The organism is Paenarthrobacter sp. MSM-2-10-13, assembly GCF_011605365.1.
GTDB lineage: Bacteria > Actinomycetota > Actinomycetes > Actinomycetales > Micrococcaceae > Arthrobacter.
Genome location: NZ_JAAOXO010000003.1, coordinates 1 through 57671 on the forward strand (window position 1 = coordinate 1; position 57671 = coordinate 57671).

The 57671-nt window shown below is 63.5% G+C and carries 46 protein-coding genes (1 of these 46 running past the window's edge); 29 read left to right on the plus strand and 17 right to left on the minus strand.

Annotated elements, in window-relative coordinates:
* Window positions 1-222: 222 nt before the first annotated feature.
* The 4 genes from HAV21_RS08405 to HAV21_RS08420 all read right to left on the minus strand — a co-directional run bounded on the left by HAV21_RS08405 (window position 223) and on the right by HAV21_RS08420 (window position 3913).
* A complete protein-coding gene (locus HAV21_RS08405) occupies window positions 223-1401 on the minus strand; it encodes an adenylate/guanylate cyclase domain-containing protein (protein ID WP_142939782.1) in 1179 nt (392 codons plus the stop codon).
* Window positions 1391-1984: a PH domain-containing protein gene (locus tag HAV21_RS08410; protein WP_166841385.1), complete on the minus strand. Its 594-nt coding sequence runs from the start codon at window positions 1982-1984 to the stop codon at window positions 1391-1393. The genes HAV21_RS08405 and HAV21_RS08410 overlap by 11 nt, the downstream gene beginning before the upstream one ends.
* A complete protein-coding gene (locus HAV21_RS08415) occupies window positions 1977-2942 on the minus strand; it encodes a biotin--[acetyl-CoA-carboxylase] ligase (RefSeq protein ID WP_166841386.1) in 966 nt (321 codons plus the stop codon). Before HAV21_RS08415 ends, HAV21_RS08410 begins: the two co-directional genes overlap by 8 nt.
* Before the next feature lie 80 nt (window positions 2943-3022).
* The gene (locus tag HAV21_RS08420; protein WP_166841387.1) at window positions 3023-3913 is read right to left on the minus strand and encodes an NAD(P)-dependent oxidoreductase; all 891 of its coding nucleotides are present in this window, start codon (window positions 3911-3913) and stop codon (window positions 3023-3025) included.
* 216 nt (window positions 3914-4129) lie between these two features.
* On the opposite strand from HAV21_RS08420, the gene HAV21_RS08425 reads away from it, so the two are divergent.
* The 9 genes from HAV21_RS08425 to HAV21_RS08465 all read left to right on the plus strand — a co-directional run bounded on the left by HAV21_RS08425 (window position 4130) and on the right by HAV21_RS08465 (window position 16135).
* Window positions 4130-5713: an acyl-CoA carboxylase subunit beta gene (locus HAV21_RS08425; RefSeq protein WP_166841388.1), complete on the plus strand. Its 1584-nt coding sequence runs from the start codon at window positions 4130-4132 to the stop codon at window positions 5711-5713.
* Window positions 5710-5955, plus strand: coding sequence for an acyl-CoA carboxylase epsilon subunit (locus HAV21_RS08430; RefSeq protein ID WP_166841389.1), 246 nt, complete (start codon window positions 5710-5712; stop codon window positions 5953-5955). Before HAV21_RS08425 ends, HAV21_RS08430 begins: the two co-directional genes overlap by 4 nt.
* 66 nt (window positions 5956-6021) lie before the next feature.
* The gene (locus HAV21_RS08435) at window positions 6022-7704 is read left to right on the plus strand and encodes a DUF885 domain-containing protein (protein WP_166841390.1); all 1683 of its coding nucleotides are present in this window, start codon (window positions 6022-6024) and stop codon (window positions 7702-7704) included.
* 305 nt (window positions 7705-8009) lie between these two features.
* Window positions 8010-9443 carry a dicarboxylate/amino acid:cation symporter gene (locus HAV21_RS08440; protein ID WP_166841391.1) on the plus strand — a complete coding sequence of 478 codons (1434 nt, stop codon included), beginning with the start codon at window positions 8010-8012 and terminating at the stop codon, window positions 9441-9443.
* A 92-nt stretch (window positions 9444-9535) separates the two neighbouring features.
* The gene (locus HAV21_RS08445) at window positions 9536-10012 is read left to right on the plus strand and encodes a YbjQ family protein (protein ID WP_166841392.1); all 477 of its coding nucleotides are present in this window, start codon (window positions 9536-9538) and stop codon (window positions 10010-10012) included.
* 135 nt (window positions 10013-10147) lie between these two features.
* Window positions 10148-10873, plus strand: a complete 726-nt coding sequence (locus HAV21_RS08450) for a TetR family transcriptional regulator (RefSeq protein ID WP_347877625.1) — start codon at window positions 10148-10150, stop codon at window positions 10871-10873.
* A gap of 1 nt (window position 10874) precedes the next feature.
* Window positions 10875-13400, plus strand: coding sequence for an MMPL family transporter (locus HAV21_RS08455; RefSeq protein ID WP_166841393.1), 2526 nt, complete (start codon window positions 10875-10877; stop codon window positions 13398-13400).
* 119 nt (window positions 13401-13519) lie between these two features.
* A complete protein-coding gene (locus tag HAV21_RS08460) occupies window positions 13520-14203 on the plus strand; it encodes a Maf family nucleotide pyrophosphatase (RefSeq protein WP_166841394.1) in 684 nt (227 codons plus the stop codon).
* A gap of 60 nt (window positions 14204-14263) precedes the next feature.
* Window positions 14264-16135 carry a biotin carboxylase N-terminal domain-containing protein gene (locus HAV21_RS08465; protein ID WP_166841395.1) on the plus strand — a complete coding sequence of 624 codons (1872 nt, stop codon included), beginning with the start codon at window positions 14264-14266 and terminating at the stop codon, window positions 16133-16135.
* A gap of 68 nt (window positions 16136-16203) precedes the next feature.
* Here HAV21_RS08465 and HAV21_RS08470 read toward each other — a convergent pair whose 3' ends face one another.
* On the minus strand, window positions 16204-17613 hold the full coding sequence (locus HAV21_RS08470) for an MFS transporter (RefSeq protein WP_142939794.1): 1410 nt from the start codon (window positions 17611-17613) through the stop codon (window positions 16204-16206).
* 293 nt (window positions 17614-17906) lie between these two features.
* Here HAV21_RS08470 and HAV21_RS08475 point away from each other — a divergent pair, with 293 nt between their 5' ends.
* Genes HAV21_RS08475 through HAV21_RS08485 form a run of 3 tightly spaced genes read left to right on the plus strand, consistent with a single transcriptional unit; the run spans window position 17907 to window position 23077 of the window.
* Window positions 17907-19319 carry an MFS transporter gene (locus HAV21_RS08475; protein ID WP_166841396.1) on the plus strand — a complete coding sequence of 471 codons (1413 nt, stop codon included), beginning with the start codon at window positions 17907-17909 and terminating at the stop codon, window positions 19317-19319.
* The gene (locus HAV21_RS08480; protein WP_166841397.1) at window positions 19320-21518 is read left to right on the plus strand and encodes a molybdopterin oxidoreductase family protein; all 2199 of its coding nucleotides are present in this window, start codon (window positions 19320-19322) and stop codon (window positions 21516-21518) included.
* The gene (locus HAV21_RS08485) at window positions 21515-23077 is read left to right on the plus strand and encodes an FAD-dependent oxidoreductase (RefSeq protein ID WP_166841398.1); all 1563 of its coding nucleotides are present in this window, start codon (window positions 21515-21517) and stop codon (window positions 23075-23077) included. The genes HAV21_RS08480 and HAV21_RS08485 overlap by 4 nt, the downstream gene beginning before the upstream one ends.
* Window positions 23078-23211: 134 nt before the next feature.
* Here the strand turns inward: HAV21_RS08485 and HAV21_RS08490 are convergent, their stop codons facing one another.
* Window positions 23212-24621: an NAD(P)H-quinone dehydrogenase gene (locus HAV21_RS08490; protein ID WP_142939798.1), complete on the minus strand. Its 1410-nt coding sequence runs from the start codon at window positions 24619-24621 to the stop codon at window positions 23212-23214.
* A 122-nt stretch (window positions 24622-24743) separates the two neighbouring features.
* On the opposite strand from HAV21_RS08490, the gene HAV21_RS08495 reads away from it, so the two are divergent.
* From HAV21_RS08495 to HAV21_RS08510, 5 genes are all read left to right on the plus strand, one after another.
* Window positions 24744-25544: a purine-nucleoside phosphorylase gene (locus HAV21_RS08495; RefSeq protein ID WP_187697247.1), complete on the plus strand. Its 801-nt coding sequence runs from the start codon at window positions 24744-24746 to the stop codon at window positions 25542-25544.
* Between the two features lie 253 nt (window positions 25545-25797).
* Entirely contained in the window at window positions 25798-25929 is a 132-nt protein-coding gene (locus HAV21_RS22450) for a hypothetical protein (RefSeq protein WP_274595841.1), read from the plus strand.
* A 77-nt stretch (window positions 25930-26006) separates the two neighbouring features.
* Window positions 26007-27605: a glycoside hydrolase family 68 protein gene (locus HAV21_RS08500; protein WP_142939800.1), complete on the plus strand. Its 1599-nt coding sequence runs from the start codon at window positions 26007-26009 to the stop codon at window positions 27603-27605.
* 93 nt (window positions 27606-27698) lie between these two features.
* The gene (locus HAV21_RS08505) at window positions 27699-29318 is read left to right on the plus strand and encodes a glycoside hydrolase family 32 protein (RefSeq protein WP_166841399.1); all 1620 of its coding nucleotides are present in this window, start codon (window positions 27699-27701) and stop codon (window positions 29316-29318) included.
* 102 nt (window positions 29319-29420) lie between these two features.
* Entirely contained in the window at window positions 29421-31166 is a 1746-nt protein-coding gene (locus tag HAV21_RS08510; RefSeq protein WP_142939803.1) for a phospho-sugar mutase, read from the plus strand.
* Between the two features lie 5 nt (window positions 31167-31171).
* Here HAV21_RS08510 and nirD read toward each other — a convergent pair whose 3' ends face one another.
* Entirely contained in the window at window positions 31172-31534 is a 363-nt protein-coding gene (gene nirD, locus HAV21_RS08515) for a nitrite reductase small subunit NirD (protein ID WP_166841400.1), read from the minus strand.
* Between the two features lie 282 nt (window positions 31535-31816).
* Between nirD and nirB the strand changes: the two genes are divergently transcribed.
* Genes nirB through HAV21_RS08530 form a run of 3 tightly spaced genes read left to right on the plus strand, consistent with a single transcriptional unit; the run spans window position 31817 to window position 36661 of the window.
* Window positions 31817-34447 carry a nitrite reductase large subunit NirB gene (gene nirB / locus HAV21_RS08520; protein WP_166841401.1) on the plus strand — a complete coding sequence of 877 codons (2631 nt, stop codon included), beginning with the start codon at window positions 31817-31819 and terminating at the stop codon, window positions 34445-34447.
* 9 nt (window positions 34448-34456) lie between these two features.
* Entirely contained in the window at window positions 34457-35491 is a 1035-nt protein-coding gene (gene cobA / locus HAV21_RS08525; protein WP_166841402.1) for a uroporphyrinogen-III C-methyltransferase, read from the plus strand.
* 12 nt (window positions 35492-35503) lie between these two features.
* Window positions 35504-36661, plus strand: a complete 1158-nt coding sequence (locus tag HAV21_RS08530) for a uroporphyrinogen-III synthase (RefSeq protein WP_166841403.1) — start codon at window positions 35504-35506, stop codon at window positions 36659-36661.
* Window positions 36662-36689: 28 nt separating this feature from the next.
* Here HAV21_RS08530 and HAV21_RS08535 read toward each other — a convergent pair whose 3' ends face one another.
* Together HAV21_RS08535 and umuD are read right to left on the minus strand one after the other, a co-directional pair.
* Complete coding sequence (locus HAV21_RS08535; RefSeq protein ID WP_208096494.1) at window positions 36690-37988, minus strand: Y-family DNA polymerase; 1299 nt, start codon at window positions 37986-37988, stop codon at window positions 36690-36692.
* Window positions 37989-38278: 290 nt separating this feature from the next.
* Window positions 38279-38710 carry a translesion error-prone DNA polymerase V autoproteolytic subunit gene (umuD, locus tag HAV21_RS08540; protein ID WP_166841404.1) on the minus strand — a complete coding sequence of 144 codons (432 nt, stop codon included), beginning with the start codon at window positions 38708-38710 and terminating at the stop codon, window positions 38279-38281.
* 177 nt (window positions 38711-38887) lie between these two features.
* Here umuD and HAV21_RS08545 point away from each other — a divergent pair, with 177 nt between their 5' ends.
* Entirely contained in the window at window positions 38888-39319 is a 432-nt protein-coding gene (locus HAV21_RS08545; RefSeq protein WP_166841405.1) for a hypothetical protein, read from the plus strand.
* Between the two features lie 102 nt (window positions 39320-39421).
* On the opposite strand, the gene HAV21_RS08550 is transcribed toward HAV21_RS08545, so the two are convergent.
* Together HAV21_RS08550 and HAV21_RS08555 are read right to left on the minus strand one after the other, a co-directional pair.
* Window positions 39422-40018, minus strand: a complete 597-nt coding sequence (locus tag HAV21_RS08550) for a hypothetical protein (RefSeq protein ID WP_166841406.1) — start codon at window positions 40016-40018, stop codon at window positions 39422-39424.
* On the minus strand, window positions 40015-40620 hold the full coding sequence (locus HAV21_RS08555) for a dihydrofolate reductase family protein (protein WP_166841407.1): 606 nt from the start codon (window positions 40618-40620) through the stop codon (window positions 40015-40017). The genes HAV21_RS08550 and HAV21_RS08555 overlap by 4 nt, the downstream gene beginning before the upstream one ends.
* Window positions 40621-40827: 207 nt before the next feature.
* Here HAV21_RS08555 and HAV21_RS08560 point away from each other — a divergent pair, with 207 nt between their 5' ends.
* From HAV21_RS08560 to HAV21_RS08575, 4 genes are all read left to right on the plus strand, one after another.
* A complete protein-coding gene (locus HAV21_RS08560; protein WP_166841408.1) occupies window positions 40828-41733 on the plus strand; it encodes an FAD-dependent oxidoreductase in 906 nt (301 codons plus the stop codon).
* 115 nt (window positions 41734-41848) lie between these two features.
* A complete protein-coding gene (gene deoC, locus HAV21_RS08565; protein WP_166841409.1) occupies window positions 41849-42541 on the plus strand; it encodes a deoxyribose-phosphate aldolase in 693 nt (230 codons plus the stop codon).
* 52 nt (window positions 42542-42593) lie between these two features.
* Window positions 42594-42821 (plus strand): hypothetical protein, encoded by a 228-nt coding sequence (locus HAV21_RS08570; protein ID WP_142939818.1) that lies wholly within the window; start codon window positions 42594-42596, stop codon window positions 42819-42821.
* 198 nt (window positions 42822-43019) lie between these two features.
* Window positions 43020-43967, plus strand: coding sequence for a glycosyl hydrolase family 28-related protein (locus HAV21_RS08575; RefSeq protein ID WP_166841410.1), 948 nt, complete (start codon window positions 43020-43022; stop codon window positions 43965-43967).
* Between the two features lie 12 nt (window positions 43968-43979).
* On the opposite strand, the gene HAV21_RS08580 is transcribed toward HAV21_RS08575, so the two are convergent.
* The gene (locus tag HAV21_RS08580; protein ID WP_208096498.1) at window positions 43980-44789 is read right to left on the minus strand and encodes a metal-dependent hydrolase; all 810 of its coding nucleotides are present in this window, start codon (window positions 44787-44789) and stop codon (window positions 43980-43982) included.
* A 4-nt stretch (window positions 44790-44793) separates the two neighbouring features.
* The gene (gene mfd, locus HAV21_RS08585; RefSeq protein WP_166841411.1) at window positions 44794-48426 is read right to left on the minus strand and encodes a transcription-repair coupling factor; all 3633 of its coding nucleotides are present in this window, start codon (window positions 48424-48426) and stop codon (window positions 44794-44796) included.
* A gap of 109 nt (window positions 48427-48535) precedes the next feature.
* Between mfd and HAV21_RS08590 the strand changes: the two genes are divergently transcribed.
* From HAV21_RS08590 to nhaA, 4 genes are all read left to right on the plus strand, one after another.
* A complete protein-coding gene (locus tag HAV21_RS08590; RefSeq protein ID WP_166841412.1) occupies window positions 48536-50062 on the plus strand; it encodes an SDR family oxidoreductase in 1527 nt (508 codons plus the stop codon).
* Window positions 50063-50109: 47 nt separating this feature from the next.
* Complete coding sequence (locus HAV21_RS08595; protein WP_142939823.1) at window positions 50110-50607, plus strand: DUF2505 domain-containing protein; 498 nt, start codon at window positions 50110-50112, stop codon at window positions 50605-50607.
* A 1-nt stretch (window position 50608) separates the two neighbouring features.
* A complete protein-coding gene (locus HAV21_RS08600; RefSeq protein ID WP_142939824.1) occupies window positions 50609-50830 on the plus strand; it encodes a hypothetical protein in 222 nt (73 codons plus the stop codon).
* A gap of 157 nt (window positions 50831-50987) precedes the next feature.
* Window positions 50988-52319: a Na+/H+ antiporter NhaA gene (nhaA, locus tag HAV21_RS08605; RefSeq protein WP_166841413.1), complete on the plus strand. Its 1332-nt coding sequence runs from the start codon at window positions 50988-50990 to the stop codon at window positions 52317-52319.
* A gap of 22 nt (window positions 52320-52341) precedes the next feature.
* Here nhaA and sufU read toward each other — a convergent pair whose 3' ends face one another.
* The 4 genes from sufU to HAV21_RS08625 form a co-directional block, all read right to left on the minus strand.
* Window positions 52342-52794 carry a Fe-S cluster assembly sulfur transfer protein SufU gene (gene sufU, locus HAV21_RS08610; RefSeq protein ID WP_142939826.1) on the minus strand — a complete coding sequence of 151 codons (453 nt, stop codon included), beginning with the start codon at window positions 52792-52794 and terminating at the stop codon, window positions 52342-52344.
* A gap of 69 nt (window positions 52795-52863) precedes the next feature.
* Window positions 52864-54189 (minus strand): cysteine desulfurase, encoded by a 1326-nt coding sequence (locus tag HAV21_RS08615; RefSeq protein WP_142939827.1) that lies wholly within the window; start codon window positions 54187-54189, stop codon window positions 52864-52866.
* An 89-nt stretch (window positions 54190-54278) separates the two neighbouring features.
* The gene (locus HAV21_RS08620) at window positions 54279-56825 is read right to left on the minus strand and encodes an ATP-binding protein (RefSeq protein WP_166841414.1); all 2547 of its coding nucleotides are present in this window, start codon (window positions 56823-56825) and stop codon (window positions 54279-54281) included.
* A gap of 471 nt (window positions 56826-57296) precedes the next feature.
* Window positions 57297-57671, minus strand: partial view of a LuxR family transcriptional regulator gene (locus HAV21_RS08625; protein WP_166841415.1) — the 3' end only. The gene runs 2286 nt beyond the window's last position; the window shows 375 of its 2661 coding nt (coding positions 2287-2661); its start codon lies beyond the right edge, outside the window; it ends in the stop codon at window positions 57297-57299.

Below are 57671 nucleotides of genomic sequence, written 5' to 3' on the forward strand. Positions count from 1 at the left end.
AACGATCCGAGGACAACACCAGCTGCACAGCTTCCTCACGGAAAGCCGCATCATATTTTCTTCTAGGACCAGTCATTCTGAAGTCGATCTCCCATCAACCTGTCTCAGAAAACCATACGGCCGCACACTTTCTTGAAGAAAGTGAGAGAGCGATCGGCTGGAACCCGCGGGACGTGAGAGAGCGTGCGGCTCGGACGGGCCGTGGGCGAGTCGGCAGGGTGCCTAGTCCAGCACCAGTCCCTTGCCCCGGCCGCGGGCCAGCATCACAGGATGGATCTCGCCGAAGCCACGGACGTTCTCCGACTTCTGGGGAACCAGGACGAAGCGGTCATCCTGGCCCAAGGCGGCGGCCGTCATGGCGTCCACAAGGACCGTCCCGGGCTGCGCCAGCGTGGTGAGCCGTGCAGCAAGGTTGACTGTGGGTCCATAGATATCGCCAAGTCTGGAGAGAATCCGGCCCCAGACCATAGAGACGCGGCACTGTGGAAGGATCTCGTCCTCCGTGAACGCCTGGGCAAGGGCCAGGGAAATTTCGGCTCCGGCTGCGGGAGTCTCCGCGATGTACAGGACTTCGTCACCCACTGTTTTGACCAGTCGCCCGCCACCCACGGAGATAATTTCAGCGCATTTGTTTTCAAAACGCTGCACCAATTGAGCGAGCGTTTTCTCGTTCATACGCCGGGACAGGCTGGTGTAAGAGACAAGGTCAGCGAATCCTACGGCCCGGGCCAAAGGCAGCGGCGAATCGTCTTCGTCGCCCTCCCGGCCTTCCTCGCTGGCCTGGAGTCCGGCTTCGGCCCGAACGGCAAGGCGCTGGACGCCGGCGTTGAGTTGGCGGCGGTAGGAGTACACCAGGATCTCTTCGAGGGAGTCCACCAGCGCAGGCAGCTGCGCCACCAGTTGTTTGCGCGCCACGGCATCAGGGATTCCCTGCTCGGACACCATGTCCTCAACCAGCGCTTCGATCTGCCACACCACCATGCGGTCCGTCATTTGACCGATGGAACGGGTCACGGAGATAGCGGCTTCTTCCGTCAGGAGGCCGGCCCGGACCAGATCCAGGATGCTGGACAAGGCAGCTTGGTCGCGTTCCGTGAACGCAACATCCTCGTCACCAAAGTTGGGGAACCCCAGCGCGCGCCAGATCTTCCGTGCGGACAGGATGGACACACCCGCACCGGCAGCAACTTCACGACGCCGGAGCTTGCGTTCTCCGCCAAGGAGCTTCGCCTCGAGCGCCTTAATAGCCAGGCGCTCCGCGGACATCACACCAGTGGGTGGGCCGGTTGGTACCGACGCCGGAGCAGGCCCGGCCTCAGTGTCCTCGTCCACGGAAGGCTCCGGAACGGCGTCGAACTCCTGGTCCAGGTCCTCGCCGGACTGCTGATCCTCAACGCTCATCTCTTCCACCATCTCTGAACTCCCACGGCAATTCTTCAAAATCTCTCAGTACTTCACCCTCAAAAACCTCACCTTGCGGGAGTTCATCCATCGCGTCAAGAATGAAACCCCGGAACTTTCCCACTTCAGGAACGTCGTTCATCACGGCTATTCCGGAGTGCCCGGTATCCAAGGATATATTCCCCGAGTGCAATGTCCGCTGGAGCATGCTCTGGTGGACACCTACATTGCGGATGGCCATCAGCGATACCTGCCAGTCATTTCGCCTAAACATTCCATTCCGGGCAAGTACGCGCCTGCTCGTCAGGATGTATTTGACCGAACGCCACCGCAACACCCGCCTGAGGCTGTATGCGGCAAGGAACCACCCGGCGAGTACCACCACGGTACCCATAAGCCACGGTGTCCATTCCGCCGTGATGAAAGGCGCAAGGCGCTGCGGGTTTTCCCTGACGATCCAAGCACAAGCAAAACCTGCAGCTGCTGGAACCGCAATGAAGGCCAGCACCGGAAAGAAGAGTGAGCGGGCCTGTTGGCGTGTGATGGTAATGACCTGCTCCCCCGGGAGTAACTCTTTACGCATAACCGCTTTCTGTGGCGCGCAAGTGCACCACATCACCGGCTGTCACAACGTGTTCCCTGCCACCATGGTCCACCACCAGCAACGAGCCGTGCTCGTCCAGGCGCGAGGCATGCCCCACGAGCTCGTGATCCCCAGGCAAATGCGCGCGCACTTCGCGGCCCAACGTCACCATGGCCGACTCAACACGCTTGTGCAGGGATGGGCCACCCACCAAACCGGCGGCGGGGTCCCCTTCGGAATTGCAGAAGCTGCGGTAGAGCCGCGCGAACCGTGACAGGTAGCTTTTCAGCAGCGCGGTGCGGTCCGTCGTCGTGGCCCCCTCCAAAGCAAGCGAGGTTGCCGTGGGTACCGGAAGTTCTTCCTCGGCCAAGGACACATTGAGTCCCACGCCCAGAATCACAGCCGGAACGGAGCCATCACCCAGCGGAGTCATCTGCGCCAGAATGCCGGCCACTTTGCGCCCGTTGACCAGGACGTCGTTGGGCCACTTGATCTCAGCGGTGATGCCGGCTGTTTCCTGCAGGGCCTCACGCAGCGCAACAGCAGCAAGCAGCGAAAGCCAGGAATAGCTCTGCGTCGGGACCGGCATGCCCTCAGCCGTGACAGGCCGCAGCACCACGGAGACCGAAACCGCCGATCGCTCGGGTGATTCCCAGTGGCGGTCGAGCCGTCCACGCGCCGCTGTCTGGTGTTCGGCGGTCAAGACGGAAAGGTCAGCCCACTTTTTGGGCTCCACCGTCACAGCACGCACGAGGTCCTGGTTGGTGGAGCCCGTGGACTGGACAATGTCCAGACGCGAGATGCCCGTGGCCGACAGGAAGTCCGGCTGCAGCAGCGACTCACGGTTCAGAGCCTCACGATCCAACGGGGCACGCGACTGCCCGGACGGAACCTCTCCGGACGGAACCTCTCCGGTCAAGGCCTGGGGTTCGCTGCTCTCTGGCTGTTCGGCATCCATAGCTGAATCCTATCCAGTTGCGAGGTCCCCGGAGGGTGGCTGCCCCGAAATGCGCCTGGGAATCCGCCCATGGAATCTACTCAGAGGAAGATGTCCGGCACCAAGCGGTCTTCAGGCGCGCCGAGACTATAAGGACTGAAGTCCGACACTCCGGCTGCGCGCAGCACCTGCTCGTCGGTGTAGAAGTTCCCGCTAGATGCCGAACCCGTCAACACAGCATGGGCGGCATCAGCCATGATTTCCGGTCCGCGTGCGGCCTGCACGATCTGCTGGCCACCGGGCATATTCCGGATCGCGGCCGTGTCGATCAAGGTGCACGGCCAGAGCGAGTTGACCGAGACGCCGTCGTGCTTGAGCTCTTCGGCGAGACCCAGGGTGGTGAGGCTCATCCCGTACTTGGCCATGGTGTAGGCCAAATGCATCCCGGCCCATTTGGGATCCAGGTTCAAGGGTGGGGACAGGGTGAGGATGTGGCCGTGGCTTGATTCCCGCAGGGCGGGCAGCGCCAGTTTTGAGAGCAGGAACGTGCCGCGGACGTTGATGTCCTGCATGAGGTCGTAACGCTTCATGTCCACGGCGTCGGTGCGGGACAGGTCGATTGCGGAGGCGTTGTTCACCACTACGTCGATGCCCCCGAAACGCTCGACGGCGGCGGCGACTGCTGCGGCGACGTCGTCATCATTGCGGACGTCCCCCACAAGCGGCAGCGCCTGTCCGCCTGCTTCGGTCAGCTGTTGCGCGGCGGTAAAGACAGTGCCCTCAAGTTTGGGGTGGGGGTCGCCTGTTTTGGCCATGAGCACAATGTTGGCGCCGTCGCGGGCTGCACGGGTGGCGATGGCCAGGCCTATGCCGCGGCTGCCGCCGGACATGAGGATGGTCTTGCCCTTGAGCGAAGCAGTGGCCACGTAAGGGGTGGTGCGTTGCGTTTGACCCTCTGTGGAGGCGGAGGAAGCGCCGTTGCTTGAAGTCATGCAGACACTCTAGCCCAACTATGTTACTGACGGGTAACATAGTGATGGCTTTGGCGTGGACGCGGAAAATTGTAGGGTTTCTACAGCGGTTCGCGGCAAAGGCGTCACTAGACTGGCCTGCGGGGCCTGTTCTTTGTACGGAAGCTACTTAAGTTAGCTACTTACCGAACCCGGGATTGCGCCAGCGAATATCAGCTACAGAGCCGGAGACACTTGATGAGCCACGATCTGACAACGACAGCGGGAAAGATTGCAGACTTCCGCGACCGCCAGGCCCGTGCAGAACAGCCTTCCGGCCCGGAAGCGATCGAAAAGCAGCACGCCCGCGGCAAGAACACCGCCCGTGAACGCATCGACCTCCTGGTTGACCCGGGATCCTTCGTCGAGTTCGACGCCCTCGCAGTGCACCGCTCCACTGCTTTCGGCATGGAAAAGAAGAAGCCGCTTGGTGACGGCGTTGTTTCCGGCTACGGAACATTGGACGGCCGCCTGATCGCCATCTACAGCCAGGACTTCAGTGTCTACGGCGGCTCGCTGAGCCAGGTCAACGGCGAAAAGATCGTCAAGGTCCAGGAATTCGCCCTCCGGAACGGTTGCCCGGTTGTGGGTATTAACGACGGCGGCGGCGCGCGTATTCAGGAAGGCGTGGCCTCGTTGGCCATGTTCGCGGACATTTTCCGCAACAACGTCCATGCTTCCGGCGTGGTCCCCCAGATCTCCCTCATCATGGGCCCGTGCGCCGGCGGTGCCGCCTACTCCCCCGCCCTGACCGACTATGTGGTCATGGTGGACAAGACGTCCCACATGTTCATCACCGGACCGGACGTCATCAAGACCGTCACGGGCGAAGACGTGGACATGGAAACCCTCGGTGGCGCCCGGCAGCACAATGCCACCACCGGCACCTCCACCTACCTCGCGTCCGATGAAGCTGACGCCATTGAGTTCGTCCGCGAGCTCCTGGACTTCCTCCCCTCCAACAACCTGTCTGAGGCCCCCGTGGTGGAACACGACCAGGAACTGGAACTCAACGACGACGACCTCTCGCTTGACGGCCTGATTCCCGATTCCGCCAACCAGCCGTACGACATGCGCAAGGTCATCGAGCAGATCGTGGACGACGCTCACTTCCTCGAAATGCAGTCCCTGTACGCCCCCAACGTGATGATCGGCTATGGCCGCGTTGAGGGACATACCGTGGGTATCGTGGCCAACCAGCCCATGCAATTCGCGGGAACGCTGGACATCTCCGCCTCCGAGAAAGCCGCCCGCTTCGTTCGCCACTGCGACGCCTTCAACGTTCCGATCATCACGCTGGTTGACGTTCCCGGCTTCCTGCCCGGCAAGGACCAGGAATTCCAGGGCATCATTCGCCGCGGCGCCAAGCTCCTCTACGCCTACGCCGAAGCGACGGTCCCCAAGCTCACGGTCATCACCCGCAAGGCCTACGGTGGCGCGTACATCGTGATGGGCTCCAAGAAGCTCGGAGCCGACCTCAACCTGGCATGGCCCACCGCCCAGATTGGCGTCATGGGCGCCCAGGGTGCAGTGAATATCCTTTACCGTCGCGATCTCGCAGCGGTGGCCGAAGCCGGCGGTGACGTCGAAGCCAAGCGCGCGGAGATCATCCAGGGGTACGAGGAAGAACTCCTCAACCCGTACCAGGCAGCCGAGCTGGGTTATGTTGACGCTGTCATTGCTCCGTCGGATACGCGCCTGCAGATCATCCGCGGGCTCCGCGCCCTCCGCGACAAGCGCGCGAGCCTGCCCACCAAGAAGCATGGGAACATCCCGCTGTGAGCGCGCCTAAGCACCGCGCCGATCCTGCGCCTGACCAGGAACCGGCCACTCCCCTGTTCTCGGTGGTCAAGGGCGAACCGACAGCCGAAGAGCTCGCGGCGCTTGCCGCCGTCGTGGTTTCCCTCGGCGGCCAGCAGGAAGCGGCGCCGTCCAAGCCGAACGTCCGGCACTGGGTGCGCCGCCAGCAACTGCGCCTTGACCCCACGCCGGGTCCTGGTGCTTGGAAGCGCAGCCGGGGCTAGTTCTCCGCGCTGTAGAAAAGTTCAACAACCCTTTCACGTAAGCGGTCTCACGGCTAGGCTCTGTGGGTGACTACTGCAAACACCCCCGTACGCCCCAAGTCCGCCATCGATGCCGTCGCTGACGCGTACACAGAAAAGCTGATCGAACTCAATCCCAGCTTCGCCACCACTCTGGGCTTGCCGGGACACGAAACCGAGTATCAGGACTACTCCCCTGCCGGTCTTGCGTCCCACGCACAGGCAACCAGATTGGCCTTGGACGCCCTGGCGGGCCTCGAGCCTTCCGATGACGTGGACGCCGTCACCTTGGACGCCATGCGCGAGCGCCTCGGCTTGGAACTGGAGATCCACGAGTCCGGCTGGGATGCGGCCGACCTGAACAACATCGCCTCCCCGGCGCAGGACATCCGCGCCATCTTCGACCTCATGCCCACGGACACGGTTGAACACTGGGAGCACATTGCAGGCCGTGCTGCCAACGTTCCGGGCGCGATTGAGGGCTACATGGTGTCACTTCGATCGGCTGCTGAGGCCGGCAAAGTAGCCGCCGCGCGCCAGGTGCAGATCGTCATCGAGCAGACCAGCCGGTACGCCGCTGAGGATGGCTTCTTCGCCAAAATGGCTGCCACCGCTGCCGCAGGGGGCACGCCGCTGCCCGCGGACGTTCAATCAAAGCTCGACGCCGGGACTGCGGCTGCGCGTTCTGCGTACAGCGCCTTGGGCGACTTCCTTAGGGACGAACTCCTCCCCGCGGCCCCGGAAAAGGATGCGGTGGGCCGCGAGCGGTACGCCTTGGCCTCCCGCTCCTTTGTTGGCACGGAAGTCGATTTGGAAGAGACGTACGCTTGGGGCGTCCGGGAGCTCGAGAGGCTTATTGGCGAGCAGGAAAAGGTCGCGGCGCAGATCAAGCCCGGCGCATCCATCGAAGAAGCCAAGGCCATCCTGAACAGCGACCCTGCCCGCCAGATCAAGGGCACCGACGCCTTGAAAGCCTGGATGCAGGAACTCTCCGATCGAGCGGTGTCCGAGCTGGCCGACGTCCACTTCGACATCCCGGACGTCATGCGGACCCTCGAATGCATGATTGCCCCTACCGACGAAGGCGGCATCTACTACACCGGCCCTTCCGACGATTTCTCCAGGCCCGGACGCATGTGGTGGTCCGTGCCCGCCGGCGAAGACACCTTCACCACATGGTCCGAAACCACCACCGTGTTCCATGAAGGAGTCCCCGGGCACCACCTCCAGGTAGCCACAGCCACTTACCGCCGCGAACTCCTGAACAACTGGAGGCGCAACGTCTGCTGGGTTTCCGGCCACGGCGAAGGCTGGGCACTTTACGCCGAGCAACTCATGCTGGAACTCGGATACCTGAAAGATCCGGGCGATCACATGGGCATGCTCGATGGTCAGCGGATGCGGGCAGCACGCGTGGTTTTCGACATCGGTGTGCACCTGGAACTCCCCGTTCCCGAGCGCTGGGGCAGCGGAACCTGGACCCCTGAAAAGGGCTTCGACTTCCTCAAAGCCAACCTCGACATCAGCGAAGGGCAGCTCCAGTTCGAGTTCACCCGATACCTCGGCTGGCCCGGACAAGCGCCGTCCTACAAGGTGGGGCAGCGTTTGTGGGAACAGATCCGCGCTGAGCTTGAATCCCGGGAAGGCTTTGACCTGAAGTCGTTCCACAGCAAGGCGCTGAACATAGGTTCGGTTGGGTTGGACGTGCTTCGCCGGGCGCTGCTGGGCTGAGTTGCCAGGTCCGCCCTGAGGCCGGACATCCTCGGTGTGCTGCTCCTTCGGCGCCAGGAGCGCACCCTTTCCCCCGTTGCGCACAAGAGGTTACGGGTGCGATCGGCGGAAAGTGGTGCGCTAGCGGGTGAAAGGATCGCAGCGCACTCGGAGATCATCGCCACACTGTTTCCGGGAATAACTTCACAAAAGCCCGCGCCGGGCCCGCGAATTAGCGGTTCACGATGGAGGGCAGCAGAGGGGTGGACGTAACATTTCTCAACGTTCGTTCGCTATGTTATTTGCGATGCACCTAACGTGTTCCGGTGAGCACCTCAACCAACACTTCACCAGCAGCTGGCAAGTCCGGCTTCCGGCTCCCCAAATGGGCCGGATCCTTCGGCGTCCAGATCATCGCAGCCCTCATCGTCGGCCTGGTCCTCGGCCTCATCGCCAAGTACACGGGCAGCACCAAGACTGCGCCCAACGGCCTCGGCGCGACGCTGCAGACGATCGGCTCCAGCTACGTCTCGTTGCTGCAAACCGCCGTCGTTCCTTTGATTTTTACCGCCGTGGTCAGCTCCATCGCCAACCTGCGTCAGGTGTCCAACGCAGCGCGCCTGGCATGGAACACTCTGCTCTGGTTCGCTATCACGTCGCTGGTCTCGGTGCTGATCGGCATCGGCTTGGGTGTACTCCTGCAGCCGGGCGCGGCCACCGGCATCACCGAAGAAGCTAAGTACGCTGGCAAGACCGGCGACTGGTGGGCGTTCCTGATTGGCTTGTTCCCCAAGAACTTCCTGGGTCTCGGAGCCAGCTCCACCGTCACCGAAAGTGCCAACGCCGCAACCACAGTCAGCACTGCCGTCAACTTCAACGTGTTGCAGATTTTGGTTATCGCGATCGCGGTCGGCGTTGCCGCACTCAAGGTTGGCAAGCAGGCCGAAGCTTTCCTGACATTCAACGCTTCCGCACTGGCAGTCATTCAAAAGGTCCTCTGGTGGATCATCCGCCTGGCCCCGCTGGGCACCATAGGCCTGATCGGTAACGCTGTAGCCATCTACGGCTGGGACACCATCGGATCCCTGGGCAAGTTCACGGCCGCCATCTACATCGGCCTGGCGTTGGTGCTCTTCGTGCTCTACCCCATCTTGGTACGCATTCACGGGCTGTCCATCAAGCAGTACTTCTCCGGTGTTTGGCCGGCCGTGCAGCTGGCGTTTGTGTCCCGTTCCTCTATCGGCACGCTGCCGCTGACGCAGCGCGTCACTGAGCGGAACCTGGGCGTCCCCTCCGGCTACGCTTCCTTCGCAGTGCCGCTGGGCGCCACCACCAAGATGGACGGCTGCGCAGCAATTTATCCGGCCATCGCGGCGATCTTCGTGGCACAGTTCTTCGGCATCAACCTGGACTTCAGCCAGTACCTGCTGATCGTGCTGGTCTCGGTCCTCGGTTCCGCTGCCACTGCAGGCACCACCGGCGCCGTCGTGATGCTCACACTGACCCTGTCCACGCTGGGACTGCCGCTCGCCGGCGTCGGCCTGCTGTTGGCGATCGACCCCATCCTGGACATGGGCCGCACTGCAGTCAACGTGGCGGGCCAAGCGCTCGTCCCGGCCATCGTGGCCAAGCGTCAGGGAATCCTGGACGAGACCCTCTACAACGCACCCCGCAACGGTGCCGCGTTCGCTGATGAGTTTGCAGCCGACAAGGCAGCAGCAGAAAGCAACGAGCGCGAACTGGCTGATTCAAAAGCCTGAGGCGCGCCCTTGTGAACCGACGCGAATCCCCCGGGGAGTTCTCCCCGGGGGATTTCCCTGATTAAGGGGCCAAGTCTGGATAGGCTCTGACCATGTTGATCGTCACCTCCAACGAAATCCCGGGTCACCGGATCGACGCCGTCTTCGGCGAAGTCATGGGCCTCACTGTCCGTTCGCGCGATATCGGCTCACAGATGCTGGCCGGCTTTCGCTCCCTGGGCGGCGGAGAGCTGCCCGAAATGACCAAGGCACTGTACGAAAGCCGTCAGGAAGTCATGGCACGCATGGTCAATGAAGCGCAGCAGCGTGGAGCGAACGCCATTGTGGCCATGCGGTTCGACACCTCGGAAATGGGCACCAACTGGACCGAAGTGTGCGCCTACGGCACTGCCGTCTATGTCCTGCCGCTGGGTGAGGGCGAGCCTGGAGCGACGGGACAGTCGGTCTACCTAACCAAGACGGCCGCTCAGCAGCCGGCCCAGCCGCAGCGGCCGGCCCAACCGCAGCGCCCCGAACAGCCGCAGCAGTTCACCCCACCCACTCCCCCGGCCCAGCCTCACCAGTTCTAATCTGAGGTTCCACGTCCCGCTCTGGTTCGCCACCCCGCCCTCCGCAGGCGAGGGCGACGAACCGGGGCGGGACTTTTCTTTGCCCATTTCCGGCTCAAATTGCGCAGAGTGCAAACTTGCACTTAGTGTAAGTATGTGACCCAAACCAATAGCCAGGAAGCGATTGCGGAGTCGCCCAACACTGCTGAGCAATCGACGCCCTCACGGCGCGAACTCAACAAGGCGGCCACCCGCAGCTCCATTGCGTCCGCAGCCCTGGACCTTTTGCGCAGCCACGGGCCAGGCAACTTCACAGTGGAGGACATCGCCGCCAGCGCAGGTGTCTCGCGGCGAACTTTCTTCAACTACTTCCCCAGCCTCGAAGCAGCACTGGCCTCCGTAGCCGATGGCTTCATGGACCACGCACTGGAGCAGTTCCGGCTGCGCCCTGCAGAGGAGTCGATCCTCGAATCCGCCCAGGCAGCCCTCATGGCGCTGGCCGATCCAATGTCCGTGGCGCCCATGGCTGAACTGTTCAGTCTGACCCAGGACAACCGACAGCTTGCACGCTCCGAGCTTGAAGCCTGGGAGCACTGCACAGCGCAGATCATTGACGCCGCCCGCGGCAGGCTCGGCGCCGGGATCAGTGAACTCTACCTTCACGCCCTGGCGGGATCCGTCATCTCCTGCGGCAAAGCAGCCATGACCGTCTGGTTCATCGAACGCGGACCCGACCTCTCACAGGAATCCCTGGCGGTCCTTCGCCAGCACCTCATCGATGCGATGGGTCTTCTCGGTGCCGGCTTCGCGCCGCCGTCGAACGCTTTCTCCACCGTCACTACGGCTCCCCCTTCCGTTCCAACCACCAAAGATCGGTTCTGACATGGCCTCGTTCCTCTACCGCCTCGGCAAGTTTTCGTATCGCCGCCGCTGGCTCGTCATCTCCATTTGGCTGGCCGTCATGGTAGCTGTAGGCGGCTCGGCCGCAGCATTCCACGGCACCATGTCCAACAACTTCACCATCCCGGGCACCGAAACCCAGCAGATGGCGGACAAGCTCAAGGAAGCCCTGCCTGAATCATCGGGCGGCTCGGCCAGCGTGGTGTTCGACGCCGGAGATGCCGGTTTCGACCAAGCCAAGAAGGACGCGGTTGCAGCCGCGCTCACCAAACTGGAAGCCATGCCTGACGTGCAGGGGACGGTCAACCCGTTCACCACCCAGGAGCAACTGGACAAGTCCGCAGGCGAGATCGCCGCCGGCGAGGCCAAAGCCGCAGAAGGCAAGGCCCAGCTGGACGCCGCCCGTGCGCAGTTGGAAGCGGGCGAGGCGCAACTCACCGGGGTTGAACAGCAGCTCGCTGCATCAGGCCTCACCCCTGCCCAGATTGACGCCCAACTGGCGCCGCAGCGCGCTGAACTTGCTGCCACCAAGGAAAGGCTCGACGCCGGAGCGAAGGAGGCTGCCGACGGCGCCGCCACGCTGGCGCTCGGCAAGCGACAGCTCGAAGCATCCCAGGGGCTCCGCTTTGTTTCCAGCGACAACAAAGCCGCAGTAGCGCAAGTCCAGTTCAAGACCTCCATCAATGCCGTTGACCCGGCTGTCCGCGAGGAAGTCCAGGAGATCGTCCACGGAGTCTCCTCGGCCGGCGTCACTGCCTACGCCAGTAAGGAAATCACCGAGGACGTCTCGGAGATCTTCGGCATCGCTGAAATTGTGGGCGTCGCAGTCGCAGCTCTAGTCCTGATACTCATGCTCGGCACCTTGATCGCTGCCGGACTGCCGCTGGTCATGGCCCTCATCGGTGTTGCTGTGGGTGTTGGCGGTACGTTCGCCCTGACCAGCGTGATCGACATGAGCTCCATCTCGCCCATGCTGGCCCTGATGCTCGGACTTGCGGTGGGTATTGATTACTCCCTGTTCATCGTCAACCGCCACCGGACACAGCTTCTGGCCGGCATGGACGCCGAAGAATCCGCAGCACTGGCCACCGGCACCTCGGGCAACGCCGTGCTGTTTGCCGGTCTGACAGTCATCATCGCCCTGGCTGCCCTCGTAGTTCCGGGTCTGCCGTTCCTAGCCGTCATGGGTGTTGCAGCCGCAGCGACAGTGGGTGTCGCCGTCGTCGTCGCCTTGACCCTGACGCCCGCGGTCCTGGCGCTGATCGGCCCAAGGCTCATCTCCAAGCGCGCTTGGGCCAAGGCCGCCAAGCACAACGCCGAACCCGGACACGAAGCTGCCGATCGCGAACGTGAGGAGAAGCGCAGCAGTGGCGGCTGGGGCGGTATGGTCACCCGTCATCCGTGGGTTGCACTGGTGGCAAGCATCGCCCTGCTGGGCGCCTTGGCTCTCCCGGCTTCACAGTTGCGGCTAGCACTTCCCGACGGCGGCTCGGAGCCAGTGGATTCGCAGGCCTTCAAGGCCTACGACCTCACGCGCAGCAGCTTCGGCGAAGGTGTGACGGGACCGATCATCGTGGTAGGCGAATTCCCTGAGGGCCTCAGCGAGAATGACGCCAAGAACAAGCAGTTCGACGTAGCGGACCAGCTTCGCAGTGTTGAGAATGTGGTGGCAGCCGTGCCGGTGGCGCTGAGCGAGGACCGCCGCACCACCGTCTTCCAGGTCATTCCCAAAGAAGGCCCGGCCAGCGCCGGCACCGTGCAGGTGGTGTCCGATCTCCGCGCCAAGGGAACCGCGATCAGCGAAGACCTTGATGTGCAGATCGGCCTGACCGGTCAGACGGCAGGCAACATCGATGTTTCCAACAAGCTGGGCGCCGCTTTGCCGCCCTACTTGGCGATTGTGGTGGGACTCTCCCTGCTGCTGTTGCTGTTGGTCTTCCGCTCGATCGTGGTGCCGTTGCTGGCTACCGGTGGATTCCTGCTCTCGCTTGCCGCAGCGTTCGGTGCCGTGGTTGCCGTATACCAGTGGGGCTGGCTGGGAGGCATCTTTGACGTCGCCAATCCCGGCGCTGTCTTGAGCTTCCTGCCCATTATCCTGATCGGCGTGCTGTTCGGACTCGCCATGGACTACCAGGTGTTCATCACCTCCGGCATGCGGGAATCGTTCATGCACGGCGAATCTGCCAAGCATGCCGTCCGCTCCGGGTTCAGTCACGCCGCAGCTGTGGTCACCGCGGCCGCGATCATCATGGTGAGCGTATTCTCCGGCTTCATCTTCAGCCACCTCACCATGGTCCGGCCGCTTGGCTTCGCCATGGCATTCGGTGTGCTGATCGACGCCTTCGTAGTGCGCATGACCATCGTCCCCGCCGTCATGTACCTCCTGGGCGAGAAGGCCTGGTGGCTGCCCAAGTGGTTGGAGCGCATCCTCCCGGACGTGGATGTTGAAGGCGCCAAGCTGGAGCGGAGCGACCGTTCAAAGGCCGGCTCCGAGGAACTGGTCCACTAACGCTCACTCACATAACAACCAACAATCACGTTCGCTCTCTCACTTGCTTGAGGCAAGTGAGAGAGCGATCGGCTTAAGGGCGCGGGATGTGAGAGACGGTTGGTATTAGGCTGGGGACCGTGACCCGATTGATTCTCGCCTCCCAGTCCCCTGCCCGCACCAAGCTGCTCACCGAGGCCGGGATCCGGCACGACGTCCTGGTCTCGGACGTGGACGAGGACGCGGTCCAGGCGAAATACGGCGTGACCGATGCCCACGACACCGCCCTGCTCCTGGCCCGCGCCAAGGCAGAGGCTGTTGCTTCCCTGCCCGAAGCTGAGGGCGCGCTGGTGATCGGTTGCGACTCCGTCTTCGAGTTCGACGGCGAGTCCCATGGCAAGCCCTACACGGCGGAGGTGGCGCGGGAGCGAATGCTTCGTATGAGCGGCTCGCAGGGGGTGCTTCACACGGGACACTGGTTGGTTGACTGCCGGGACACCGCCGCTGATGCGGACGACGACGAGGTAGCGGACGGTTCAGACGCCGGAACTCCGGAAGGCACCGGAGCCACTGTTGGTGCTGTATCCAGCGCCGAGGTCCACTTCGCCCAAATGAGCACCAGCGACATCGACGCCTACATCGCCACCGGCGAACCCCTTCACTGCGCCGGCTCCTTCACCATCGACGGCTTGGGCGGGGCCTTCATCCGTAAGGTGGACGGCGACCCGCACGCCGTCGTCGGGCTTTCCATCTCTACTCTCAGGGACCTGCTGGTCCACGCAAACGTGGGCATCACGGAGCTGTGGGACACGAACCAGCAATAGAAGCGATTTGTAGCAACCCTACAAAGGAACATCGCCTCACACACGGAATCCCCCATCAATATGGGCGGAACCCTCACAATCGCGCTAGGCTCCTCAAGGACAGAAGGAGTCAACAACTTGTCAGCTAACCCGGCGCAGCCCATTTCCAGCCCTCTTACCAAGGTCTTGATTGCCAACCGCGGCGAAATCGCGGTCCGCATCATCCGAGCCGCCCGGGACGAAGGTATTGCCTCCGTAGCCGTTTACGCAGACCCTGACCGTGATGCCCTCCACGTCCGCCTTGCCGACGAAGCCTATGCGCTGGGCGGCAACACGGCGGCCGAGTCGTACTTGGTGATGGACAAGATCATCGACGTCGCCAAGCAGTCAGGCGCCGACGGCATCCACCCCGGCTACGGGTTCCTTGCCGAGAACGCCGAGTTCGCGGCCAAGGTCATTGACGCCGGCATCACCTGGATCGGCCCCTCTCCGGAAGCCATCTCCGCTTTGGGTGACAAGGTGCAGGCCCGTCACATCGCCGAGAAAGTGGGCGCTCCCCTGGTCCCCGGCACGGCTGACCCTGTGGAGTCTGCTGACGAAATCCTGAAGTTTGCTGAAGAATTCGGCCTTCCAATCGCCATTAAAGCCGCTTTCGGCGGCGGAGGCCGCGGCATCAAAGTCGCCCGCACTATGGAAGAAATCCCGGAGCTGTACGAATCCGCAGTCCGCGAAGCCGTCGCAGCTTTCGGCCGCGGCGAATGCTTCATCGAGCGGTTCCTTGACGCCCCGCGCCACGTGGAAACACAGTGCCTGGCCGATGCTTTCGGCAACGTGGTAGTTGTTTCCACCCGCGACTGCTCGCTGCAGCGCCGCAACCAGAAGCTTGTTGAGGAAGCCCCCGCTCCGTACCTCAGCGAAGAGCAGAACAAGCGTCTCTACGAGTCCTCCAAGGCCATCCTGAAGGAAGCCAACTACCTCGGTGCCGGCACCTGTGAGTTCCTGGTGGGCCAGGACGGCACCATTTCCTTCCTCGAGGTCAACACCCGCCTCCAGGTGGAGCACTGCGTGTCCGAGGAAGTCACGGGCATCGACCTCGTCCGCGAGCAGTTCCGCATTGCACGCGGCGAAGCACTTGGCTATGACGACCCCGAGGTCCGCGGCCACTCCTTCGAGTTCCGCATCACCGGCGAGGACCCGGGCCGCAACTTCATGCCCGCCCCCGGTACCATCACCACGCTGAAGAACCCCACGGGACCCGGCGTCCGGATCGACTCCGGCGTGGAGCAGGGCGACGTCATCAGCGGCAACTTCGACTCCATGCTTTCCAAGCTGATCATCACCGGAGCCACCCGCCAACAAGCGCTTCAGCGTTCACGCCGGGCCTTGGAGGAGATGGTGGTTGAGGGTATCCCCACTGTCATCCCGTTCGACCTCGCAGTGGTCACCGATCCCGATTTCGCTCCGGCGGAAGGCCCGTTCACAGTCCACACCCGCTGGATCGAGACCGAGTTCGTCAACAGCATCCCGGCGTGGTCGGCCAACGTAGCCGGCGCTGAGACGCCCGACGCCGGTGAGCGCCAGCGCGTGGTGGTCGAGGTTGGCGGCAAGCGCCTTGAGGTGGTCCTGCCATCCGGCCTGGGCGGCGGGGTGGCTGCTGTTGCCAGCGGTTCCGGCGCAAAGTCAGGTAAGTCCAAGAAGCGCTCCCGTTCGGCTGGCGCCACGGCTGCAGCCGCTGGCGGCAACGCACTGACCTCCCCCATGCAGGGCACCATCGTGAAGGTGGCAGCCTCGGACGGTGACGTTGTGGCCGAGGGCGACCTGATCGTGGTCCTCGAAGCCATGAAAATGGAGCAGCCGCTCACAGCCCACAAGGCCGGTACAGTACGTGGCCTCTCCGCCACCGCTGGTGAGACCGTTGCCGCCGGCGCGGTCATCGCCACCATCGAGGACTAACGCCAAGCACCTCTTAACGACGTCGGCCCCGCACCAAACGGTGCGGGGCCGACGTCGTGATGAGGTACTTAGGACACGTTGTTCTCGTAGTCCATGTCCTTGGTTTCGCGGGTCAGCCACAGCGCAATGAAGGTGACCACCGCAGCGGCGGCCATGTAGGCGCCCACCAGCCAGGTGCTGCCGTTGGCTGCGGACCAGAGCGCAATAGCCACGAACGAAGCGGGTGCTGCGCCGATCATTGAGGACAGGTTGTACGCCACAGCCGAGCCGGTGTAGCGGACGTTGGCCGGGAACAGTTCCGGAAGGATCGCTGCCATGGGTCCGAAGGTGAGGCCCATGAGTGTGAAGCCCACGATAAGACCAACCATCGCCGCTGCCTGGCCGGGACCAAACATGGTGAACCAGAGCGCACCGAACACGAAGATGCCCGCAGTGACTCCCAACAGGAACTTGCGGCGGCCCCACTTCTCGGCGAGCGGTCCGGAGACCACGGTGAAGATGCCAAAGAAGACGACGCCGATGATCAGCATCCAGAGGAAGTCGGACCGGGTGATTCCCAGGCCGGGAACAAACGCCGCCACTTGCTCCGGCGTCATGGGCGTACCGGCCTTCTCGGCCGCCGCCTGGGCGCCGGCAAGGGTGGGCTTGGTGCCGTAGGACAGGGTGAACGTGGTCATGATGTAGAAGAGCACGTAGGTGGCAAACATGATGAAGGTACCGGCCACCACGGGGCGCCAGTGGCTCTTGAGTGTAGCCGCGAGGGGCAGCTTCTGGACCTTTTCCTGCTCGATCACCTTGGTGAAGGATGCGCTCTCCACCAGCTTCAAACGAACGTAAAGGCCCACGATCACCAGCACGGCGCTGAGGATGAACGGAACCCTCCAGCCCCAGGCCAGGAACTCTTCGGCGCTCAGGGAGACGTTCATCCAGATGAAGATGACGTTGGCGATGATGAAGCCGATGGGAGCACCCAGCTGCGGGAACGTTCCGTAGATGGCGCGCTTGCCTTCGGGCGCGTTCTCGGTGGCCAGCAACGCTGCGCCTGACCATTCTCCGCCCAAAGCGAGGCCTTGGAAGAAGCGGAGGATCACCAGCATGATCGGGGCCAGGATGGCCCACCCCGGCATGGAGGCCGTGGGCAGGAGACCGATAAGGAAGGTTGCAATACCCATGGTCAGCAACGAGGCCACCAGGGTGCCCTTGCGGCCGATCTTGTCACCAAAGTGGCCGAAGACCACGGCGCCGATGGGCCGTGCGAAGAAAGCGACACCGAAGATGGCGAACGCACTGAGCAGTGCATTGATGTCAGTGGCGTCGGGGAAGAAGAGCTTGGGGAAGACGAGTACTGACGCGGTGGCGTAGGCGTAGAAATCGTAGAACTCGATCGTCGTGCCGATCAGGCTCGCGAAGATCACCTTGCCCCGTGAGTTCACTGGCTTAGTGGACTCACCTTCCTTGGATGGTGCGGTGGAAGACATGTATTTGCAGCTTTCTTTTGCGCCGGCCGGTCCCCCAGGAGCCTGCTGGCGACGGATTATTCGAGAGTTCAATAATAGTTCCCGCTGTCCATTGACTGGACAACCAAGTCCAACATGCGGACAGACAAGAAAATCTCACCTTGTGGTCCGCGCCACACTACCTCACCATCGCCTCACGCGCCGGTGACCCCGCCGATAGGGAAATGTCACAGGGCGTTTACAAACGGCGACCGTCCACGAAATGCGCCAAACCTACCTTGGAAGAACAACGTCCCCACCAAGGAGGCACTTCCGTGACAGTTGACCGCACCGCAGATGCACTGGCTCCCGCCCAGTCCACTGCCACCGCCACTTCCGCCCTTGAACACCGTCCCGGCCGCTGGATCGCCAACTGGGATGCCGAAGACAAGGGCCAATGGGAGTCCGAAGGCCGGTCCATCGCCAAGCGCAATCTCAATTGGTCCATCTTCGCCGAATTCCTCGGTTTCGTCGTCTGGCAGTTGTGGTCCATTGTGGTGGTCCAGCTGCCCGCGGCCGGATTTCAGTTCGACACCAACCAGATCTTCTGGCTCATCTCCATTCCCAGCCTGGTAGGCGCCACGCTCCGGATTCCCTATACCTTCATGGTCCCCAAGTTCGGTGGCAGGAACTGGACCATCGTCTCGGCCCTGCTCCTGCTGATCCCCACAACAGGACTGGCCATCTGCGTCTCCAATCCGGAGACACCGTTCGGCATCATGCTCCTCATGGCTGCACTTGCCGGCTTCGGTGGCGGCAACTTCGCCAGCTCCATGGCCAACATCACCTTCTTCTACCCCGCCCGCGAAAAGGGCTGGGCGCTGGGCCTGAACGCAGCAGGCGGAAACCTCGGTGCCGCCGTCGCGCAGCTTGTTGTGCCCATCGCCATCACCCTTCTTGCTGCCGGAACCGTCAACTTGCCCATGGCTGGCATCATCTGGATCCCGCTGATCATCATCGCCGCCTATGGCGCCTACAAGTACATGAACAACCTCACCAGCGCCAAGGGTGATGTGGCCGGTTCCCTGGCCGCCCTGAAGGAACCGCACCTGTGGATCATGGCCTTCCTCTACATTGGAACGTTCGGTTCGTTCATCGGCTTTGCCGGCGTCTTCCCCAAGCTGATCAAGGACTACTTCCCGGACTTCTCCTCCATTCATGTTGGCGCTGTGGCGCTCTCGCTGGCCTTCCTCGGCCCGCTGGTTGGTTCCCTGGCCCGCCCTTATGGCGGACGCATGGCCGACCGCATGGGTGGCGCGCGGATGACCATCGCCTCGTTCGCTTCCATGGCCGTCATCACGCTGACCATGATCTGGACGCTGCCCCTGAAGAACTTCTGGCTCTTCCTCACCTTGTTCCTGCTGCTCTTCCTGGCCAGCGGCTTCGGTAACGGCGCAACGTACCGCATGATCCCGGTCATCTTCGCAACGTCCAGCCGCGCAGCTCGAGCAGGAGCCCCGAGCGCCACCACGGCACGCCTGGCTTCTTCCTCGCTGGGCCTGATCTCCGCGATCGGCGCCTACGGTGGCTTCGTCATCCCGCAGGTACTCAACGCCTCCAACTCGGCCAGCGGCTCGTACACCCCGGCGTTTTATGGATTCGTTGGAGCCTACGTCCTGATGCTCACCGTCTGCTGGGTCTGCTACATCCGCCCCGCCCAGAAGCGCAACACGATCGGACACATCTAGATGCCCAACGGCGCCGATACCCACTGCCCCTACTGCGCGCTCCAGTGCGCCATGAGGCTGACCCCCGCCGCACCCGCGGCGGGGGCAGTCCCCGCGCCGGACGCAGCACCCGCCGTGCCCCTGGAAGTTTCAGGACGCGACTTCCCCACCAACCGGGGCGGGCTGTGCCGCAAAGGCTGGACATCGGCGTCGTTGTTGAATCACAACGGGCGCGTCACGGAGCCGATGCTCAAGGGCTCGGACGGCGTACACCAGCCCATCTCCTGGGACCAGGCGCTCATGCTCATCACGGCCGCCGTCAAGGACACCCAGCAGCAGCACGGGAACGACGCCGTGGGAGTCTTCGGAGGCGGCGGCCTCACCAACGAGAAGGCGTACATGCTGGGCAAGTTCGCCCGGCTGGCCCTCCGCACCTCCCGCATCGATTACAACGGCCGGTTCTGCATGTCATCCGCAGCAGCTGCCGGAATCCGGGCCTTTGGCGTGGACCGCGGCCTCCCCTTCCCCGTCACGGACCTGGACACCGCCTCCGTGATCCTCATGCTCGGCTCCAACGTTGCCGAGACCATGCCTCCGTTCGTCCAGCACCTGCAAGGCGCACGGGATGCCGGCGGACTGATTGTGGTGGACCCCCGACGCTCGGCTACTGCTGCGTTTACGTCCGACGGCGGCGGCCTCCACTTGCAGCCGACGCCCGGCACCGATTTGGCACTCCTTTTGGGCATCAGCCACGTGGTGGTGCACGAGGGACTCACCGACGCCTCGTACATCGAGAAGAACACCAGCGGTTACGCAGCCGTGGTGCGCAGCCTCAACGCTTTCTGGCCGGAGCGCGTCCAGTCCATCACCGGTGTACCGGCCACCCTCATCCGCGAAACCGCACGCCGGCTCGCCCAAGGCGCCCGTGCTGGCGGCAGCTACATCCTCAGCGGCCGTGGCGTGGAACAGCACGTTGACGGCACCGACACCGCCACCGCCGCCATCAACCTCAGCCTCCTGCTCGGACTGCCCGGCTCGGCCCGCAGCGGCTACGGCACCCTCACCGGCCAGGGCAACGGCCAGGGCGGCCGCGAACACGGCCAGAAGGCCGACCAGCTTCCCGGTTACCGCAAAATCACCGATCCTGCCGCCCGGGCCCACGTCGCTGGAGTGTGGGGCGTGGACGAGTCGCTGATCCCCGGACCCGGCCTCCCCGCCGTCGAACTTCTCAAGTCTCTGGGAAAGCCCGACGGCGTCCGTTGCCTTTTCGTCCACGGCGCCAATGTGGTGGTCTCGGCTCCTGATACCAACGCAGTGATCAAGGGATTGCGCAGCCTGGACTTCCTGGTGGTGTGCGACTTCTTCATGTCAGAGACCGCTGCCGAAGCTGACCTGGTCCTGCCGGTCACTCAGTGGGCCGAGGAAGAAGGAACGCTGACCAACTTGGAGGGCCGCGTGATCCGTCGCCGCCGCGCACTGACGCCTCCCCCGGGTGTTCGCAGCGAGTTGTGGCTCATGGCCAGGCTGGCTGAGCTCCTTGAAGCGCCCTCGACATTCAGCGACGACCCCGAGACCGTTTTCGAAGAGCTGCGACTGGCCTCTGCCGGTGGTTTGGCCGATTACTCGGGCATCGACTACGCCATGCTGGACCGTGGCGAAGCCGCTTACTGGCCGTATCCTGTGGGCAGCACCGGTACCCCTCGACTCTTCGCTGAGGGCTTCGCCCACGCTGACCGCAGGGCCGTCATGGTCCCGGTGACCCCGTCCAAGCGGGCTGTCCGTTCCTTTGCCGACGATTCGCTGGCCTTGGCAACCGGCCGGCTGTTGGAGCACTACCAATCCGGCGCCCAGACGCGCCGGGTGAGCGAACTCCTGGCATCGCAGCCGCAAGCCAGGCTCCTTATTCACCCGGGTACGGCGGCTTCGCGCGGCATTGCCGACGGCGACTACGCCACCGTCACCAACGAGCGCGGCGAAGTGCTTTGCCGTGCCGAGCTCAGCAACTCGGTCCGCCCGGACACCGTCTTCCTGCCGTTCCACTTCCCCGGCCAGGAAAACGCCAACCGCCTCACGGAGGCGGCCACAGATCCCATCTCCGGCATGCCGGAGTTCAAGACCAGCCGGGTATGGGTCCGGCGCGCAGTTTCCACCCAGGACCCGCCCTCCTACACCGTCCCGGAGGACACGCGGCTGCCACTGCACGTCAAGGAGGCATCATGAGCGAGCGCATTGTTGTTGTTGGATTCGGGCCTGTCGCTGCCCGGCTCGTGGACGAACTGCTCCCCGCCGTCCGCACCGGGCTGGTGCAGTTGCTGGTAGTGGGCCAGGAAACCGAGGCCGCGTATAACCGCGTGATGATCGCCGAACTGGGAGTCGGCCGCACCAGCGCCCAGGCTTTGACCATGGCTGATGCATCCGACTTGGAGTCCGACGGCGTGGAGGTGCGGTTGGGCGTCACAGTCAAAAGAATCGACCGTGCCCGCCAGCACGTAGCGCTGTCCGATGGCAGCACTGAACACTACGACCGGCTGGTGTTCGCAACCGGATCCCGTCCCGTGATTCCCAACCTGACCGGCCTCAACCCGGATCCCTCCGGGCCTGTGCTCCCGGCGGGGGTGACTACCCTGCGTGATCTGCGCGATGCTGCCGTGCTTCGCGCTGCGGTTACCGGTGGAAAACGCGTGGTGGTCCTGGGTGGTGGCGTGCTCGGCTTGGAAACTGCCTTGGCCGCCTCGGAAGAAGGCGCCCGGACCACGGTGGTTCACAACGGTCCTTTCCCACTGGGCAGGAGCATCGATCGCGGCAGCGGATCAGTGCTTACCAACAGCTTGCGGGCCAGTGGAGTCCGGATGGCAGGCAACGCACGGTCAACCGGCGTGGAGACAGCCGGCCCCGGAGGCAGCTTCTCCGCATTGCTCCTCGACGACGGCTCGGCGATCGACGGCGACCTACTGGTGTTGTCCTGTGGTGTGCGCCCCCGTATCGAGTTGGCGGAGGGCTGTGGCCTCCCTACCGGCGCCGGTATCCTTGTGGACCATCATCTCCGGACTTATCACGAGCCCCACATGTTCGCGATCGGCGACTGCGCCGAAGTTCGCTGCCCTGACGCCGCGTGCGTTGATTGCCGGACTGCTTCCGGCCCCTCGGGCCTCGTCGGTCCGGGCTGGCGGCAGGCCGAATGGTTGGCCGAGTACCTCGTGGTCCTGGCCCGTGATGGCCAGATTGCCGCAGATGCTTTGGAAGCACTACCGAAGGAGAAGCCCGGCGTCATTGTCCTCAAGGCCCGCGGCGTCAACCTGGCAGTGGCAGGAGACAACCAGGCCGATCCCTGGGACGAGGAGTTGCTGGAAGCCGGGGCCACGTCCGGGCGCGCCCGCAGGCAGATTTCCCAATGGGCTGATCCGGAACACGGCCGCTACGTCAAGATGACCACACGCGGCGGAGTGCTTGAAGGCCTGGTTGCCGTGGGCATGCCCCGGACAGCCGCTGAGCTGGTGGTTCTGTTCGAGCGCTCCTCGGAGCTGCCCGCTGACCGGTCCTTGCTGCTCAGGCTCGACGGACCAGACCAGCTGGATTCCGGGGCCACCAGCAACGATCCCCAGCGGACCGTCTGCCGTTGTGCCGGAGTGAGCGCGGCCAGCATCGAGGACTCCGTGGTGGAGGGCTGCTCTTCCGTGGCCGAGGTATCGAAGGCAACCCGCGCAGGAACAGGCTGCGGGGGGTGCCACGAGGACATCAAGGGGATCATCGAAAAACACTTCCAAGCGGCTGCCGCCTAGCTCCTTATACGCCGAACAGCCGCCAGCACCCTGAAAAGCTGCGAAATCGCCGGTCCGGAACCGCGGTCTCGCAGCTTTCCGGCGCGCTCGCGTCCACCCGCACCTGGGCAGGCCAACGGGCGCCGGCGTTGGAGCTACATGTGCACGTGCAGGCGCCGGGCGGCCTCGGAAATGGAGCCGGTCAGCGACGGGTAGACAGTGAATGCACTGGCCACATCGTCCACGTGGAGTTTCTGCGTCACGGCCACGGAGATCGGGAAGATGAGTTCGGATGCGTTCGGACCCACCACCACGCCACCGATCACGGTGCCGGACCCCTTGCGGGCAATGATCTTGACGAAGCCATCCTTGGTGTTGCGCATCTTGGCGCGGGCGTTGCTGAGCAGGGACAACATCACCACGTCGCCCTGGTACTTGCCGGATGCGAGGTCGGCTTCGGAGACGCCCACGGAGGCGATTTCGGGGGACGTGAAGATGTTGGAGGCCACCTGGTTGAGCTTCAGCGGCTTCACGCCATCACCCATGAAGTGTGCAATCGCGATGCGGCCCTGCATGGCTGCAACGGATGCCAGGGCGAAGACACCAGTGCAGTCGCCGGCAGCGTAAATGTTGGGGGCGGTGGTGCGGGAAACGCCGTCCACCTTGATGTGCCCGGACTCCGTGAGGGTCACGCCTGCTTCTTCAAGGCCGATGCCGGCAGTGTTGGGGATGGAACCAACACACACCAGGCAGTGCGTACCTGTCACGATCGATCCGTCACCCAGGGTGACCTTAACGCCGTCGTCCGTCCGCTCCACTGCGTTGGCGCGGGACTTGGACAGCACCCGCACGCCGCGGCGCTCGAAGACGCCTTCCAGCAGCTTCGCGGCGTCCGTGTCCTCGCCGGGGAGAACCTGGTCACGGCTGGAAATCAGCGTCACCTTGGAGCCCAAACCGTTGTAGGCGGAGGCGAATTCGGCACCAGTGACGCCCGAACCCACAACAATCAATTCTTCGGGGAGCTCGTCCAGGTTGTAGATCTGGGCCCAGTTCAGGATGCGTTCGCCGTCGGGCTTTGCCGTGGGCAGTTCACGCGGGTGGGCGCCAACGGCCAGCAGGATGGCGTCGGCATCAATGGTGCGGGTGCCATCAATGGTGAGGACCTCGATGGTGTTGTTGTCCAGAAGTTTGCCCGAACCGATGACAATCTCCACGCCCAGGCGCTCGAGGCCGGCACGAATGTCCTCGGACTGCCCATGGGCAAGGTTCAGGACGCGATCGTTGATGTGCTTGAGGTCGGCGCGGGGCTTCGAAGCCGTGCCGTCGCCGTCGAACTTCACTCCCAGCTCATCCGCCTCACCGACGCGGGTCATGAGGTCGGCGGTGGCAATCAGGGTCTTGGAAGGCACGACGTCGGTCAGCACGGCTGAGCCGCCGAGGCCCGCCCGCTCTACGATAGTGACGTGGGCGCCGAGCGAGGCAGCCACCATGGCAGCTTCATATCCGCCGGGACCACCTCCCAGGATCGCGATACGGGGGGCACTGAAGTCAACTTGGGTGGTCACAATGCTCAATTCTCGCTCATCGCGACGTCGGCTGCCACTCAGCACACCCTCACCCGCTTTGGTATCCCTACCAAAGACCTGCGGCCACAGGGTAGCTTGTACCAGTGAGTAACACTGAGCTGATGAACACTGACCCTTTTGAGGCCGCGAAGGCAGCCGCGGACTTCATCGCCGCGGAGACCGGCGTCGAATCCCATGACGTAGCACTGGTGCTCGGATCCGGGTGGGCGGAAGCCGCCGATCTGATCGGCGAAACCACGGCCACCCTGAACGCATCCGAGGTTCCCGGTTTCCACAAGCCAGCAGTGGTGGGCCATGTTGGCACCATCCGCTCCGTCCTCACCAAGGAAGGCAAACGCGCCCTCGTTCTGGGGGCACGAACGCACTATTACGAAGGCCGCGGCGTACGATCGGTGGTGCACGGCGTTCGCACAGCCGCAGCTGCCGGCTGCAAAACTCTGGTGCTGACCAACGGTTGCGGCGGGCTCAATGAGGACTGGACCCCGGGTACGCCGGTACTGATCAGCGACCACATCAACCTCACCGCCACTTCCCCGCTTGAAGGCGCAACGTTCGTTGACCTCACGGACCTCTACTCCTCACGGATCCGTGACCTCGCCCGCGAGGTTGACCCCTCCCTCCAGGAAGGCGTGTACGCGCAGTTCACAGGCCCCCACTACGAGACGCCGGCGGAGGTCCAGTACGCCAAGCGGATCGGCGCAGACCTGGTGGGCATGTCCACCGCTTTGGAAGCCATTGCCGGCCGGCACGCGGGCATGGAAGTTTTCGGTATCTCCCTGGTCACCAACCTGGCAGCCGGCATCAGCCCTGTTCCTTTGAGCCACGCGGAAGTCCTGGAAGCCGGCCAGGCAGCGGGCAAGCGCATATCCAAACTGCTGGCGGAGATCATCGCCAAGCTCTAGCAGTCCAGCCGGATCGCGGGGCCGCCACTTCATGGCGGCCCCGCTTTTTTGTTTGCCATGGCAGGTCCCGGCCACCTCGGCGGGAAGGTAAACGCACAGTAAATTCACAGAATAAATCTGATGTGTGACGAAACATTTGATTCCCGCCCGGCTATTGTGCCACGCGCGCATGTTGGCAATGTAAGCGCTTGCGCACATACCTGCCGGTAACTGCAAGGTCGGGCGAAACGCCCTTTGATTTCGGACCTAACACGTGTCTAGCGTGGAGAGTGTTCCGGTAAGTCGACGTGCCGGAACCACCGCGGCGGACATCTCCATGGCTCCGCCGCTCCTCGAAACGATGGCGTCCCTCGGTGACGCCTCCAGCGGATCGACGGACGCCTGAGTACAGAAACCCCCCAACCGGGGGTCAGGGCATGCGCCCCACTCCACGAAGTCCAACACTCCGCGAGAAGAGTAAGCATGAACACGCACTCAACCCCTCCACGGCCGCGCCGCCGGTTACGACAGGCAGTAGCCGTCGCAGCAGCGGCCGGTGTGGCCGGCAGCATCCTGTTGGTAGCGCCAGCCGCGCAGGCCAACCTCCCGGCGGATCCGCCCTCGAGCACCATGCCGGCGCCAACGCCCGGCTTCCCACTGCCGACCACCCATACACAGCAGGCATATGATCCAGCGGCAGATTTCACGTCCAAGTGGACCCGAGCCGACGCCAAGCAGATCATGGCCCAGAGCAACCCCAACGTTGCCCCCGGGCAGAACTCCATGAGCCCCAACGTCACCATGCCGGAAATCCCCAAGGACTTCCCGGCCATGAACGAGGACGTGTGGGTTTGGGACACGTGGTCCCTGACGGACGAGAACGCCAACCAGATCAGCTACAAGGGCTGGGACGTCATCTTCTCCCTGGTTGCTGACCGGAACGCCGGCTACGGCTTCGACCAGCGCCACTGGAACGCCAGGATCGGCTACTTCTTCCGCAAGACCAACGCCGATCCTGCCAAGGATAAATGGAACTACGGCGGACACCTGTTCCTGGACAACACGTCCATCGGGAATACGGAGTGGTCCGGTTCCACCCGCCTCATGCAGGGCAACAAGATCAACGTCTTCTACACGGCCACCACGTTCTACGACGTCGCCGAACGGAACGCCGGCGGTGGCGGTATCGCTCCGGACGCAGCGATCGCCAAGGCACTGGGTACCATCCATGCCACCAAGGACGGCGTGAGCTTCGACGGCTTCCAGCACACCAAGCTGCTGGAACCGGACGGAAAGCTGTACCAGAACAAAGCCCAGAACCCCGGCTTCGCATTCCGTGACCCGTACACCTTCGCGGACCCCGCCCACCCGGGCAAGACTTTCATGGTCTTCGAAGGCAACACCGGCGGCACCCGCGGCTCCTACAAGTGCAAGCAGGAAGACCTTGGCTACCAACCGGGCGATCCCAACGCCGAAACCGTGGCCCAGGTCAACAGCACCGGGGCCTGGTACCAGACTGCCAACGTGGGACTCGCCGTTGCGGACAACAAGGACCTCACCAAGTGGAGCTTCCTGCCTCCCATCCTTTCCGCCAACTGCGTGAACGATCAGACTGAGCGTCCGCAGATCTTCATCCAGAACGAGAACGGCAAGAACAAGTACTATCTGTTCACCATCAGCCACCAGTTCACGTACGCAGATGGAATGCGCGGACCGGACGGCGTCTACGGCTTTGTCGGCAACGGTATCCGCTCCGACTACCAGCCGGTCAACAACAGCGGCCTGGCCCTGGGCTCCCCCACGGACCTGAACATGCCGGCCAACGCACCGGAGGGTCCGGACCCTCGCCAGAACGGCCGTCAGTTCCAGGCCTACTCGCACTACGTCCAGCCCGGCGGGCTCGTCCAGTCGTTCATTGACAATGTGGACGGCGTCCGCGGCGGCTCCCTGTCACCCACCGTGAAGATGAATTTCAAGGCCGGCGTGACCCAGGTTGATCGCAGCTTCGGCAAGAACGGTCTTGGGCCGTTCGGCTACCTTCCCACCAACGTCCGTGTTGGCGGCGAAGGCCTCTACAAGTAAGCAGTAACACCTCGGCCCTCAGGCCACGGCAGGGGTGACTGGTCCCGCGGGGACCGGCACCCCTGCCACCCCCAAACCCCCAGGATCTCCCCCATGACTTTTCCCAGCCCCCACCTTTCGCGTCGCCAAATGCTGGCCGCAAGTGCCGCCGTCGTGGTCGCCTTCTCCGCAGCGTCCTGCACACAGGCTGAAGGCCCGACGCCGGTCCCCGCCCCGGGCGGGCCCCGCCCGTCCGCGTCGGATCCGTGGCGGCCCGTGGCCCACCTGACGGCTGAAAAGAACTGGCTCAACGACCCCAACGGCCTCGTTTATCACGACGGTACCTATCACGCGTTTTACCAGTACAACCCCCGCGGAAACTCGTGGGGCAATATGTCCTGGGGCCACTCCACCAGCACTGATCTGGTCCATTGGGAGCAGCAACCCGTAGCCATGGAGGCAAGCCCGGAGGAAGAGATCTTCTCCGGCTCCATCGTGATGGACAAGAACAACGCCTCGGGACTCGGGTCGGCGGAGAATCCACCCATGGTGGCCCTCTACACCAGCGCCTACGGCAAGAACGGCGTGCTGCCCCAAGGCGCGCAGGCCCAGTCGGTGGCGTTCAGCGTGGACAACGGCATGACCTGGCAGAAGTACCAGGGAAACCCGGTCCTGAACCTGACACCCACCAACAACAACTTCCGTGACCCCAAAATCACTTGGTACGAGCCAGGCCGCTACTGGGTGATGACCACCGTGGTGGCCGACGCCCAGGTAGTGAAATTGTTCAAGTCCACCAACCTCCTCCGCTGGGAGTACCTGAGCGATTTCTCCGGCGTCGGCGCACAGGGAGGGCTCTGGGAAGTACCCGAACTCCTGCACATGGATGTGGAGGACTCCACTGCCAAGAAGTGGGTCATGCTGCTGAGCATCAACCCCGGCGGCATTGCAGGCGGCTCGGGCATGCAGTACTTCGTGGGCGAATTCGATGGGACACGCTTTACCGCCGAGGATGCGGCCGCTCCCGACGCGCCGCTCGACGAATCCCAGTGGCTGGACCACGGCGCCGACTACTATGCCGCAAACTCCATTTCCGGGGCACCCGGGGACAAACCCGTACTCCTGGGGTGGATGGGCAACTGGGACTATGCCCAGGACGTGCCCACCACACCGTGGCGCGGTTCCATGGCGATTCCCCGTGAACTCACCCTGGTTCGGGGCGGGAAGAGGTTTGAGTTGCGATCCTCCATAGCCGGAGTGGCCCGGGGAACGATGGAACGCGCCGGTGAAGTGAAGAGCAAAAACCTCACCGTCGGCTCCGCAGTCAAGGACCTCGGCCAGGACTTCCACCGGCGCACCCAGTTGATCGAGCTGGACATGGACCTGACGTCGGCGCGCGAGGCAGGCGTTCTCCTCCGGCACTCACCAGGCTCCGAGTCCGGGCTGCGCGTCTCCTATAACAAGGAGAGTGGGACTGTGAGGGTGGACCGTTCACAGGCCGGGACCACTAACTTCTCCCCTAAGTTCAGCCCGTTTCATGAAGTGGCGCTGCCCTCCCCCGGCAACAAGGTCCATCTCACCATCCTCCTGGACTTATCCTCCGTGGAAGTCTTCGCCGAGGGTGGCGACGTGGCTCTTTCTGACACGTTCTTCCCGGACTGGGATAGTGCGGCCACCTCGGTGTTCAGCACGGGCGGCGACACGGACTTCACCATTACTTCCCGATCTCTTTGAACTCCGCTGAGGGGCGGGATCTCACCCTTTACGACCACTCATTGGGGCGGGATCCTGTACCTCGTTGCCCGCTAAGGTCTCATTGAGGATAGTTTTGACCCTATGACATCCAGCGATGCCGCATTCGAACAGCTGATCACCGACGCCCGCCAATGGGCTTCCCAAGACCCGGACCCGGCGACGGCGGCTGCTCTCGTCGAGCTGGCCGAGCTCGCCGAGAGCGGTGATGCGGGAGCAGCGCAGGAACTGGGCGACAGCTTCAACGGCACCCTGCAGTTCGGCACTGCCGGCCTACGGGCAGCGCTCGGTCCCGGCCCCAACCGGATGAACCGCGTCGTCGTCCGCCGGGCAGCGGCAGGCCTCGCCGCTTTCCTCACCGAGACCATAGCCGCAGCGGCGCCAGGCACCCGGCCTCGCGCCGTCGTCGGCTTCGATGCCCGCTACAACTCGGACATCTTCGCCCAGGAAACCGCAGCAATCTTTACAGCAGCAGGCATCGAGACCTTCCTCATGCCGGCAGCACTTCCGACGCCGTTGCTCGCCTACGCGGTCCGGTCACTGAAGTGCGACGGCGGCGTGATGGTCACCGCCAGTCACAACCCGCCGCAAGACAACGGTTACAAGGTCTACCTCGGACGGCACGCCGTGACCGAAAGCGGACGCGGTTCGCAGATCGTGGCGCCATACGACACGGAGATCGCAGCCAAGATCGAGGCTGTAGGTGCATTGGATTCGATCACGCTGGCAGAAGACGGCTGGACCGTGCTGCCCATGTCCATCGCCGCCGAGTATGAAGACGCCGTGGCCGCTTTGGTGGATCGGGACCATTTCCCGGCCCGGGACCTCAAAATCATCCTCACACCCATGCACGGTGTTGGCGGTGAAACGGCTGTCTCCGTCCTCCACGCCGCAGGGTTCACCGACGTCACGCTGGTGGCCGAGCAAGCCGAGCCGGACCCGGATTTCCCCACCGTCGCGTTCCCCAATCCGGAGGAGCCCGGCGCCCTGGACCTGGCCCTCGCCGCGGCTGCAGAATCAGGTGCAGATATTGTTTTGGCCAACGACCCCGACGCCGATCGGGCCGCTGTTGCTGCGCTGGATCCCTCCACGGGAGCCTGGCGGATGCTCCGCGGCGACGAAGTGGGAGCGCTGCTGGGCGCGCACGTGGTGGCGCGCATGGCTGCCGCTGCCGGCGATGAGCCGCAGACGGGCGTGTTCGCTAACTCGATCGTGTCCTCCCGGCTACTCTCGCGCATCGCGGCCGCAGCAGGGTACGCCCACGAGGAGACGCTCACGGGCTTCAAGTGGATTTCAAGGGTTCCCGGACTCAGCTACGGGTACGAGGAAGCCCTGGGATACTGCGTGGCGCCGGATTTGGTGCGCGACAAGGACGGCATCTCGGCGGCAGTGTTGATTGCGGAACTGGCAGCGGCAGCAAAGGCCGAGGGCAAAACGATCTTCGACACGCTGGACGACCTCTACCTGGTTCACGGGCTCCATGCGAGCGACCAGCTCAGCATCCGGGTGGCGGATCTGGGGCTTTTGGACGCCATGATGAATCGCCTGCGGGTTAACCCGCCGGAAGCGTTCGGGGGGTCCGCGGTCGAGGTTTTCACCGATCTTGCCGAAGGAAGCGAAGCCCTGCCTCCCACGGACGGGCTGCTGTACCTCACAAGGGACCAGAGCCGCGTCATTATTCGTCCCAGCGGCACGGAGCCCAAGCTCAAGTGTTACCTGGAAGTCATCCAGGCTGTGGAGTCCGCGGCGGAACTTGCCGCCGCGCGCCAAGCAGCGCGAACGTCCCTGGATGATGTTCTCAGGGACGTCAGCGAAGCATTGGGTTTGTAAAACTCCTAGAGTTCAACCTCAATAAAACCATCCACCAAACGGGTGGCGAACGCGTCGAGCTTGAGTTCGGGGTTGGTGAAGCATTCGCCGGTTTCGAGGTCGTAGACCTCTTTGTGCAGCGGCGATGCGATGGTGGGCCGGGTTCCGCGGGATCCGATGATTCCGCGGGCCATAACGTTGGCGAGCGTCGCCGGATCCTGCTGCGCTACGGCGAAGACTTCGGTGGGTGCTGTGCGGAATAAGGCAACCTGACGTCCGGCGATCAGCGCGGCTTCGCCCCAAGCCAGTTCGAGTTCGTCCACCGCGCAAATACGGTGCCAGGCGGCGGTGGTGGTCAGGTCCTCGGCACGGTCCAGAATTACGGTCATTTCAGCCCCTCTCACAGTGTCCGGGTGCTGGTATTTTCACCGTCATTCCCCCGGACCGGGCCACACTTGCGGCCACTCCTCCAAGCTAAGACCACGGTGTTTCATCGGTTGTCCGTGTATGTGTCCAATGCGTAAAAGAGACCTCACACCTGATGAAATGCGTTCGTGATGCAGAAGTTAAGATCACGAAACATAAGGGAAACTGAAGCGAAACTGCCCGTCCCTAGGCTGGAAGCACAAGTTGCGACAGATCCGTATGCAACATCTGCGAAAGGCCCACCAGTGACCGGACACACTTCAAGTACAGAGAACCCGCGCCGCGTCGTCGTCGTCGGCGGCGGCCCCGCTGCCCACCGTTTCGCCGATGCCATGTTCAATCGCGGTCTTGAAGGTTGGCAGGTTACGGTGCTGACCGAAGAGGCGCACCTCCCCTACGACCGTGTGGCGCTGAGCAAGGCCCTGACGGAAACCGATGTAGACCTCACCCTGGGCAATGCGTCCATGTGGGACCACGAGGCCCTGACCCTGGTCACCGGCGAGCGCGCCGTGAAGATCGATTCGGTCGCCAAGAGTGTCCTCACCGCCGCCGGCAACAAGTATGAGTACGACCACCTGGTGGTGGCTACAGGTTCTGACGCAGCCCGCCTCCCCATCCCGGGCGCAGAGCACACGCACGTTTACCGGACACTTGAGGACGTGTGGGCCATCAATAAGGCCATCGCCGAACTGAGCGGGAAGCTGGGCCGTAAGGTCAACGCCGTGACCATCGGCGGCGGTCTCCTGGGCCTGGAATCTGCGGCTGGCACGGAGCAGCTCGGCGCCACTCCCATTGTCATCAACGGCTCGCCCTGGCTCATGAACACCCAGCTGGATGAAGGTGCGGGGCAGGCACTGGGCCGGTTGATCGAAGCGAAGGGCTTTGAAGTCCACGGCGGCGTCTTCCCCTCCGAGGTATTGACGGACGACGAGGGCAATGTCACCGGAGTCTTGATGGCTGACGGCCGCACCATTGAGGCGGACCTGGTAATCGTGGCTATCGGCGTCAAGCCTCGCGACGATCTCTTCCGCGCAGCAGAAGGCGAAGAGCAGCTGTTCAGCCTGGGCCAGCGCGGTGGCGTTGTCATCAATGATTTCTGTGCCACCGAAGTGGCCGGCATTTGGGCCATCGGTGAAGTAGCAAACTTTGAGGGCATGTGCCTGGGACTTGTTGCTCCTGCCAACACCATGGCTGAGATCGTGGCCGACCGCCTGCACGGTGGCGAAGCAACGTTCCCCGGCTTTGATACCGCCACCAAGCTCAAATTGTCCGGCGTGGACGTGGCCAGCTTCGGCGACGCGTTTGCCCGGACCGAGCACTCCCTGGAAATCGTGTACGCGGACCCCGCTCGTGGCGTTTACCAGAAGATTGTCACCACCGATGATGCAAAGACGCTCCTGGGCGGCATCTTCGTGGGCGATGCTTCCCCGTACATGAGTCTTCGCCCGCTTCTGGGCCGCGAACTGTCCGCCGAGCCGGGCGCCTACCTGAGCGCTGCCGGTGGTGGCGAGGCTCCGGAGACCGAGCTTCCGGACGATGCCATCCTCTGCTCCTGCAACAACGTGGCCGCCGGAACCATTCGCGACACCATCAATGGCTGCGGTGCCTGCGAGGGCAACTCCCCCGTGCAGGAACTCGGTGAGTTGAAGGGCTGCACCCGGGCCGGCACGCAGTGTGGCTCGTGCGTTCCCATGCTCAAGAAGCTCCTTGAAGGCGAACTGAAGAAGTCCGGCATCGAGGTCTCCAAGGCCCTCTGTGAGCACATCAGCCTCTCCCGCCAGGAACTCTTCGACGCCATCCGCGTCCTGGAGCTCACGTCCTTCGAAGACATCATGGCCAAGTACGGCACGGGCGCCGGTTGCGATATCTGCAAGCCCACCATCGCCTCCATCCTGGCCAGCCAGCACTCCGCGTACGTTTTGGATGCCGGCCGCGGTGCACTGCAGGACACCAATGACCGCGCCTTGGCGAACATGCAGAAGGACGGCACCTATTCGGTGGTCCCCCGCATCGCCGGTGGCGAGATCACGCCGAAGGGCCTGGGCGTCATCGCAGCCGTCGCTGAGAAGTACAACCTCTACACCAAGATCACCGGCGGCCAGCGAATCGACATGTTCGGTGCCCGCCTTGAGCAGCTCCCGGACATTTGGAAAGAACTGGTGGATGCCGGTTTCGAATCCGGTCAGGCCTACGGCAAGAGTCTTCGCACGGTTAAGTCCTGTGTCGGATCCACCTGGTGCCGGTTCGGTGTGCAGGATTCGGTGGCCATGGCCATCGCGCTGGAGCTGCGCTACCGTGGCCTCCGCAGCCCTCACAAGCTGAAGATGGGCGTCTCCGGTTGCGCCCGTGAATGTGCAGAAGCCCGTGGCAAGGATGTTGGTGTCATTGCCACGGCCGATGGGTGGAACCTGTATGTAGGCGGTAACGGTGGCGCCACCCCGGCCCACGCCCAGCTGTTGGCCAAGGACCTGGACGACGAAACCCTGCTGAAGTACATCGACCGCTACCTCATGTACTACATCCGCACCGCAGACCGACTCCAGCGCACCGCACGCTGGCAGGAAGAACTGGACGGCGGCATCAAGCACGTCGAAGAAGTAGTGGTCAACGACTCCCTGGGCATCGCTGAAGAGCTTGAGGCGGCGATGGCCAAGCACATCGACACCTATGAGGACGAGTGGGCCGAGACCCTGAAGGACCCGGAGCGCCTCCGCCGTTTCCGTTCCTTCGTCAACGCCCCCAACCAGAAGGACGAGTCCATTTCCTTCGTACCGGAGCGCGGCCAGATCCGTCCGGCCACCAACGAGGAAAAGGGCGGCGTGCTCATCGCTTCCACCATCCCGGTCCGCAGCGAAACCGTCGGCGTAGAAAACTAGGGGTTCACCATGCAGCTCACCATTGATCTCACCGGCCGCGACGTCCTGGTTACGGGAAATGAACAATCTGCCCGTCAAGCAGTCCGCCGCTACCAAAAGGCCGGCGCCAACGTGTACCGGCTCAGCTCCCCCGAAGGCATGCCAGGTGACGGCCAGCTGCCCGAGCGCCCTTTCCTGGTGGCCGTAGTGGACGACGGCGGGGCCGGCTGGCTGCCGCTGGTGGAACGCTGCCGCGACGCCGGGGTTCCCGTTGCGTTTGAGCCTGCTCCCGGAGCCGAAGGCCATGTGACCCTGGTGGGTGGGGGCCCTGGGGCCTTGGACCTGCTCACCGTGGGTGCCGTGGACGCACTGCGCGATGCCGACGTCGTCTTTTATGACCGGCTCGCTCCCTACCAGGAGCTGGCCGATCTGACCTCTGCAGAACTCGTGGACGTGGGAAAGCAGCCCGGGCTCCATAAAGTAACTCAGCGGGACATTGAAAAGCTCATGGTGGACGCTGCCCTGCTGGGCAAGAACGTTGTCCGGCTCAAGGGCGGGGACCCGTACGTTTTTGGCCGTGGTGGCGAGGAAGTGGCGGCCTGTGTTGCAGCCGGTGTTCCCGTCCGGGTCATCTCCGGCGTCACCAGCGCGATCTCCGTGCCCGCCGCAGCCGGCATTCCAGTGACACACCGCGAAGTGAGCCACATGTTCACCGTGGTCTCCGGCCATGCCCCCTTGACCGAGAAGGAACACACCCATCTTGCCGGCCTCGGCGGGACGATCGTGGTCCTCATGGGCATCGGTACCCTGCCGCAGCTGGCCGCTGGTCTTCGCCGGGCAGGGATGAGGCCGGACATGCCCATGGCGGTGGTGGAACGTGGCTACCGCCCGGGACAGCGCACCACCATCGCGGACCTCGGTACCATCGAAACGGCGGCCACCGGCTGCAGCAACCCGGCCGTACTGGTCATCGGCGAGGTGGTCCGCGTTGCTGAAGCCAACCGGAACCATGCCGAAGCATCCGCTGAACTGAGCCGACTCGCGGCTTCGCTCCTTGAAGCCTGAAGGTAAGAACCCATGACTCTTGCACATGCCATCGAAGTCCAGGACGCTACGGCCGCGCCGGAAGCTTCCGAAGCCGTAGAAGCGCCGCTGGACGGTTTCCGCATTGGCGTCACCTCGCACCGCCGCTCCCGGGACCTCATTGAGGCCCTGGAGCGTCGCGGTGCGAGCGTGTTGCACGCCCCGGCTTTGAAGATCGCCCCAGTTCAGGAGGATATGGTCCTCATTGAGGACACCCGCACCATCATCGCGGCTAAACCGGACATCTGCATCGCCACCACGGCATACGGGATGCGCCGCTGGTGTGAAGCCGCAGATTCTTTCGGCATCGGCGAGCAACTCCTGGAAACGCTGTCCGCATGCCGCATGTTCGTCCGTGGCCCCAAAGCCCGCGGCGCCGTGCGGGCGGCCGGTCTTGCCGACGTCGGAATCAGCAGTGACGAAACCACCGCGACCCTGGTGGACATGCTGCTGGCCGAAGGCGTTCGCAACAAGACCGTCGCTGTGCAGCTGCACGGGTACACCGACGTCCGCCAGTTGGAACGGCTCCGCATGTCCGGTGCAACGGTCCTGACCGTGACCCCGTACCGCTGGGTGAAGCCCGACGGCGAAGACAAACTGCCGCGGCTGATCGAAGCCGTGGTGGGTGGCAACCTCGACGTCCTGACGTTCACCAGCGCCCCCGCCGTGGATGCGATGTGGAGCACCGCCCACGAAATGGGCCTCTACCGCCAGCTCATCGAAGCCCTGAAGGGTCCGGTAACTGTTGCGGCCGTTGGGCCGGTCACCGCACAACCGCTGGTCGACGCCGGGTTGACGCCACTGATTCCCGACCGGTACCGCATGGGTGCGCTGATCAGGCTGGTGACCGAACATCTCTCGTTGAACCACGTACGGCGTTTGGAAACAAAGAGCGCCACCATCGAATTGCGCGGACGCTGCTTGCGGATTAACGGCGAGGTGGTGGACCTTGCACCGGCACCCCTGCTGCTGTTGCGAGCGCTGCTGGGTGCGGGTGGAGCTGTACTGTCCCGGGAGGCTCTCTCTGACTTGTTGGACTTGCGCGGCTCTGTGCACGCCCTGGACATGACGGTGAGCCGGCTGCGGTCCTCCCTTCCGGACGGCAAGCTGGTGGAAACCGTGGTGAAGCGGGGTTACCGGCTGCGGGCTTAGGTCTCCTGCCACGGTTTCCCCTGCCACGCTAGGCCGCCTTCACCAGGGGAAGTTCGTCCCAGTTGGTGGTGTAGCGGGGGCTGAGCATGTCCCGTTTCATGGACCAGTCCGGGCCGCCCTTGATGCCCGCATGGCCCAAACCGATGGAGCCCCGGCCATACCGCTTGCTGACTTGCTCCAGCAAGGGGCCTATGCCCCGCTCTTCATGCGGGTTCTCGAAGATTTCCAATGGTTTCTGATTGCCGCTGGGGCGAAGGTCAGTGACCATGATCCCGGCTTTGGCGTACCTGACGCCTTCCTGGATCCTGGGAACCAGAGCGTGTGCGGCCTTGGTCAGCAGAACGGGGTCCGAGGTTGGCATAGGTAGTTTGACGTTGACAGTGGGGAACGATTTGTCGTTGGGGTTGTAGACCGATGTTGCAGCAAAGGCAGTCAGCAACTTGGCCTGAAGATCGTGCTTGGCCAGCCTGGCACTGGCCATCTGACCGTAAACGCTGAGCACCTGACGTAACTCCGCGGCCGTGGTGATCGGCGTGGAGAAAGACCGGGAGAAAATCAGTTGGTCCCGCCCGATTCGTTCTTCCTCCATGGGGATGCAGGGCGTGCCTTGCAGTTCCAAGACAGTGCGCATCATGACGATGGAGAATTTATCCCTCAACGCCACAGGGTCGGCCCGGACCAGGTCCAGGATGGAGAAGATCCCCATCGCGTTCAGGCGTCTTGTGAGCCGGGTGGCGACGCCCCAGATCTCGATCACGGAGAGCCGCGCCATGAGTGCCTCGCGTTGGGCCTGCGGGACGGAGTCCCAACGGCACACACCGTTGAAGGCCGGATTATGCTTGGCCCACTTATTGGCGAGCTTGGCGAGAGTCTTAGTGCGCGCGATCCCTACGCAAACGGGAACCCCCACATGCCGTTGGCAGGCAACCTTGATGGTTCGCCCCAATTCCAGCAGGTCATCCGGTTGCCCCTTCACTCCCAGGAACGCCTCATCAATGGAGTACACCTCCTGCCATGCTGAGTACCGGGCCAGGAGCTCCATGACGCGCGAGCTGATGTCTCCATACAGTTCGTAGTTGCTCGACAGGGCTATCAATCCCCATTCCTCGGCCCGTGGCGCGAGCTTGAACCATGGCTCCCCCAGGCCGATTCCCAGCTTTTTTGCCTCGGGCGACCGGGTCACGGCGCAACCGTCGTTGTTGGACAGCACTATCAAAGGCTTGCCCTCCAGCGCAGGGTTGAAGGCCCTCTCCGCCGAGGCGTAGAAGCAGTTGATATCCACATGGGCAATCTCCTGCATGCGGTGCATGAGCGCTGGCTTGGACATTTCCATCCCTAAATCGGCATTAGCACGCGAGCCGCCGTTTCAGTGCACGACACGCCGCGCATTCGAACATATATTCGAATACTTCTACTGTACCTTCGGGCCCCGACAAGAAAACATCCCGCCCACCGGATTGTGGAAAAGTCCGGGCAGACGGGATGCCGGTGGTACGGAAATCCAGGTAGATGGCCCCCGTGGCCAAGCCTTCCCCGAGGGCCGCCAGCGTGGGGAAGAGGATGCCCAGGAGGGCGTCGGCGACCCAGAGGGTGCGAAGCCCTACCGGCTGGATTCAATCAAATGTGATGCAGGCACGTTGTGGCTACGCCCCAAATGGTCAGCTCCGACATCGCGGGCACTCGAATGTCCGGATACTTGGGATTGTCCGCCTCCAGCACCACTCCCGACGGCGTGACGCGCAGCCTTTTGATGGTCAACTCACCATCAAGGACAGCAACGACGACGGACCCATCCTTGGGCTCCAGTGCCCGGTTAACGATCAACTCATCCCCGTCACTGATCCCGGCACCCTCCATGGACTGACCCGTCACCCTCACCACGAACGTGCTGGTGACATCCTTGATCAGATGCTCATTGAGATCAATCCGACCATCAAAATAGTCCTGCGCAGGCGAGGGATATCCCGCCGCCACAGGAATAGGTGCCAACAGTACTGACATCAGGGATAAGCCCGCATCTATCACGCGGGGGCCGACTATCACGCCCACAACACACCTTTATTCGAATATATGTTCGATAATTCAGTGTACAGCGGACCCCAGACATCCTGTCCATTCCGCTTCGCTCGGCACCTCAGGGCGATGGTTTCTCGCGGTGAGACGAATGACGAGTATTTTGAGGGAAGATCAAGCGAACAACTTCTGGCACGAACACATAGGAGAGCAATGACCGACCGGACCAGGCAACTCGGTGGCGCGCTTAGCGCCGACATCACACGCATGGTCAAGGAACGCTACCCGGATGAGCTGGCCCACGCCCAGGCCGTACACGCACACTCCGAGAAGTTGGTTCTCGGGTTTATGGTGTCCTCTGTCGCGCTGTGGTTCCTCGGTCCGGCCCTGCTTCTGAACGGTCTCATCAGCCCGGCGATCGCCATCGTGGTGCCCGGACTGCTGACCCTCGCGTTCCTCACGATCGTGCTCATCGCCATCGCCCGGAACAGGGCTGCCTCGCGACCCGTGGTTGAGTACGCCAAGCAGCTGGGTCATAAGGTCACCAGTGTCACCAAAAAGGGAATAACGGTTGCTGTTCCGAAGGGCGTTGTCAACGTGCCCGAGGAGTTCCGCCAGACACGCAAGGTCACGCGCCAGCGGTAAGGCAAGTGTCAGCGGCGCCGACCTTAGCGTCCTCGACGCCCTGTACTCAGGCAAACCACGGCCGTGGGGGCCGCTAACGCGCGGAGCGGCTGTCGCGTGGGATCAGCCACTCTTGACGGTGACGTCATAGGAGAAAGGCTTCGGTATGACGCCCGGCCAGGAACCGTCTTTCTTGAACAGGGAGAGGTTCCGTGCCCCCTCCGGGTCCTCAGCACTGAGCGGGATAATCACGGTGTTGTGCTCCGAGGGCGTGGAAGTTTGCGGGCTGAGCCAGGCCGAGCCCACGGCTGCGGCTGTGAGGTCGAAGAATGGCTCGCCGTCGGCGGTGCTCGCAGAGATCTGGATCTGCGTGTTGGGCATATAGCCCTCGCCCACAGCCCACACGTTGCGGACGATGTAGTCGATGAGCAAGTCGCCGTAGGTGACGGTGTACCCGGGCTCAATGTCGAACGCCACCGCGTAACCGGTGTTGCCCTTCACATTAGGTGGGCCTCCGCCCGCAAAGTCGGTAACGGAAATCCCGGGAATAGCGTCGATGGCCTCGCGGGCTTCAGCAATGGTCTGCCCGGTGTCCGCGTCGTGCGGAATGGATGGGGGGTCCTGTTCGGGCAGTGGCGCCGGCGCGTTGCATGCCGTCAGGAAAGAAACGATCACGGCGACCATGGCAGCCCTGGCCACAGCTCGGAGGGAACGGGTCATGACCCTATTATGTTGGGTCGATACCGTACGTGCGTGACCAACCCGGTCCCGCGCACCCCGGTCTGCTCAAGCGTCAGGTTCCCCACGTCGTCGAGCAATCGCTCCCCGCCACCAAGAATCATGGGTGAAATGTGCAGCCGCAACTCGTCCATGAGCCCGGCTGAAAGGTACTGGCGGGCTGTCTGCGCTCCCCCGGCAATCGCTACATCTTTGTCCGCAGCCGCTTCCCGGGCCTGCGCCAACGCCGATTCAATGCCGTCGGTCACAAAGTAAAAAGTTGTGCCGCCCTCCATCTCCAGCGGCTCGCGACGGTGGTGGGTCAGAACGAATACGGGGGCGTGATACGGAGGTTCATCGCCCCACCAACCCCGCCATTCCTTATCCCACGCCGCCGGTCCGGGTCCTGCGAACATGTTGCGTCCCATGATGAAGGCCCCTGCCGCCAGGATCGCCTCAATCTCGGGTGCGTTCGCCTCCGGCTCCTCGAACATCCATCTGTGCAGGAGCTCTGCGCCGTCGCCCAACGGTTCCTCCAGCCGCTGGTTGGGACCGGCAACATATCCGTCCAGGGAAACAGTCAGATCGCACGTGACGTGGCTCATGCGTCCATCATGACATCTGCACTATCACCGCTCCAGACGGGCATTGAAGCCGGCCCGGCGGGACCCACATGTGACGCACGTTATTACCGGCCGGTAAACACCACGCTACGGATAGGCCCTAGATGGCAACAGCGGCGAAACACCCGCGAAAAACCGGCCCCCTACGCTGATGAACAACAGCAGGTCACATGAGCGAAAGGGCCAAACATGTCCGCCATCCCGTCCGCACCTTCCCACCACATCGTCATTGCAGGCGCAGGCCCAGCGGCCCAGGCCTTGGTGCGGCGACTCGCCGGCGGGTCCGACTCCCGGCAGCGCGCCTTCCGGGGAACCATCACGGTACTCAGCAACCGCGACGAGTGCCCTGAGGCCCTGTTGGAACTCGCCGAACTCCCCCAGGTCTCGGTCCGCTTCGGCCAGGCGGCCAGCTTCATTGACGCCGACGCAAGGATCGTCACCACCGTGGACGGCATGGAGTTCTCCTACGACCAGTTGGTCATCGCCACCGGCTCGGCCCCGGCCCTTCCGCCGGTGGCAGGCGCCGAATCAGGCCTGAGCTACTCCACCATCGATGACGCCGTTTCCATCGGCGAAGCGGTCAAAGACGTCACCCGGTTGGTGGGCCGCCGCCCGCTGGGAATCCTGGTGGGTAACGGTCCTGCAGCGGGCCAGGCTGAGGCCGTGTTGCGGGCCCGCGGAGTCCGCCCCGTCCGCACAACCCTCCGCCCCACCGCCGTCGTGCCTTTCCCGGGCACTGAGACCGGCACCGGACCAGACGCCCGTCCTCAAGGTTCCACACTGCCGGCAACCGGCATCCTCTTCGAAGATGGCAGCAGCATGAAGGGCGACTTGGTGGTCCTGGCCGAGGAACGCACTGCCCGCAACGACCTCGCCGAAAGCGCCGGACTCACAATAGCCTCCGACGGCGGCATTTCAGTGGGGCGCGACCTCACCACCTCCGTGCCGGGAATCTGGGCGATCGGCGATGCCGCATCCTGCGACGGTCTTCGCCTGGGTCTGCTTCTCTCCGCCGAGTCCTCTGCAATGTTGTGCGCCTCGGGCTTGCTGCTCGGTGCAGGGAAAGAGGATCAGCAGGCACTGCTGGCCGCATGAGGTGCTGCTGGCGGGGGCCGGAGAGGCCCCCGGCGCATGTGGCAAGATGGTCCTTTGACGGGCAGTGACAACCCTGCGGCCACCGGGCCGGCCACGCCCTGCACGGAAGGATTCCATGAGCAACGAAGCCGTCGCCCCTGCAAATATCGCCTCCTACATTGACCACACACTGTTGAAGCCTGAGGCCAGCGAGGCTGACGTCCTCAAGGTGTGCGCGGAGGCCGTCGACTACAAGTTCAAGTCAGTCTGCGTCAACCCGGTGTGGGTCAAAACCGTCACCAAGGCCCTCAAGGGTTCCGGTGTGCTCACGTGCTCGGTGATCGGTTTCCCGCTGGGCGCCACGCCGAGTGACGTGAAGGCTTTTGAGGCCCGGGGTGCCGTGCTGGACGGCGCGGATGAAATCGATATGGTGATCAACATGGCCTCCGCCCGCGCCAACGACAAGGGCGCGCTGGTGGAGGACATCCGGGCTGTGTCCGAGGTAGTCCACGCCGGCCAGGCCATCTTGAAGGTCATCATTGAAACATCCATGCTGAGCGATGAGCAGAAGGTGATCGCCTGCGAAGCGGCTGTGGAAGCGGGGGCGGACTTCGTTAAGACTTCCACCGGTTTCAATGGCGGCGGCGCAACCGTTGAAGACGTTGCACTGATGCGCAAGACTGTGGGACCGGACCTGGGCGTCAAAGCCTCCGGTGGCGTGCGGTCCCTGGCTGATGCACAGGCTATGATTGCTGCTGGTGCAACACGTATCGGAGCGAGTTCCGGAATTGCCATTGTCAAAGGTGAACAGGGTTCATCTGCCTACTAAGGCTTCCGCTGCCGTCAAAGATTTTGAGCCCTGCGGGGCCGAGGAGGAATGAATGTCCAAGAACGCCACAAGCGCCCCCATTGAAAAAGAGAATAGTCTCGTCCAGAGCATTGTGCTGTTCGTGGTCATGATCGCGCTCTTCCTGGGCGCCATCTACTCCCTGTCCTTCCTGACGCTGGATAACCCGTGGCCGATGGCCGTGTGCCTCGGCCTGTTTGCCTTGGCTTTCTGGATCCCGCAGACCGTTTTTGGCCGCTCTGACTCCGCAGGCGAAAGCTAAGCGCTGCTCATGACGTTGAATGGCCCAGGCTCCTGCCTGGGCCATTCCTTTTTGCTGGCCCTTTCCCTGGCTGCCACACTGCTTCTCACAGGCTGCGGTGGGCCCATACCGCCGGGTCAGTCAGATGCACCCCGGGGAGCAGAACCCGGGCCCTGCCATACCAACGGAAGCAAGGCCGGCAGCGTCCAAGAATGGAGGGTGGACGGCTACCTGGACCCTCAGGACACGTCCACGTCCCTGCAGCAGGCCATAGACACAGCGTCCAAGAGCGGCGGAGCGATCCTCCAACTCCCCAAAGGTGTCTTCACCCTGGAGCGCCCTCTCATTCTCAAGAGCAACGTAACCCTCCGTGGAGCAGGACCGGCAACCGTCCTGAAAGCGGGCCCGGAGTTTCTGGAATTCGAGGGACCGTTCGGTGGGCACCCCCTGATCACCACCAATGGCGCACAGAACGTAACCATCGCCCAACTCACCGCAGACCAAAATGGTGACGAATTGGAGGGCAACCTCCCGGGACGCCTGCACGAGTACCTGGTGGATGTCCGTCACTCCACCAACGCCGTGGTGGAGGGCGTCACCACCCGCAATCCCTACACCTATTCAATCGCGGTGGTGGCCAGCAGCGATTTCTGCGTCCGGAACAACAACACTTCGGTGACCAGCAGCGGCCGCTACGATCAGCTGGACGGCATTCACATCACCGATTCCCATCATGGCCTGGTTGAGGGCAACACCGTTGACCAGAGGCAGGGGACGGATGGCGACGACGGCCTCGTGGCCCAGGCCCTCGGCGCACCCGTTCATGATGTGACGTATCGAAACAACGACGTCCGCGGCGGATCGCACGGCTCCGGCCTGCAATTGGCCGTTGGGACGCATGAGATCTACAACATCACCGTGGACGGCAACCGATTCTGGGGTTCTCCGGACGGAATCAAAACCGGATACTACGACGACGGCGCCGCTGCGGTCCGCGACGTTGCGGTAAAGAACAACGAGTTCTTCAACCTTCAAGGCCCGTGGCTCAACTTCCACGGCGATTTGGAGAACATCGTGGTGACGGACAACGTCACCTGCCACGCCGGCTCCATCATGCTTGAGGATGCGCCCGGGAACGTTCTGGCCAACAATGGGACACGCTGCTGATTTAGCGGCCTGTCACGGCAATTGCACTACCCCGACCAGAGCCGCCAGCACGCCGGGCCAGTGCTGTTGAGCCAGAGTCCATGCGGCCACGCCCATGCCCACCATGGCGTAGCCACTGACTGGTATCAGGACCAACCACTCACGTCGGGAACCTGCCCGTCCCAGCAACGGGATGGAGAAGGCCCCATTCGGCCGCCAAATACCCCGGATCACGGATTTGCGCAGGAACTTCGGTGGTTTGATGACAACGGGCCATAGGAGTGGCACCCCGCCAACGGTGATCATGTCCCCCACGATGTGCACCACCACCCCGGTGAGCATGGACAGCGGCAGCCAGCCCCATTGATCCGGCGCGAACCAGGTCACCAGGCCAGCCATCACCACAGCGAAGAGCCAGTTGGTGATCCAGCCTGACTTCGGGAACAAGTTCAGGGCTTTGGCTGCCAGGTTGATCATGAACATGCAGAGCAACCCCGCGCCGATGGAAAGCTTGCCTACAGGGGTCACCATCTGGAACTGGGCCGCCATGGCTGCGAGCACCACGAACGCGGAGGCGCCCAGTAGCGAGTGCGTCCCCTGCCGGTGTCCTCCGCTGGCTTTTTCGATCCCCACCGCAATGACGTTGGACAGCGGGGGCAGCGAATTGGCGATGGTGCTGTGGCGGTGGTCCCAGTCCACCACCAAAGCAGTTCCCGCCGTCGCCATGGCGCCAATCAAAATTCCGGTGGAATCCAAGGGGTACCAGCCCAAGGCGTACGGGCCTGTTGAGGCAATGGCAATCCACGCCGCGGCTCCCGACGCGGCGTGATGTCCTCCCATCATGCAGTTAGCCAGCCTTCACGGGTACATCAGCGAAAATCGCTTCAATGACGTTGTTGGCCCACTGAAGGATCTCGGCGTCCTGGAGGTCCCGTCCGCCGATCCTCGCGGTCTTGGGCTTGGGAATCAGCACCGCGTCCAAGGCAGGCTTCACCTGCGAGCCCGGATACATGCGGTTGAGGCGTATGGTTTTGGACTCGGGCAGTTGCGCCGGCGAGAAGCGGATGAAGTTGCCTTGAAGTGCGACGTCGGACAGCCCGGCTTCGCGGGCACCTACCCGGAAGCGGGCCACGGCAATGAGGTTTTGGGCAGGCAGCGGCGGCTCGCCATAGCGGTCCACAAGCTCCGCCAGGACTTCCTCGATGGCTTCGTACGTGATGGCGGAAGCCAGCTTCCGGTACGCCTCCAGGCGCAACCTTTCGCCGGGTACGTAGTCGTGCGGCAGGTGGGCGTTGACAGGCAGCTCGATTTTCATCTCCGCGGCCTTCTCTTCGGCCTCGCCGCGGTACTCGGCAACAGCCTCACCCACCAGGCGAATATAGAGGTCGAAGCCCACGCCCTGGATATGGCCGGACTGTTCGCCACCCAGCAGGTTGCCCGCACCACGGATTTCCAAGTCCTTCATGGCCAACTGCATGCCCGCACCGAGCTCGTTGTGCGCGGCCACCGCTTTGAGGCGCTCCAACGCCACCTCGCCCAAGGGTTTCTCCGAGGGGTACAGGAAGTAGGCGTAGGCACGTTCCCGGCCACGGCCAACACGGCCGCGGAGCTGGTGGAGCTGCGAGAGGCCGTACTTGTCAGCACCGTCCACAATCAAGGTGTTGGCGTTGGAGATATCCAAGCCGGTCTCAATGATGGTGGTGCAGACCAGGACGTCGAAACGCTTTTCCCAGAAGTCCACGATGATCTTCTCAAGGCGGCTCTCCGACATCTGCCCGTGGGCTACTTCCACACGGGCTTCGGGCACCAGTTCGCGGATCTGGGCGGCGATGCGTTCAATGGACGAGACGCGGTTGTGGACAAAGAACACCTGGCCTTCGCGCATGAGTTCACGGCGGATCGCGGCGGAGGTCTGCTTGTTGGTGTACGGGCCCACGTAGGTCAGCACGGGGTGGCGTTCCTCCGGCGGGGTGGCCAGCGTGGATGTTTCGCGAATACCGGTCAGCGACATTTCCAGGGTTCGCGGGATCGGCGTGGCACTCATGGCCAGTACATCCACGTTGGTGCGCATTTTCTTGAGCGCTTCCTTGTGCTCCACACCGAAGCGCTGCTCCTCGTCAACGATCACCAGGCCCAGGTCCTTGAACTGAAAATCCTTGGACAGGAGCCGGTGGGTGCCGATCACCACATCCACGGCGCCGCTCTTGACGCCCTCAGCTGTTTCCTTCGCTTCCTTGCTGCTTTGGAAGCGGGACAGCGGCTTTACCCTCAGGGGGAAGCCGGAAAAGCGCTCGGTAAACGTTTCGTAGTGCTGCTGCGCCAGCAGGGTGGTCGGCACCAGAACCGCCACCTGCTTGCCGTCCTGGACGGCTTTGAAGGCTGCCCGTACGGCGATTTCGGTCTTGCCGTAGCCCACATCGCCGGAAACCAGACGGTCCATGGGGATCTCCCGCTCCATGTCCGCCTTGACCTCATTGATGGTGGTCAACTGGTCCGGCGTTTCCACATAGGGGAACGCCTCCTCAAGCTCGCGTTGCCAAGGAGTATCGGCCGCGAACGCGTGACCCCGGGAGGCCATGCGGGCCGAGTACAAGCGAATCAGCTCACCGGCGATTTCCTTGACGGCCTTGCGTGCCTTGGACTTGGTGCTGGCCCAGTCCGCGCCACCCATCTTGCTCAACGCCGGCGCATCTCCGCCAACGTAACGGGTCACTTGATCCAGCTGATCGGTGGGGACGAAGAGCCGGTCACCCGGCGCGCCGCGCTTGGACGGCGCGTACTCCAGCACCAGGTACTCACGCAGCCCGGCGTCCGAGGACGACGTTCCGGCCACCTTGCGCTGGATGAGCTCCACGAACCGGCCGATGCCATGCTGCTCGTGCACCACAAAGTCGCCGGCATGCAGCTGCAACGGGTCCACGGCATTGCGTCGCTTGGACGGCATGCGGCGCATGTCCTTGGTGGAGCTGGCCGTGGCGCGGCCCAACAAATCAGCTTCGGTCAACAGGCCAAGTTTGAGGCCGTCCAGGACAAAACCGCGTCCGACGGCGGCGGTGGTCACCTCGATGATGCCCGGCTGGGGTTCCTTATCCAGGGAATCAACGCGGGAACAGGGAATCTCGGCATCGTGGAACAGCTCCGCCAAACGCTGGGCGGGCCCGGGACCATCGGTCACCACCACCACACGCCACTGCTCACGCACACGGGAGCCGATGAACTCCAGCATCTCGGCCACGTCCCCCTGGTAGCCACGAGGTTCGCGGGCACGCATGTTGAGCACATCGATGTCCAGGACCAGGTCCTCGTCCGAGGCAAGCGATGTGATGGACCACCAGGACACGCCATGTTCCAAGGCGGCCGAGCGGGTGTCGGTGAGCGAGCGGAAACTGGCGGCGTGCAAGTCAGTGGAGGCCTGGGACGAGAGATCAAGGGGCGCCGCACCGCCGTCGGACGCTGTTGACCAGGCAGCTTCCAGGAATTCCTCGTTGGTGGCTGCGAGGTCGTGCGCGCGGGTGCGCACCTTCTCCGGTTCGATGACCACCGACAGCGAGCCGGCCGGAAGCTGGTCCACGAACGGAACCATGGCATCCACCAAAACAGGTGCCAACGATTCCATGCCTTCAACAGCGATTCCGCCGGCGATCTTCTCCAGCATGTCAGCCGCGGCAGGCATGTCAGCCTTGAGTTTGGCTGCACGGGACATCACGGACGCGGTAATCAAGATCTCCCGGCACGGGGGCGCGTGGAGCTCAGTGGGGTGGTGAATTCCAGGTGCTGACAGCGAGCGCTGGTCTGCCACGGCGAACCAGCGCATCCGGTCCACTTCATCTCCGAAGAACTCCACGCGGATGGGGTGGTCCTCGGTAGGTGGGAAGACGTCAAGGATGCCGCCACGGACAGCGAACTCGCCGCGGTGCGTCACCATGTCAACGCGGGCATACGCGGCATCGGACAGGGCACGGACAACTTCCGTGAAGGAACGTTCCTGCCCCACCTGCAAGGTGACGGGGACCAAGTCACCCAGGCCGGCCACAATCGGCTGGACCACGGCGCGAACCGGGGCTACCACCACACGCAAGGGGGCCGCCGTCGAGCTTTCCGGGTGCGTCAGGCGGCGCAGGACCGAGAGGCGGCGGCCAACGGTGTCCGAGCGTGGCGAAAGCCGTTCGTGCGGGAGGGTTTCCCAGCTGGGGAAGGTGGCCACGGACTCTGCCGGGAGGTAGGAGGCGAGCGCCGCGGTGAGGTCCTCGGCTTCACGGCCGGTTGCGGTGACTGCCAGGACCACAGGAGCGCCGTCTTTTTCGACGCCAGCGGAAGCCAGGGCGTCGGCCATTTCGGCCAGCAACACCGCGCGCATCCCTTGGGGGGCGCTGATCTGGTAGTCGGCGTTCCGGTCGCTGAAGGACCGCTGCGCCTCCGTGCGAACGCGCGCAAAAGTCTTGTCCTCCGCCAGTGCGCGGCGCAGACCGTTGAGGCTCATGGCAGAAACTCCTAGGGTGGGTCCAAGGGCAGGCAACACAAATGCCCGGAAATTCAGATGAATGCCGGGTCATTCCAGCCTACCTCTACCCCCAGCCACAGGAGTTCCATTGCAGCCTTCGGAAGCTACGCATTCCAATACCCCGCAGGAGACCAAGACAGTACTGGTCACAGGCGCCACCGGCTACATCGGCGGGCGACTGGTCCCCCGGCTCCTTGAAGCCGGCCACAAGGTCAAGGTCCTTGTCCGCACGCCACAGAAGATTGCCGATGTTCCGTGGCATGACGAGGTTGAGATCATCCAGGACAGCCTTTCCGATGCCCATAGCCTGGCCGCTGCCCTGACCGGCGTGGATGTGCTCTATTACCTGGTGCATTCCATGGCTTCCGGCAGCGGATTTGAAGCCAAGGAAGAATCCATGGCGAAGCTCGTGGCAGGAGCGGCCGCGGATGCGGGTGTGGGCAGGATTGTCTACCTGGGCGGACTGCACCCGGAGAACGAGGATCTTTCCATCCATATGCGTTCCCGGGAGACCGTAGGCCGGGTTTTCCTTGAATCGGCGGTTGACTCCATCGTGTTCCAGGCCGGCGTGGTCATCGGTTCGGGTTCGGCCTCTTTCGAGATGATCCGGCACCTGGCCGAGACGCTCCCGGTCATGCCGGCGCCCAGCTGGGTCAATAACAGGGTTGAGGCGATCGCCGTCCGCGACGTCCTGCATTACCTTGTAGCTGCGGCCGCCATCCCGGAGAAACTGAACCGATCCTTCGACATTGGGTCCCGGGACGTCCTGAAATACAAGGACATGATGAACAAGTACGCCGTGGAGCGTGGGCTCCCGCGGCGACTGGTGATCGCCCTCCCCGTGCCCGCGCCCAAGCTCGCTGGCCTGTGGGTTGCGCTGGTGACTCCCATTCCGTTGTCCATGTCCCTGCCCTTGGTGCAGTCGCTGCAGCATGACGCGGTGTCGCGGGAGCACGACGTCGACCGTTACATTCCACAGCCCGACGGCGGCCTGACGCCCTACCGGCGTGCCGTCGCTTTGGCTCTGGGCAAGGAACGGGACGGACAGGTGGAGACCACGTGGGCCAACGCCGGCATTGACGCTGATCCCCTGCCGAGCGACCCCGACTGGGCCGGGTACAAAGTGTTCCTGGACGAACGGACCTTCCACAGCGAAGCCAAGCCTGAACACGTTTGGACCATTATTGAGGGAATCGGCGGCAAGAACGGCTGGTATTCCCTTCCCTTGGCGTGGCGGGTCCGGGGCTGGCTGGACAAGTTGCAGGGCGGTGCGGGGCTCTTGCGCGGACGCAGGCATCCCAAGACCCTGAACACGGGCGAGGTAGTGGACTGGTGGCGGGTGGAGGCGATTGACCGTGGACACCTGCTGCGCTTACGGGCCGAGATGCGGGCTCCCGGCGGTGCTTGGCTTGAGTTGTCGGTAGAGCCCGACGGCAGCGGCAGCCTCTACAAACAACGGGCCATCTTCTTCCCCCGCGGTTTGGCAGGAAGGCTCTACTGGTTGGGCGTTTATCCTTTCCATGGGTTCATCTTCCCTTCCATGGCCCGCAATATTTCCGCGGCGGCCACCACCCTTCAGGAGGCCGGTTCCGGGGTGTCCACCGAGACACCGTAGGATGTTGGGAGCTAAAAAGCTTCACCACAACCATCCACGGAGGACCCATGGCCCTGAGTGCATCCACCACCCTGCCCCACAGCGTTGACCGCGTAGCCGCAGTCTTTGTCAACGAGGATTTCCTGCGTCACACCAGCGAATACGTGGGCGGCTCCTTGGAATCGTTCACCGTTGACGGCGACACCGCCGGCGCTTTCACCACCACCACGGTTCGTACGCTGCCCACCACGCGCCTGCCGGACATCGCACGCAAGTTCGTTGGCGAAACGCTCAAGGTCACCCAGACCGAGAAGTGGGAAGCCCCGGCTGCCGACGGTTCACGGTCCAGCACCATTGACCTGAAGATCGCCGGCGCTCCGCTCGATGTCTCTGCGGTGCAGCGTCTGGTGGCCGAAGGCGGCAGCACCCGGATCGAGCTTGAAGGCAACGTGACCTCCTCGGTTCCGTTCCTCGGTGGCAAGATCGCCGATGCCGCAGAGCCCATGGTTGGCAAGGCCCTGGGAATCCAGTCGCAGCAGGCCCAGGCCTGGCTCGAAAGCCACTAGCGTGGAGATCCCCGCAATCCTGGCGATCGTCCTGATCGTTGCCGGCGTCTGGTCCTTGGTGGTGTGGCCGCAGTTCCTCAAGCGCGTCATGAAGGACCCCCGCGCCCGCGATGCAGCCGGGAAGGCCACCAAGTTCCTCACGGTCCACGTTGTGCTGGTCACCATCTCCATGGTGCTCGGACTCGCGACGGCGGGCATAGGGATCGCGGGCCTGATCGCCTAATCCTCACCCAACTGAGTCGCAGTAGTGCGCGTTCTGAGAGCTCACAACGCGCACTACTGCGACTCAGTTGGGTAGGATGGGTAGTGGTGTGCCGGGAAGTCTGGTCGGCGGTTCTTTTGCCGTACCGCGAATGCCCGCCCACTCTTGAGGAGCCCCAGTGCCCCACCCATCGAGCCAGCCCGCAGCACCCGAGCCCGACTCCGGCAGCTCCAGCAAAGTCTTCTCGCGCTCCACATACCCCGAATATCGCCGGATCCTCTCCATTCTCCGTACGGAAACGGTGGGCGGCGCACTCCTTCTGGCAGCTACCGTGGTGGCGCTCATCTGGGCGAACTCCCCTGCAGCAGACGGCTATTTCGCACTCCGAGACGTCAAGATCGGCTACGAACCCTGGCATCTTGAATTGAGCCTTGGCCACTGGGCTTCGGATGGCCTGCTGGCGGTGTTCTTCTTCCTGGCAGGACTTGAACTCAAACGCGAATTCGTGGCCGGGGAACTCCGTAAACCTTCCAAAGCCGTTGTCCCCGTCGCTGCTGCTGTTGGTGGCGTGGTGGTGCCGGCCCTGATCTACGTCCTCTTCAACCTGGGAACAGCCGGAGAGACGCTCAAAGGCTGGGCTATTCCCACAGCCACGGACATCGCCTTCGCCCTTGCGGTGCTGGCCGTCATCAACACGCACCTGCCCGCCGCACTGCGGACATTCCTGCTGACGCTCGCCGTGGTGGACGACCTCATCGCCATCGGCATCATCGCCTTCTTCTACTCCACGGGGCTCCAGCCGCTCATGCTTTTGGCCGCCCTGGTGCCGTTTGCCCTCTTCACGTTCCTTGTGCAGAAGCGGATCCGCAGCTGGTACCTCTTGCTGCCCCTTGCTTTGGCCACGTGGGGCTTCGTCCACGCCTCCGGTATCCACGCCACCGTGGCCGGAGTGCTGTTGGGCTTCGCCGTTCCCGTCCTGGCCAGCGGCAAAAAGGGAGAACCGGCAGAGGGCCTGGCCGAGCACCTCGAACACAAACTACGCCCCTTCTCGGCAGGCTTTGCCGTACCTGTTTTCGCGTTCTTCTCCGCAGGCGTGGCCTTGGGCGGACTGGACGGCATGGGAGCCACCCTCAGGGACCCCGTGGCGCTCGGGATTGTTGCAGCATTGGTGGTGGGCAAGGCCGTGGGTGTCTTCGGCACCACGTTCCTGGTCACCAAAACCACGCGCGCAAGCCTGGACTCCAGCATCGCCTGGATCGACCTCTTCGGGCTGGCACTGCTGGCCGGCATCGGTTTCACGGTCTCATTGCTGATCGGCGAATTGAGCTTCGGCGCCGGCTCCGCCCATAACGACCACGCCAAAGTGGCCATCCTGGCAGGCTCCTTGATCTCGGCGCTGCTGGCCGCCGTCGTGCTTAAGGCCCGCAACCGGCGCTACCGCCAAGTGCAGGCAGACGAAGAACGGGACGACGACGCCGACGGCGTACCTGACGTTTTTGCCCGCGCCTAAGGCGGAGGTGCTCCGCTAGAAGCTAGGCGGTGGCCTGGTTGAGCGCGTCCTCAGCGGCAACCCAGGAGATCATGGCGCATTTCACGCGTGCCGCGTAACGGGCCACGCCTTCGAAGGCGGCGGCATCGCCCAGGATCTCCGGGTCTGCCTGTACTTTTCCGCGGGACCGGAGCACCTCGCGGAAATTATCGATGACCGAGTGGAGCTCCTCCACGGACATGCCCTCGCCAAGTTCGCTAAGCACAGAAGCTGAGGCCATGGAGATGGAGCAGCCCGCACCGTCCCAGCGGATCTGCTGAACGGTTCCGTCGGAGACTGCGAGCCGCAGCGTCACCTCATCCCCGCACACAGGGTTCAGCTGGTGCGATTGCCCGGTGGATGTACCGTCCGGCGCACCCGTTTCCGCGAGGCCGCTGCCGTGCCGCTGCTTGGAGTGGTCCAGGATGATCTGTTGGTACAGCTGGTCAAGACTCATGATGCTTGGTGCCTCTTCTGGGGAAAATCGTTGGTTGACGGCTGTGCGGCCAAAGGCCTGTGCCGCGTGTCAGGCCTGGAAGTAGGCCCGGACACCCGAAACTGCGTCCAGGAAAGCGTCGACGTCGTCCGTGGTGTTGTAGAGGTAGGTGCTGGCGCGGGTGGTTGCCGTCAGGCCCAGGCGCCGGTGCAGCGGCTGGGCGCAGTGGTGACCGACGCGAACGGCGATGCCGCGGTCATCAAGGAACTGTCCGACGTCGTGCGCGTGGACGCCGGCGACGTCGAAAGCTGCCAGGCCGATCCTTTCAGACCCTGAGGCCGGACCGACGACGCGGATGCCCTCGATTGCCTCAAGCCCCTTCACCAGACGCTGGCCCAGCGTCGACTCCCACGCATGGATGCGGTCGATCCCGGTCTCGGTGAGGTAGTTCACGGCGGTTGCGAGCGCAACGGCCTGGGAGATGCGCTGGGTTCCGGCTTCGAACCGCTGCGGTGCCGGCAGGTACTCGGCCCGTTCCATGGTGACCGTAGTAATCATGGATCCGCCCGTCAGGAACGGCGGCAACACATCCAGGAGTTCCTGCTTGCCGTAAAGCACCCCTACCCCGGTGGGGGCCAGCATCTTGTGGCCGGAGAACACGGCGAAATCGACATCCAGTCCTTTGACGTCCACAGCCATGTGCGGAACGGACTGGCAAGCGTCCAGGACCACCAAAGCACCGACGCGGCGGGCCATGGCTACGAGCTCGGCGACGGGGTTGATGGTGCCCAGGACGTTGGATGCGTGGCTGAAGGCAAGGAGCTTGGTCCGCTCCCCCACGATTTCCGCGGCGGCATCAAGCTGCAAGGTGCCGTCGTCCGCAATCGGGATGTACTTCAGGGTGGCGCCGGTCCGGAACGCCAGTTCCTGCCAGGGAATCAGGTTGGCGTGGTGTTCCATTTCGGTGACCACGATCTCATCGCCCGGACCGATGGCCAGGTCCTTCAGCGCGGACCCACCCCTTCCCTGTGCTGCCCAGAGAGCGGCGTTGGACAGGGCGTAGCTGATGAGGTTCAGGCCCTCGGTGGCGTTGGAGGTCCACACTGTTTCCTCGTACTGCGCACCGATGAAATCCGCCACGGCCTGGCGGGCGTCCTCGAAGACCTCCGTGGCTTCCACGGCAAGGTGGTGGGCGCCACGATGAACAGCGGCGTTGCGTTGCTCGTAGTACTCCTGCTCGGCTTCGATGACACTGAGCGGATTTTGCGATGTAGCGCCGGAGTCCAGGTAGATCAAGGGTTTGCCGTTGACCAGCTGGTCCAGCACCGGGAAATCATTCCGGATCCGCAACACCTCCGCGTTGTCCATGGCATGCATGGATCGCTGCAGTGAGGCGGGAGTTGATACGGCAGTCAAGGGACGCTCCTTGGAAATCCTTCAGGGACTCCTCATTATCCCACGGTGGCCCCTGCCGTGCGGTGCCGCAGGTGTGCCGTACAGCACGTTCAGCCGCCGGCCCTCCCGGGCACCCAGCCCAGCGGTGGAACCATCCCGCTATCGAAGGCGGCCCGGAGCCTCCCCAGGAGCACCGAGGCCCGGCGGCTGGCGGCAGCCCGGGTCCTGGCCTCGTAACCCGCTGCGGCCCGGGAATAGCACAGGGCGGCGTGGGCAAACTGCCGGTCCGCGGACAGGCTCCGGCCCGCCGCTTCAAGTGCTTTGGGGTCGTTGCCCACCAGAGCGGCTGCAAACGTCCCCCATGCTGCCCCGCCCGGACCATGAACAGTTGCTGCCAGCGCGCCAAGGCGTCGCTGGATCGCGGGATCGTCGACGGCGGCACTGGCCGGGTTAAGTGTCAGGAGGGAGAACACCTCTGCCTCCATCAGGATGCTGCCTTGGGCGTGCACATGTTCCGCCAGAGCCATCAGGTGTGTTGACGTCCCGGCAACCTGGTCCTGCGCCGCTGCGACGTACACGGCAGCGAGTTGCGACAACAGACCAGGCTGTGCCCCCAGAGCATGTTGAGTGAAGAGTCCGGACGGATCCGCTGAATGTCCTGCTGCTTGGTCGGAGTCATGCTGAACGGACACCCCGGCGGCTTCCTGCGCAGTCATGCTCTGCCGGGCCTTGGCCAAAGCCTGCCGGGTGTTCCCGCACAGCGCCTCGGAGTAGGCCAGCAGGGCCGCAGCCAGAGCAAGGACTGGCGGCAGACCGGCGTCGTGCAGTTCTGCCAGGACCGGTTCCAAGGTGGCACGGGCTGCACGCGGGAGTCCCTGGCTGAGCTGGACGTAACCGCGGGCGACGTCCAGGCACGCCGAGAGGTGCATCGGCAGGGTGTAATGGGCGGGAGTATCCACCAGCGGATCCGCCGGTTCCCAGGCCAGGTTGTACCGCAGGCCCATCACGTGCCGGAGCAGTACCCCCGGCAGGAACATGTTCAAGGTGGGATCGGCGTTGATGGCTTCCATGGCTGCTGTTGACCTTTTCAAGGCTTCCGGGGCGGCCCCGGACAGCAGCAGACGCTCGGCTTCGCGCACATTGTTCATGATCAATAGGGCGGCGTCAGTGGGCTCCCCCGGCCGCTGATGGGTGAACTCAGACCCGGCAGGTAGGGATGCAGCACCCAGCAGCCCCAGAGCCAGCAACCGGTGCGCGGCATCGATCTTCACTTCAGGGATCCCGCCCGCGGTTGCCAGCTGCCGAAGTTCCGGACCTGCTTCCTGGAGGTGGCCCTCGGCGATCAATGCCCGCGCCCTGACCAGTCTGGCCTCGTCCAGGTGATCCTCGCCCGTCACTGCCGAGGCGGCCCTCAGAGCAAGCTCGGCGGTGGACGGCCTGTCAGCGGCGGGTGCGGCAGCAAGGAGAAGTTCGTCGGAGAGGCTCAGCCCGCAGTCCAGGGTCCACGTGATCCATCGCAGCAGGGCAGGCGCCGTCTCCGTAGTCAGCTCAGGTTCCTCCACGCCCAGCCGAAGGGCCATGCTCCGCGAGCGCGGCACGGACAGCCTGGTCCCCTCCCCGCGCAGCCAGGAACTTGTGCTGAGCAGCGGGGGCGAGCCTGGCAGCAGCCTGATGTGGTGATTGGTGAGGAGATGTTCAATGGCTTTCTGACCGAAGTGACGCTCCACCACCTCAAGCGCCACGGGCTCTGAGAGCGCGATGAGTTCGAGCGCCTGGCGCTCTTCAGGGGGGCGCGAAATGTTCTCCGCCCGGACATGCTCAACCACGCCGGGCCATTCACAGCGGGCCCGGACATCGATGGTCCAGTAACCATCAACCCGGACCAGGAACCCGGAGCGGCGCGCGTCGTCGACCGCCAGGCACAGCAATCCCACGTTGAAACCGCTCATTGCGGCAAGGAGGCTGCTCGCGCGTCGCTGGACATGCCCGCCAAGGATGGACTGGCACAAAGCGTGTGCCTCACTGAAGGTAAAGGGTGGGAGGAAGTACTGCTCCAGGAAGCCGTCTTCCCAGAGCTGGTAAAGATCAGGCGGGAGGGGGTGTCGGCTTTCCGCCGTGGCCACCAAGGTGGCACCGAAGCCCGGAATGAGTTGCAGCAGGACCGCCAGTGAGGCCGGATCGATGTAGTGGATGTCGTCCACCAACAGGACCAGCTGCGGCCGTGCCGGTTGAACGTGCCGCTTGTTCCGGCGTCGTCCGCGTGAGGGTGTGTACAAGTAGTCGGCCGGCCCCAGAGTACTGGTCAGGGCCCGGAGAACGTGCAGGCCCGGCGCCACGGCCTCGTCGGCCGCTGCCGCCGCCCCTGCCGTTGCCCCTGCCGTTGCCGAAACGGCGCCTAAAGCGCCGAATTGAAGGGCCCGGCGTTCCGGTTTTCCGCTGAAGGTGCGGACGTCGACGGTCTCGGGAAGTCCCTCTTTGACGGAAAGAAGAAGGTGGCTCTTTCCGGAGCCCCGCTCTCCCACCACCACGATGCCGCTGGTGGACGGGGACGGGACTGCCGAGAGGATGAGGTTTAGAAGTTGCGTTCTATCGGGAAATGTTGATGGCCTCAGACCGGCTGTGACGGTGTCTTCGTCCAGCCAAGGGTCCGGCAACATGCACACTCCAATAGCAGCAGTCCCATGATCCGGGAAGGGTTTTTGGGTTCCGCGGTGCGCGGATCCCTGTCCTAGAAGCCGGCGGCGGCTGGGGGGAGAGTCTCGGTCTCAGAAGACTCTGTCGCCGCCGGCTTCGTACAGGGCCGGACCACCTTTCGATGGCCGGAGCATCGGCTCAAGAGACCTCCGATGCGGGTGATGCGATTTCCGGAATCCCGGTGATGCTTGGGGCTGAACCGTTCTTCCAAGATCAATACTGCCGGGGCGCAACATGCCGTACATCAGTAGTTGGTACTCGAAAAGTGGGCCGCTTTTTTCCCGCCGGTACTCTGTTGTACTCAGTCCCCGGACAGGGCACTACTTGGTTGCGACACGAAATACCCGCGCATTACTCCATTGATTGGTTAAATCCCGCGCGATTCCAAGGGCAGCTGCTTTAACGGCGATTTTGCAGGTACTCAGGCGGCGTCGTCAGTGACGGACGGCAGCACCCAGGTCTTCCCGCCTGCGGATACCCAGTTTGGCGTAGCTCCGGTACAAGTGGCCTTCCACGGTCCGGACCGAAACCATGAGTTTCTCGGCAATTTGACGGTCGGTCAGGCCCGAAACAGCCAATGCCACAATGTCCTGCTCGCGTCGGGTCAGTGGCACAGACCGGTCCGCCTCGGTTTGGGGGTCGTGGACCAGGGCGTCGCCCAGGGTTGCCTCATTGACATCCCGCAGTACCGCAGCTTGTCGCGCTTCCGGGCGTTTGCCTTCGGCGTCGAAAGTCACAGCCGCTTTGTCGAACGCTACGGCGGCCGGCCCGGGCATCCCGGATGCTGCCAGGAGGTTGCCTGCGTTCAC

Excerpts from the sequence above, each read along its gene's own strand:
- HAV21_RS08405 (WP_142939782.1), bottom strand. The coding sequence starts at position 1,401 with ATGAGCGTTGAGGATCAGCAGTCCGGCGAGGACCTGGACCAGGAGTTC.
- HAV21_RS08410 (WP_166841385.1), bottom strand. The coding sequence starts at position 1,984 with ATGCGTAAAGAGTTACTCCCGGGGGAGCAGGTCATTACCATCACACGC.
- HAV21_RS08415 (WP_166841386.1), bottom strand. The coding sequence starts at position 2,942 with ATGGATGCCGAACAGCCAGAGAGCAGCGAACCCCAGGCCTTGACCGGA.
- HAV21_RS08420 (WP_166841387.1), bottom strand. The coding sequence starts at position 3,913 with ATGACTTCAAGCAACGGCGCTTCCTCCGCCTCCACAGAGGGTCAAACG.
- HAV21_RS08425 (WP_166841388.1), top strand. The coding sequence starts at position 4,130 with ATGAGCCACGATCTGACAACGACAGCGGGAAAGATTGCAGACTTCCGC.
- HAV21_RS08445 (WP_166841392.1), top strand. The coding sequence starts at position 9,536 with ATGTTGATCGTCACCTCCAACGAAATCCCGGGTCACCGGATCGACGCC.
- HAV21_RS08455 (WP_166841393.1), top strand. The coding sequence starts at position 10,875 with ATGGCCTCGTTCCTCTACCGCCTCGGCAAGTTTTCGTATCGCCGCCGC.
- HAV21_RS08465 (WP_166841395.1), top strand. The coding sequence starts at position 14,264 with ATGGGCGGAACCCTCACAATCGCGCTAGGCTCCTCAAGGACAGAAGGA.
- HAV21_RS08470 (WP_142939794.1), bottom strand. The coding sequence starts at position 17,613 with ATGTCTTCCACCGCACCATCCAAGGAAGGTGAGTCCACTAAGCCAGTG.
- HAV21_RS08480 (WP_166841397.1), top strand. The coding sequence starts at position 19,320 with ATGCCCAACGGCGCCGATACCCACTGCCCCTACTGCGCGCTCCAGTGC.
- HAV21_RS08485 (WP_166841398.1), top strand. The coding sequence starts at position 21,515 with ATGAGCGAGCGCATTGTTGTTGTTGGATTCGGGCCTGTCGCTGCCCGG.
- HAV21_RS08495 (WP_187697247.1), top strand. The coding sequence starts at position 24,744 with ATGAACACTGACCCTTTTGAGGCCGCGAAGGCAGCCGCGGACTTCATC.
- HAV21_RS08500 (WP_142939800.1), top strand. The coding sequence starts at position 26,007 with ATGAACACGCACTCAACCCCTCCACGGCCGCGCCGCCGGTTACGACAG.
- HAV21_RS08505 (WP_166841399.1), top strand. The coding sequence starts at position 27,699 with ATGACTTTTCCCAGCCCCCACCTTTCGCGTCGCCAAATGCTGGCCGCA.
- HAV21_RS08510 (WP_142939803.1), top strand. The coding sequence starts at position 29,421 with ATGACATCCAGCGATGCCGCATTCGAACAGCTGATCACCGACGCCCGC.
- nirD (WP_166841400.1), bottom strand. The coding sequence starts at position 31,534 with ATGACCGTAATTCTGGACCGTGCCGAGGACCTGACCACCACCGCCGCC.
- cobA (WP_166841402.1), top strand. The coding sequence starts at position 34,457 with ATGCAGCTCACCATTGATCTCACCGGCCGCGACGTCCTGGTTACGGGA.
- HAV21_RS08530 (WP_166841403.1), top strand. The coding sequence starts at position 35,504 with ATGACTCTTGCACATGCCATCGAAGTCCAGGACGCTACGGCCGCGCCG.
- HAV21_RS08535 (WP_208096494.1), bottom strand. The coding sequence starts at position 37,988 with ATGTCCAAGCCAGCGCTCATGCACCGCATGCAGGAGATTGCCCATGTG.
- HAV21_RS08545 (WP_166841405.1), top strand. The coding sequence starts at position 38,888 with ATGACCGACCGGACCAGGCAACTCGGTGGCGCGCTTAGCGCCGACATC.
- HAV21_RS08550 (WP_166841406.1), bottom strand. The coding sequence starts at position 40,018 with ATGACCCGTTCCCTCCGAGCTGTGGCCAGGGCTGCCATGGTCGCCGTG.
- HAV21_RS08555 (WP_166841407.1), bottom strand. The coding sequence starts at position 40,620 with ATGAGCCACGTCACGTGCGATCTGACTGTTTCCCTGGACGGATATGTT.
- HAV21_RS08560 (WP_166841408.1), top strand. The coding sequence starts at position 40,828 with ATGTCCGCCATCCCGTCCGCACCTTCCCACCACATCGTCATTGCAGGC.
- deoC (WP_166841409.1), top strand. The coding sequence starts at position 41,849 with ATGAGCAACGAAGCCGTCGCCCCTGCAAATATCGCCTCCTACATTGAC.
- HAV21_RS08570 (WP_142939818.1), top strand. The coding sequence starts at position 42,594 with ATGTCCAAGAACGCCACAAGCGCCCCCATTGAAAAAGAGAATAGTCTC.
- HAV21_RS08580 (WP_208096498.1), bottom strand. The coding sequence starts at position 44,789 with ATGATGGGAGGACATCACGCCGCGTCGGGAGCCGCGGCGTGGATTGCC.
- mfd (WP_166841411.1), bottom strand. The coding sequence starts at position 48,426 with ATGAGCCTCAACGGTCTGCGCCGCGCACTGGCGGAGGACAAGACTTTT.
- HAV21_RS08595 (WP_142939823.1), top strand. The coding sequence starts at position 50,110 with ATGGCCCTGAGTGCATCCACCACCCTGCCCCACAGCGTTGACCGCGTA.
- sufU (WP_142939826.1), bottom strand. The coding sequence starts at position 52,794 with ATGAGTCTTGACCAGCTGTACCAACAGATCATCCTGGACCACTCCAAG.
- HAV21_RS08620 (WP_166841414.1), bottom strand. The coding sequence starts at position 56,825 with ATGTTGCCGGACCCTTGGCTGGACGAAGACACCGTCACAGCCGGTCTG.